Here is a 56,805-nt window from a genome sequence, read left to right as displayed (position 1 = left end):
GCGCGGTGTGCCCGGACGCGGCCAGGGCGCACGCGACGTTGGACTCGGCGCCGCCGATGGCCCGGTGGAAGGAGGGGACGTCGGCGAGGCGGCCGGGGCGGCCGGGCAGGAAGGTGATCATGGACTCGCCGAGCGCCGCCACGTCCACGTCCGTGACGGTCCGCGGGGGCGGGTCGACCGAGGCGTAAGCAGCGTCGTTGATGATGACTCCTCGCCAGGGCTGCGGATCCGTTGACCCGGTGTTCGGCGAGATGCTAGACACCACTAAGCACAAGACGCAATGGTTGTTGCAGAGAACGCAACGCCTGAGAGGGGCTTCATGGGCACCGAAGCGCTCACCCGGCTCGCCGAGGAACATGTCGACCACCGCTTCAAGGGCCTCCCGCCGGACGCCTACGGTCTGACCGTCGCCGAGCTGGCCGCCCAGCGCCGCAACCTCTTCCGGGACGGCGACCGGGACGGCGGCGGCTTCACCACCCCGGTGCTCACGCTGTCCGCCGAGCGCCTGGCGCACAACCTCGCGCTGATGGAGACGTACACCACCCGGCACGGCCTGGCGTTCGCCCCGCACGGCAAGACCTCCATGGCCCCGCAGCTCTTTCAGCGCCAGATCGAGCACGGCGCCTGGGGGATCACCCTCGCTGTGCCCCACCAGGTGCGCGTCGCGCGGGCGTTCGGCGTCCGGCGGATCTTCCTCGCCAACGAGCTGGTGGACGCCCCCGCCCTGCGCTGGACCGCCGCCGAGCTGGCCGCCGACCCGGACTTCCGGCTGGTCGCTTACGTCGACTCGGTGCGCGGGGTGGAGCTGATGGACGCGGCCCTGCGCGGCGCGGCCCGCCCGGTGGACGTGGTGGTCGAGCTGGGAGCGGGCGACGGAGCGCGCACCGGGGTGCGTACGGAGGCGGAGGCCGAGGAGGTCGCCGCCGCCGTGGCCGCCGTACCGACCCTGCGCCTGGTCGGCGTGGCGGGGTACGAGGGCGAGGTGCCGCGGGCCGATCCGGAGCGGGTGCGCGCGTATCTGCGCCGGCTGGTGGCGCTGGCCGCCGGGCTGGACGGGGCCGGACGGTTCGCGGAGGCCGACGAGATCGTGGTGAGCGCGGGCGGCAGCGCCTGGTTCGACGCGGTCGCCGACGTCTTCGCCGGGATCCCCGGGCTGTCCCGGCCGGTGCTGAAGCTGCTGCGCTCCGGCGCGTACGTCTCGCACGACGACGGGCACTACCGCAGGCTCACCCCGTTCGGCCGGGTCCCCGGGGAGGGCGCGCTGGAGCCCGCCTTCCGGCTGTGGGCGCAGGTCGTCTCCCGGCCCTCCCCCGAGCAGGCCTTCGCCAACGCGGGCAAGCGGGACGCGGCCTACGACCTGGACCTGCCCACCGCCCAGGTGGTACGCCGGGACGGCGAGGAGCGCCCGGCCGCCGGCATCACCGTCACCGGGCTGTCCGACCAGCACACCTGGCTGCGCACGGACCCGGAGGCGGACGTCGAGGTGGGCGACTGGATCGGCTTCGGCCTGTCCCACCCGTGCACGTCCTTCGACAAGTGGCAGCTGATCCCGGTGACCGAGGCGGACGGCACGGTCGTGGACTACATCCGTACGTTCTTCTAGGAGGCCCGCGTGGAGGACCTGGTCATCCGGGACGCCGACGTCGTCGACGGCAGCGGGGCGGACGCGTACCGCGCCGATGTGGTGATCGACGCCGGCCGCATCGTCTCGATCGTCAAGGAGGCCGCCGCCGCGGGCTGCCAGCGCCCGCGCGCCGTGCGGGAGATCGACGCGGAGGGCCTGGTCCTCTCCCCCGGCTTCATCGACATGCACGCCCACTCCGACCTGGCCCTGCTGCGCGACCCCGACCACAGCGCGAAGGCCGCGCAGGGGGTCACGCTGGAGGTCCTCGGCCAGGACGGGCTGTCGTACGCCCCGGTGGACGACCGCACGCTGGAGGAGGTGCGGCGGGCGATCACCGGGTGGAACGGGTACGGCGACGACATCGACTTCGACTGGCGGTCGGTGGGCGGGTACCTGGACCGGCTGGACCGGGGCATCGCCGTGAACGCGGCCTATCTGATCCCGCAGGGCACGGTCCGGGCGCTCGTGGTCGGCTGGGAGGACCGCGCGGCCACCCCCGGGGAACTGGACCGGATGCGGCGGCTGGTCGCGGAGGGGCTGGAGCAGGGCGCGGTGGGCCTGTCGTCGGGGCTGACGTACACCCCGGGCATGTACGCGCGGGATGCCGAACTGACCGAGCTGTGCCGGGTGGTGGGTTCCTACGGCGGCTACTACTGCCCGCACCACCGCTCCTACGGCGCCGGCGCGCTGGAGGCGTACGCCGAGATGGTCGCCCTCGCCCGGGAGGCGGACTGCCCGCTGCACCTCGCGCACGCGACGATGAACTTCGGGGTGAACGAGGGCCGGGCGCCGGAGCTGCTGGCACTGCTGGACCGGGCCCTGGACGCGGGCGCGGACGTCACGCTGGACACCTATCCCTACACGCCCGGCTGCACCACGCTGGCCGCGCTGCTGCCGAGCTGGGCGAGCGAGGGCGGCCCCGAGGAGATCCTGGCCCGGCTCGGCGACCCGGCGACGGCCGCGCGGATCCGGCACGGCCTGGAGGTCACCGGCTCGGACGGCTGCCACGGCGTGCCGGTGGAGTGGGAGACGATCGAGGTCTCCGGGGTGAGCGACCCGGCCCTCGGGGAGTTCGTGGGCCGTACCGTCCGCGAGTCGGCGGACCTGCGCGGCGAGGCCCCCTGGGACACGGCCCGCCGGCTGCTGCTGCGGGACCGGCTCGGCACGACGATCCTCCAGCACGTCGGCCACGAGGAGAACGTCCGCGCGATCATGCGGCACCGGACGCACACCGGCGGCTCCGACGGCATCCTGCGGGGCAGCAAGCCGCATCCGCGGGCGTACGGCACGTTCCCGCGCTACCTCGGGGAGTACGTACGGGAGTTGGGCGTGCTGACGCTGGAGGAGTGCGTCGCCCACCTCACCTCCCGGCCGGCGGCACGGCTGCGGCTGCCGGACCGCGGGCTGGTGCGCGAGGGGTACCGCGCCGACCTGGTGCTGTTCGACCCCCGGACGGTCGCGCCGGGCGCCACCTTCGCCGAGCCGCGCCGGCTGCCGACCGGGATTCCGTACGTGCTGGTCGACGGCCGGTTCGTCATCGAGGACGGCCGGCGGACGGATGCCCTGCCGGGCCGGTCCGTCCGCCGTGCACCGCGGTGAACCGTGTCTACGGCTTGGGCAGGGTGCAACCGGCCGCGCTCAGGTTGAGCTTGTTGCCGGTGGTGAAGCAGGCGGGGATGTTGTACGTCTCCTGGGCGTAGTTGATGCCCTGGCGGACGGTGACGTTGCCGCTCGCGTCGACCTCGCACGGGTTGTTCACCGTGCACCGCTGGCCGTCCTCGTTGCCGGTGTTGTTGACGGCGACGACCTTGCCGGTGGTGGCGTCGATCACCGGGGAACCGGAGGTGCCGCCGATGGTGTCGCAGGCGGAGGTGTAGCGGACCGAGTCCTTGAAGGTCCAGTCGCCCTCTTTCAGCCGGTACACGAACCCGTCGATGTTGCAGCTGTATATGCGCTTCCAGTAGCCCGAGACCACCTTGATGGCGGTGCCGGCCACCGGGTGGGTGTCCTGCACGGTGAGCGGGCTGATGCCGTACGAGCTCCTGATCGCCGCGTACGTGGTGGTGGTGCGGTAGATCGTGACGTCCGTGTCGGTCATGGTCGAGTACACGACCTGGTTGGCGCGGAGGGTGGCGATCTTGGTGCCGGCGGAGTTCAGCAGGCCGAAGGTGCGGCTGGAGGACTGGCCGGTGATGACCTGGCCGGCGCCGGGCATCCCGGTCTCCAGGCAGTGCCCGTTGGTCAGCACGAGGGCCGGGTCGGTGTCGGCGGAGCCGGGGAAGCGGATGACGGAGCCGGAACAGTTGCTGAGCGAGACGGTCCCGGCGAAGTCGACGGCGAGGGCGGCCTTGGCGGGGTGCGGGGCGGTGGTGTGCGGGGCGGTGGTGTGCGGGGCGGCCAGCGCCGGGGTCGCGCCCAGACCGACGGTCGCCGCGGCGGCGAGCACGGCAAGGAGAGGCTTGTTCACGTGGGGGTCCCCTCTTACGACAGGAGCGACCGGAGGTCTTCCGGTCGCCCACACGGTTGTCATGCGCATTGTCGACAGTCCGGCGTGACGGCGACAAGAAGCGGCGACAGGTCATAGGGGTTTCCCTCGGCCGGGGGCCGGGGGGTTTGGCTCCGGGTGGGGCGCGGCGGTCCGGTCACTTCCGCCGGGGCTTGGTGACGACGGCGCCGAAGAGGGCGAGGCCCTTCACGACGACCCGCGGAGCGCTCGCCCCGGCCGTCCCGCCCAGCCCGCGCGCCTCACGTCCGCCGAACGCGCCGAACAGGCCGAAGCCCCTGACCTCGACGTCGATGCCGTCCGGCACGACGATCCCGATGCCGCCCCACAGGGCCACGGCCCGGATCACCGTCTCCGGGGCGGCGAAGCGGGCCTCCGTCAGATCGAGCCGGCCGCCGCCCCACATCGACCAGGCGGTGAACCGGGGCGGCACCACCCAGCCGCCGTCCCGCCGGAACCCGCCGAAGAGACCCAGCGCGAACCGGGACGTGGGCGCGTGGTCCACCACCCGCGCGTCCCCGGTCCCGGGCACGGGCAGCCCGCTGCCGGCCGCCAGCAGCTCGCCCCGCGTCCGGGCGGCGTAGATCCGGTCGAGCCGGCCGTCCAGTTCGTCCAGCGGCAGCCGGCCGTCCGCCACGGCCTCCCGCACCCGCTCGACGACCTGTTCCCGGTCCGCGTCGGAGACGAGCATGTCGTGACCGTGACCCGCCGGCCCGCCGAGATCGGTTCCGGACGTCTGTTCAGTCATGGGTTCACTGTCCCACGGCGGCCAACTGCCTTGCCAAGGGCTGCCGTTACCGGGCGCGCCGAGCCGGTCGAGGGTGCCGCCGGAGCGGTGGGCCTTCGCCGGCACCGGTGCCCCCGGCCGCAGGACCGGCGAGATTCTCTCCGTCCACGCCCACGGGTCACGAAGGCCCGGCCCCGGCACCGCCCACGCACACCACCCGGCCGCCGTGTCGACGCGGCCACTCCGACGTGTCGCGGCCTCGACCCCGGCCGCGACGACCGCCGTGACCGAATACCGGCGGGACCCGTCCGGCGCGCGCCGACGGAAGGACCGAGGAACCCGCCCCCTCCGGTCAGCGCGGCACCTCAGCGGGTCGTGGCCGTGCCCCAGCCGTCGTGACCGAACCGGGCGGCACCCTCTCCCCTCCCTCACGGAACGAACCCCGGCCCCGGATCAACGCGACCACCTCGACGGGTCGTGACCGTGGCCCCAGCCGTGGTGACCGTCGTGACCGGACGTCGGTGCGGTCGTGGGCGCGGGCGTGGGGACGGCGGGCCGGGGAGCGGGCCGGGTGGTGGCGGGCCGCGGGGCGGTGGACGGGCGGCTCGGGGTGGTGCTCGGGCGCGGGGCGGCGGCCGGACGGGCGGTCGTACTCGACGGCGTGACCACGGCGGCGCCGGCGGGGGTGGCCGGGGCCGGTGGCGGCGGGGCCGTGGTGGGCGCAGCCGTGCCGGCCGTGTCCTCACCCGGCGTGCCCTCACCCGCCGTGCCGTAGCGCGCCCCACCGGCACCGGCCGTGCCGTCGCTCTCCGTGCCGGCGCTGTCCGGCGCGGGGCCGTCGGCGATGCGGCCGCCGTCGGTGGGGCGGGATCCGTCCGGGGAACCCGGGCCGGTCAGCGCGGCGATCACCGCGACGGTGCCGGCCACCGCCGTGAGGGCACCGGCGGCGAACACGGCCCCGCGGCGTCCGCCCGCGCGCCGCCCCGTACGCCGGCGCCCGCCCCGACCCGCATCCGGCGCGGGCCGCAGGGGTTCCGGTGCGGGGCGTGCGGGCTCCTCGGCCACCGGCGGCAGCTCGCGCGTCGCGTCGTAGGTGTTCTGCCAGCCGTGCGCGGCGGCGGGATCGGCGTACTCCTCGTACGCGGGGGCCGGAGCCGGCAGCGGGTGGTACACGTTCGGCCGGATCCCGGGCGGGCCGCCCGCCCCCTGCCGGACGTGCGCCTCCGCTCCGTACCCCTGTTCCGTGGACATGTGAGCGGATTGTAGGGACGCAAGGGTCCCGGAAGACATCCGGCGGCGTTTTCCGGGCAACCTCGCGTCCCGGGTGGTGGAAAACACCGCCCATGAGGCAGGAGCGGGCCGTAAGCTCACGGACATGCAGGTGATCCAGTCGACCAAGCTCGCCAACGTCTGTTATGAGATCCGGGGCCCGGTTCTCGAAGAGGCCATGCGGCTGGAGGCGGCGGGCCACCGCATCCTCAAGCTCAACACCGGCAACCCGGCCGCCTTCGGCTTCGACTGCCCCCCGGAGATCCTGGAGGACATCCTCCGCAACGTCTCCACCGCGCACGGCTACGGCGACGCCAAGGGACTGCTCGCCGCCCGCCGCGCCGTCGTGATGCACAACCAGACCATCGGCATCGAGACGGACGTCGAGCACGTCTTCATCGGCAACGGCGTCTCCGAGCTGATCGTGATGGCGATGCAGGCCCTGCTGGACGACGGCGACGAGGTCCTCGTCCCGGCCCCGGACTACCCGCTGTGGACGGCGGCCGTCTCCCTGTCCGGTGGCACGGCGGTGCACTACCGCTGCGACGAGCAGTCCGACTGGATGCCCGACCTCGCCGACATCGAGCGCAAGGTCACCGACCGCACCAAGGCGATCGTCGTCATCAACCCGAACAACCCCACGGGCGCGGTGTACGACGAGGCGGTGCTCACGGGCCTCACGGACATCGCCCGCCGGCACAACCTGCTGGTCTGCTCGGACGAGATCTACGACAAGATCCTCTACGACGGCACCACGCACACCCCGACCGCCAAGGTCGCCCCCGATCTGCTCACCCTCACCTTCAACGGCATGTCGAAGGCGTACCGGGTGGCCGGCTACCGCGTCGGGTGGATGGCGGTCTCCGGCCCGCGCGCCCACGCCGACTCCTACATCGAGGGCCTGACGATCCTGGCGAACATGCGGCTGTGCGCCAACATGCCGGGCCAGCACGGGGTGGTCGCCGCGCTCAGCGGACGCCAGACGATCAATGACCTGGTGCTGCCGGGCGGGCGGCTGAAGGAGCAGATGGACGTCGCCTACGACCTGCTGACCCGGATCCCCGGCGTGAGCTGTGTGCGGCCCAAGGGCGCGCTGTACCTCTTCCCCCGGCTGGACCCCCAGGTCTTCAAGGTCAAGGACGACCGGCAGCTGGTGCTGGACCTGCTGCGGCAGGAGAAGATCATGGTCGTCCACGGCACGGGCTTCAACTGGCCGGAGCCGGATCACTTCCGGGTGGTGACCCTCCCGACGGTCGGCGATCTCCGGGACGCGGTCACCCGCATCGGCGCCTTCCTGGACGGATACGCCCAGCCGTAGCCGGCGGACCGCACTCCGTGACTCGACTCAACTTTAGACGAAATCCAAGCTAAGATGGCTTCCTGTCAGAGCACAGGAGGCCATCCCCCATGTACGAACCGATCCGCACCAAGTCGGTCCACACGATGGCCGGCACCCCCTCGGACTTCCCCCACCGGTCGCGCGAGGAGGAGCTGGACATCCAGCTCGCCGGACACCTCGCCGCGCTCCTCGCGGTCACCGACGAACTGCGCGCCCTGACCCCGTCCGCCGACCTGGACACCGCCGCGGAACGCCTCGCGGCCCAGGTGGCCCGGCTGCGCGGCGGGCGCGCTCCGCTGCGCGCGGCGCCGGCCGCGGCGGGCGACCCGGCCGCGCTGCACCGGCGGGCGCACACGCTCGCGGGCCGCGCCCTCGTGGTCGCCGCCTCCCGCGCGGACACCGCGGCGGCGATCCTCGCGGCCGAGCGGATGGACGCCCACGCCGCCGCCGAGGCGGACCCGGCCGGCCCGAAGGAACTCAGCTCCGCCCACTGACCCCGCCCAGGGTCCCCCGGTCGGCCCCGGTCCGCGCGCACCCGCAGCGACGCGCGGACCGGGCGCCATCCACCTCCCGCGCCCGCCGATTCCCTTGCCCGGGCGGGAGTTGCCCGCCACGGTCAGCAGTAGGCCGACTCCAGTTGCGGCAGCCGGGTGAGGCTCTGCGGAGGGCCGGCGGGCAGGTCCCGCCGGCGCACCTGCCGGCAGATGTCCCTCAGGGCCGTGATCCGGGGATCGTCGCGGTCCGCCGCGGGCCACACGACGCTCAGGGTGCAGTCCGGCAGATCGCGCACCGGCAGATAGCGCAGGTCCGGGCGGGGGTAGAGACGCGCCGCGGCGGCGGGCACGAACGCGATCGCCCGCCCGAAGGAGGCCATCGACAACAGGGACTCGAACCGCGTCACCTGATGGCTGGTGTAGCGGACCGGGGTGCCGTCCGGACGCGGGTCGGCGGCCCAGAAGTCCCGGCACTCCCGGGGCAGCCGCGACGCCAGGCTCACCACCGGATGGTCGGCCAGGTCGGCCAGGGTCACCGAGGAACGGGCGGCCAGCGGGTCCGAACCGGCGACGCACACCACGCGCGGTTCGGTGGCGAGCGGTTCGCCGTCCAGGCCCTCGGGCACCGGAAGGTAGGCGAACACCGCGTCGATCTCGCCCTTCTCCAGCAACGGGATCTGCTCGACCAGGTCGAGCACGTGGATCTCCGGGTCGAGGCAGGGATACAGCCCGGAGAGCGCGTCGAGGACGCCGCGGGTGACCTCCAGCGCGGCGACGTTCTCGCACACGCCCAGCCGCAGCCGGGTGGAGCCGAGCGCGGAGCGGGACGCCGCGTTGCGCAACTGGTCCGTCGCGTCGACGACGTTCTTGACCAGGGGCAGCAACGCCTGGCCCTCGGGGGTCAGTTCGACCCGGCGGCTGGTCCGGGTGAAGAAGCGCACGCCGAGCCGCTGTTCGAGGGAGCGGATCTGCTGGCTGAGCGCGGGCTGGGTGAGATAGAGCTTGCCGGCCGCGCGTTTGAAGTGCAGTTCCTCGGCCAGGGTCAGCAGAAGCCGTAGTTGATGAACGGTCGGATCCTCCATGCCCAGCATCTCCCCCCGGATTCATAAGCTTTTGTCTAACGCTGTTCACAGATGCTTAATGGATGAACCGTTGACCGGGTTGCCGCATAAATGGCAGCATGAATACTTACTCTAGCGCGAGGCGGGGAGCGAGCCAACCCGTTCCGGCCTGTTCGACCTGGAATTCCGGCCTCCGTGCGCAGGTGCCGTCACGTCGCGGTCCGCCCGCCCGGCACGGACCTGACGGAACCGGAAACCGGCCGACCGCCTTGGCCCCGTGGCCCGGTCCCAGCCCCCGGACGGCCGGACCGGCCCCGCCCCGGACCCCCGCCGGGCCCGGCCGGCGCCCAGATCACCGGCTCACTTCGCGGACCGGAGAAACGCGTCCGCGCATTTACCCCACCCGCACCTTTCGGCACAACCGACAGCCGGCGCGGAAATCGCCGGTGCTCAATGGCAGCCCGGCACCGGGCGAGGGAGGGTCCGTATGGTGATGGAGCCGGTCGCGACCGCCGGAAAAACACGAATTCCGGATGTGGTCGGCGCGGATTTGCTGGTGCCGTTGGTCGACGGGCGGCTGGTGTCCCCCGCCCAGCTCGATCACGCGGCGAGCGCGCCCTGCCTCACCGCCGTCCAGGAAGGGGTGAACGCCCTGCTGCCGTGGTACAGCAGCGTGCACCGCGGCTCCGGCTTCACCTCCCAGGTCACCACGGGCGCCTACGAACGGGCCCGGGCCGCGGTGCGCGGCTTCGTGGGCGCCGGGCCCGACGCCTGCGTGCTGTTCACCCGTCACACCACCGACGCGCTCAACCTGCTGGCGCGGGCGCTGCCGCCCGGCACCACCGTGTTCCGCTTCTCGGCCGACCACCATGCCGCCCTGCTGCCCTGGCGCGGGGCCGGGATCCGGCGGCTCGGCCTGCCCGCCGGGCCGGACGACGCGCTGCGCAGGCTCGGCTCGGCACTGGCCGGCGCGCCCGGGGGGCCGCGGCTGGTGGTGCTCACCGGCGTCTCCAACGTCACCGGCGAGGTGTGGCCGGTGGCCGAACTCGCCGAGGTGGCCCGCCGCCACGGCGCCCGGGTGGTGCTCGACGCCGCGCAACTGGCGCCGCACCGGCCCCTGGACGCGACCGCCCTGGGGGTGGACTGGGTCGCGCTGTCCGGCCACAAGCTGTACGCCCCGTTCGGCGCGGGGGCCCTGGTGGGAGCCGCCGACTGGCTGGCCGCCGCCGAGCCCTATCTGGCCGGGGGCGGCGCCACCGCGCGCGTGGCGCAGGAGGCCGGCCGGGAGGCGGTGACCTGGGCGGACCTGCCCCACCGGCACGAGGCGGGCTCGCCGAACGTGGTGGGCGCCCACGCCCTGGCCGTCGCCTGCGACACCCTGGCGGCGGACTGGGACGCGATCACCGGCCACGAGCGGGCGCTGGCCGGCCGGCTGCGGCGGGGCCTGGCCGCGATCCCCGGGGTGCGCCTGCTCGGGATGTGGGACCCGGAGCACCCGAGGATCGGCGTCGTGTCGTTCACCGTGGCGGATCGCACCGGCGCGCCCGCCGACCAGGAGCTGATCGCGACGGCGCTGGCGGCCGAGCACGGCATCGGCGTCCGGTACGGCGCGTTCTGCGCGCACCAGGCCGTGCACCACCTGGTGGGCGGCGCCGACGGGTCCGGCCGGGCGCTGCGGGCCAGCGTCGGGCTGGGCACCACCGCCGAGCACGTCGAGCGGTTCCTCGCGGCGCTGGCCGGCCTGGTGCGCGGCGGCCCGCGATGGAGCTACCGGCGCTCCGCCGAGGGCTGGGTACCGGACCCCGACCCCCGCCCGCGGCCGGAGTTCCTGCGCCGGACCCTGCCATAAACCTTCCTCTATCGCCCGGCGCTCGTATCTAATCGGTCGGCTATTGCGGGTGTGCTCGACGGTATGCAGACTTGAGCAGCGCCCCGGCGGAAGAATCCGAGCCGCTGCGCGGATGATCGGCGAAAGCATTTCCGGGAAGAACGGCCGGCGGCCCTGGGCCGGGCCCGTCTCATTCATGCCGCAACGCCCGTCGCAGGCGTTACCGACAACGAGTACGGAACATCGAACGGACCGGCACGGGCGCGGCACCGCCGTGCCGGAACCTTGCATCACTCGACGGGGGAGTCGAATTGAGTGCACGCTTGAGAGAAGACGAGTGTACGGTTTTGTCGGAGAAGATCGTCCAGCTGTTGTACCGCTCCCAGCGGAACTGGCTGGCATCGGCCGGGAAGACCGACGCGGAGGAATGCGTCTCCGCGCCCTGCCCGGCCTGCCTGGAGGAACACCGGGCCAAACTGCACTACTTCATCCACCGGGCGCAGCCGATACACCTGGTCCTGCCCGCGTTCCCGGCCAAGTCGCCCAACCGCACCAAGGTGCTGGGCGACCTGCCGGACCTGGGCGAGTACGTGGGGCTGTCCGCCCTCCAGTCGCTGTGCGACTACATCGGCCACTTCCACCGCTCGGGCGCGCGGATCACGATCTGCTCGGACGGTCATGTCTTCGGTGACGTGGTCGGCGTGGCCGACGACGTGGTGACCGGCTACCGGGCGAGCCTGGCGCGCATGATCGCCGGGGCCAGATGGCCGTCGCTGGAGCTGTACGGACTGGACGACGCGTTCGGCGGGACGGACTATCCGAGGCTGCGCGGTGTGCTCGAACTCGAATACGCCCCTCCGGTGGCCGATTTGAAGAAGAGCGTGCGGACCGATATCGGCACCCGGACCCTCTTCAACGGAATTCACCGGTTCATGTTCGAGGACGCCGTAGGGGTCAAGGGCGACACGGTCTCGCGGACGGCCCTGCGGAACGAGTCGAAGGAACTGGCGTACCGGACGATCAGCCGGAGCAATGCCTGGAGCCGGGTGGTGGCCGAGCGTTTCCCGCGGGCCATACGGCTGTCCATCCATCCGCAGTCGCCGCATTCCGGGAAGATCGGGGTCCGGTTGCTGCGGACCGAGGACGCGTGGCTGACACCGTGGCACGGAGTCGTCCTCGACGACGGCACAAAGCTTTCGCTGGTCAAGAAATGGGACGCGGAGAAAATCCACGCCTCCGTCGTCTGGCGCAACGGCCGCCCGAGTCATTTTGTCGACCCCCGGCCGGCCCTCACCTCCTAGGAAGGCGATCCCTTGACGAATTCGGTGCCACAGTCCGCCGCCGCGGACTACCCCTGCGGATCGACGGAGACCACCAAGCTGACGCACACCCCGTTGCGCCCGTTCGGCCGCATCGTGGAGGCGGCCGGCGGCGGCGCGCGGATCGAGGACCTCCCGGTCGAACGGCTGGTGCGCTGGACCGAGGAGTCCCGGGTCCTGGTGCTGCGCGGCTTCCAGCTGCTGACCGAGCGGGAGTTCGCCGACTACGCCCGGCGCTGGGGCGAGGTGCTGCGGTGGGACGGCCGGGAGGTGGTCGACCTGGTCGTGCAGGACAACCCGAAGAACTACCTGTTCGACAGCGGTGACGTGCCGTTCCACTGGGACGGCGCCTTCGCGGACGCGGATCCTCGGTACTTCTTCTTCCAGTGCCTGGACGTGACCCCGGGGGCCGGCGGGGAGACGGTGTTCTGCGACACCTCCCGGGTCTACCGGGACGCGGACGACGCCCTGCGCGAGCGCTGGAGCCGGATCAGCCTGACCTACGCGACCGACAAGGTCGTGCACTACGGCGGCCGGGTCACCGAGCGCCTGGTCACCCAGCACCCCGCCACCGGGCTGCCCGTGCTGCGCTTCGCCGAGCCGCTGGCACCGGAGACGTACAAGAACCCGGTGCACGTCACGGTGCACGGCGTCGACGAGCCGGAGGCCGGGGACTTCCTCGCCGCGCTGGCCGAGCGCGTGCACCGGCCGGAGTACTGCTACGCCCACGACTGGCAGGCCGGCGACATCCTCCTCGCGGACAACTTCTCGCTCATCCACGGCCGTACCGCGTTCACCGGGCCGACCAGGCGCCGTCTCCAGCGGGTCGAGGTCGTCTGACGGCCATGGCAGGGACAGCGACGAGTCCGTCAAGCAGCGACCGGCCGAGGAGCGGGGTATGAGAGTGGCACTGGCGTGGGACGCCGTCGGGCCGGCCGAGGGCGGGCGGGCCCTGCTCGGCCTCGCCCGGTCCGCGGGCGTGGACACGTTCCTCGTGTTCGACCACCTGATCAACGTGTTCCCGCGACAGGCCTGGGACGACGGGTTCGGCTATCTGGCCGCGGCCCTGCCGACGCCCGACCTGTCCCTCGAGTTCGCCACCGTGCTCGGCAACTTCGCCGCGCACGCCGGACCGGTACGGCTCGCGGTGGGCGTCACCGACCCGCACCGCAGACACCCGGCGGTCCTGGCGCAGACCGCGCTGACGCTGGCGCAGTTCACCGAACGCCCCCCGGTCATCGGCATCGGCGCCGGCGCGCAGGAGAACCTGCTGCCCTACGGCATCCGCCCCGAACGCCCGGTGGGCCGGGTCGAGGAGGCGCTGCGGATCCTGCGGATGTTCTTCGACTCCAAGGGGCCGTACGACTTCGACGGCGAGTTCTTCGCCCTGGACCAGGCGGTCATGGACCTGCGCGCACCCGACGGCGCCGTACCGGAGCTGTGGGTCGGCGGCAGCGGCCCGCGGATGACCCGGCTGGCCGGCCGCTACGGCGACGGCTGGCTGCCCTCCGGCCTGATGCGGCCGGCCGTCTACGCCCGCAGGCTCGCGGCGGTCCGCGCGGCGGCCGTCGCGGCGGGGCGGGACCCGGACCGGATCACGGCCGCCGGGGGCGTGCCGATCGTGGTCGCCGAGACCGACGAGGCGGCCCGGGAGCTGTGCCGGGCCACGGCCGTCCGCTGGCTGGCCCTGCACGAGGGCGCGGCCCGGTGGCGCGCGTACGGCGTCGCCCATCCCTTCGGGGAGGACTACCGCGGGCTGTCCCACCTGCTGCCGCACCGGCTGACGCGGGCCGAGGCCGAGCGGGCCCTGGCCGTCGTGCCCGACGCGCTCGTGGCGGACCTGGCGATCGTGGGCAGCCGGGCCACGGTGCTGGACCGGATCGGTGAACTCGCCGAGGCCGGTATGCGGCTGCCGGTGCTGATCCCGGTGTCGGCCCTGGCGTCCCCCGAGGCCGCCGGGTACACCCTGGAGAGCGTGGCCTGGCTGGCCGGCGAGCTGCGCTCGGACGCCTTCGCCCGGGGGGTGACGGCATGACCGGCATCGGTGTCGTCGGCGCCGGGATCTCCGGGCTCCAGCTGGCCCTGCGCCTCCAGCAGCTCGGCATTCCCGTGACGGTGTACTCGGAGCGGACCGCGGAGGAGCTCGGCGCGGCCCGGCCGCGGAACTTCCCGGCCCGGTTCGGACCGACCCAGGCGCGCGAGGAGACGCTCGGCGTGCACGCCTGGCGCTCCGACGACGCGCGGGTGCACAGCTGGTCGGTCACCCTGCACGGCGAGGACGGCGCCCTGGAGTTCGCCGCGGCCCTGACCCCGCCGTCGAGCGTGGTGGACTTCCGCCTCTATCTGCCGCACCTGCTCACCGAGTTCGCCCGGCGCGGCGGGCCCGTGCGGACCGGTCCCGCGCCGATGGACCGGCTCGCCCGCGAGCACGACCTGGTGGTGGTCGCGGTCGGCGACCGGTCCGTGCGCGAGCTGTTCCCGGTGGACGCCGCCCGTTCGCCGTACACCGCGCCCCAGCGGCTCCTGTGCAGCGGTTTCTACCAGGGCATCCACGAGGACGTGCCGCACCAGCTGGACATCCACTTCGTGCCCGGCGCCGGGGAGATCCTGCGGATCCCGTTCCTGTCCCGCCTCGGCCCGGCCCACGTGCTGGCGTTCGAGGCGGTACCGGGCGGCCCGCTGGAACCGCCCGCCCGGCTGGACGCCGACGCCGATCCGGCGGGCTTCCACCGCGAGGTGCTGCGGCTGCTGGCCGCGTACGCCCCGAGCCTGCGCGAGCGCGTCGACACCGCGTGCTTCGGCCTGATCGCGCCGGGCGAGCTGGCCCAGGGCGGCATCACCCCGGTGGTCCGGCGGGGCTGGGCTCGCCTGCCCGGCGGCACCTGCGCCCTGGCCGTCGGGGACGCCTGGATCACCAACGACCCGCTCACCGCCCAGGGCGCCAACCTGGGCTCGCACACCGCGTTCGCGCTGGCCGACCTCATCGCCTCGGCCGAGGGACCGCTCGACGCCGAGTTCTGCCGTGCCGCCTCGGCCCGGCTGTGGGAGCACGCGCGGCATGTCGTCGAGTGGTCCAACGCCTTCCTCGCGCCGCCCCGGCCGCACGTCCTGGACCTGCTCGGCCGCGCGGCCGGGGACAAGCGGATCGCGGACGCCTTCGTCAGCTCCTTCCACGACCCGGTGGCGATGTGGGCCGTGCTGTCCCGTCCCGAAGGCGTCGACGCCTTCGTCAGGGACTGCACCGGGGAGGGCCCGCGGCCCGCCGGGTGACGCACCACCGGACGCCGTACGCCCCAGCGGTACCGGCGACGGAACCGATTCCAGATGCGAGACCGATTCAGATGCGAGAGGGAAAATGCCCATCAGTATCCTGTCCCTGATGCTGTGCGTGTTCGGCATCACCACGGGCGAGTTCGTGGTGGCCGGCATCCTGCCGGACGTCGCGGACGGCCTCGACGTGTCCATTCCGGCAGCCGGTCTCCTCGTCACGGCGTACGCCATCGGCATGATCTTCGGCGGCCCGGTGGTGACGGCCCTCACCGCCCGGTACCCGCGCAAGGCGCTGCTCCTGGTGCTGCTGGTGATCGCCGTCGTCGGCAACCTGGCCTCCGCGCTCGCCCCGGTCTACGGCGTGGCGCTCGTGGCCCGTGTCGTCACGGCCCTGGTGACCTCGACGTTCTTCGCCAACGCGATCGTCATCGCCACGTCCGCCGTGCCGCCGGAGAAGGCGGCCTCCACCGTGTCCAAGCTGATCCTGGGCATGAACCTGGCGATGATCCTCGGCGCCCCGCTGGGCACCTTCATCGGCAACAGCTTCGGCTGGCGTGCCACGTTCGTCGCCATCGCCCTCGTGTGCGCGCTCGGCCTGCTGATGGTGGCGCGCTTCGTGCCCGCCGTCGCCAACGCCACGTCCACCTCGGCCTTCGGCGAACTGCGGGTGCTGCGCAACGCCCCCGTCCAACTGGCCATCCTGGTCACGGTCGTCGGCAACGCGGGCCAGCTCATCGTGTTCACGTACTTCGCGCCGCTGCTGACCGACGTCTCCGGGTTCGGCGACTCCGCGGTGCCCGTCCTGCTGCTGGTCTACGGCGTCGGGGCGACCGCGGGCAACCTCGCGGGCGGCTGGCTGTCCGACCGGGCGCTGATGCCGTCGCTCGTCGGCCTGCTGGCCACCCTGGCCGTGGCCCTGCTCGGGATGTGGGCGGTCGGCTCCAGCCTCGTGGGCTCCGCGGTCATGGTGTTCGTCATCGGTGCCCTGGCCTTCTCGATCGTCCCCGGCATGCAGGCGCGGGTCCTCGGGACCGCCTCGCAGGCACCCACGCTGGCGCTGGCGGTGAACTCCTCCGCCTACCAGCTCGCGGCGGCCCTCGCGTCCTGGCTGGGCGGCCGGATCATCGACGCCGACCTGGGCCTGCGCGGAATCTACCCGGTGGCCGCCGGCATCACCTTCCTCGGCATCCTGACCGCCCTGCTGGCCTGGCAGCGGGACCGTCGTACGGCGGTGGCCGCGGACCCGGACGCGGAGGTGTCGGTGGCGTGACGGACACCGGCCCGCCGGCATGGCCCTCCCCTCGCGAAGGAGCAGACGATGGCGCGTGAATCCGCTGTGATCACCGGTGCGCGGGCCGAGGCCCGGCTCGGCGATCCGGCCACGGTGTTCGTGGAGACCGGCAACAGCGCCGCCGCCCACCGCAGCGGGCACATCCCCGGTGCCGTGTGGATCGGCTGGGAGGAGTTCCAGGACGACCTGCGGCTGGGCGTCGTGGACCGCGCCGCGTTCGGGAAACTGCTGGGCGCGAAGGGCATCGGCGACGACGACACCGTCGTCCTCTACTCGGAGAACGCCAACCTGCTCGCGGCGGCGGCCTTCTGGTACCTGCGGCTCTACGGGCACCGGTCGGTACGGCTCCTGGACGGCGGCCGGGAGAAGTGGGAGCGCGACGGCCGACCGCTCACCTCCGCGGAGACGGTCCGCCCGGCCACCGCCTACCAGGCCGGGGAGGCCGACCGCGCCGTCCGGGCCACCCGGGACGACGTACTGGCCGCGATCGGCACCAAGAACCTCCTCGACGTCCGCACCCGGGACGAGTACGCGGGCCGGATCTTCGCCCCGGGCTTCGCCGGCGAGGCGTTCGCCCCGGGCAACAGCCCGCACGACGTCGCCCAGCGCGCCGGCCATGTGCCCGGCGCGGTCAACCTGGAGTGGGACCGGGCGCTCGCCGCAGACGGCACCTTCAAGCCCACGGAGGAACTGGAGCGCCTGTACGGGCGGCTGGATCCCGCGCGCGGTTCCATCACCTACTGCTGGGTGGGCGCGCGTTCGGCCCACACCTGGTTCGTCCTGAGCGAACTGCTCGGCTGGCCGGACGTGAGGAACTACGACGGCTCCTGGGGCGAGTACGGCTCGCTGGTGGGCGTCCCCGTCGAACGCGGCGACACGGCGCCCTGACCCGGCGCGTCCGCCGCCCTCGCACCCGCGCCCGCACCCGCACCCGCACCCGCACGAACCGACCGAACCGCCGCCGCGCCCGCACCGGGCGCGGCCCGACCGGGAAGAGGCCCGATGAGCTCCGACGTCCTCACCGCCATCGCCGCCCTGGCGCCGCAGCTGGCCGGTGCCGCCGCCCGCGCCGACGCCGAACGACGGCTGTCCGACGACACCGTGACGGCACTGCGGGAGACGGGTGTGTTCCGCACCGCGCTGCCCAAGCGGTACGGCGGCGGCGAGGCGTCGCTGCGCACCCACCTCCGGCTGGCGTCCGCCGTGGCCGCGCTCGACGGCGGCGCGGGCTGGCTGACCTCGCTGTGGAACGGCAACAGCTGGTGCGTGGCCCTGTTCCCGGAACAGGCGCAGGACGACGTGTGGGGAGAGACCCCCGACGCCCTGGTCAGCGGCGCGCTCAAGCCCAGCGGCCCGGTCCGCAGGGTGCCCGGCGGCTACCGGCTCAGCGGCGGCTGGAGCTATGCCTCCGGCATCTGGCACGCCTCCTGGGTGATCGCCTCCACCGTCCTGGAGGACGGCCCGGCGGCGCTCCTGGTGCCCCGCGCGGACTACCGGATAGTCGACGAGTGGCACATGGCCGGGATGCGGTCCACCGGCAGCAACCGCTATGTCATCGAGGACGCGTTCGTGCCCGACCACCGGGTACTGCGGCTCGGACCGCTGGTGGGCGGCGCGAACGTCACCTATGCCACCGCTCCCGCCTACCGCACGGCCATCGTGCCGACCCTCGTCCTGATGGTCGCCGGCCCGCAACTCGGCCTGGGCAGGGCCGCGTTGGACCACGTCATAGCCGCCTCCGCGGACAAGGGCATCGCCTTCACCGGCTTCGCCCGCCAGCGCGACTCCGTGGCCTTCCAGTTGCAGATCGCCGAGGCGGCCACCGCCCTGGACACCGCCGAGCTGCACGCCTACCGGGCCGCCGACGCCCTCGACCGGCACGCCGCCGAGGGCGTCTACCCCGCCGAGCTGCCGCGGGCCCGCTACCGCGCCGACGCCGCGGTGGCCGCGCGCCAGGTGAACCGGGCCCTGGACACCCTGCTGACCGCCCATGGCTCCAGCGGCCTCGCCGACGCGAGCCCGCTCCAGCGGATCTGGCGCGACGCGAGCGTGGCCGCCCGGCACGGCATGCTCATACCCCAGGTCAACCTGGAGGTCTACGGCGCCGCCCTGGTGGGCGCGGACAACACCGTGAGCCCGTTCGTATGACCCGACTTCCCCTCGCGGACCGCTACGACGACGGAGAGACGACACCGTGACCAAGACCCTCGGCCTGATCGGCAGCGGCATGATCGGCGGCACGCTGGCCCGCCTCGCGGTGGCCGCCGGCCTGGACGTCGTGCTGAGCAACTCGCGCGGCCCCGGATCCCTCTCCGGCCTGGTGGCCGAGCTCGGCGACCGGGCCCGCGCGGCGACCCCCGCCGAGGCCGCCCGGGCCGGTGACCTGGTGGTGGCCACCGTCCCGCTGCACGCCTACGACCGCCTGCCCGCGGCCGACCTGGCGGGCCGGACCGTGATCGACACGATGAACTACTACCCGGAGCGCGACGGCCGCATCGCCGCGCTGGACACGGGCGAGCTGACCTCCAGCACCCTGGTGCAGCGGCACCTGGCGGGCTCCCGGGTGGTCAAGGCGTGCAACAACATCTTCTACCTGAGCCTGCTCACCGCCGCCCGGCCCGCCGGCGCCCCCGACCGCAGTGCCCTGCCCGTGGCCGGCGACGACCCGGGCGCCAAGGAGGAGGCGGTCGCGCTGCTGGACGCCCTCGGCTACGACACCGTGGACATCGGCACCCTCGCCGACAGCTGGCGCAGCCAGCCCGGCACCCCGGTGTACGTACGGCCGTACTTCCCGGGACCGCCGCCCTGGGGGGCGAGCCCCGGGGAACTGCTCCGCTGGTTCCGCGAGACCCGGCAGCGCGGGGTCTCCCGGCGGCAGGTCGGCGAGCTGGTCGGTCTCGCCGTGCGGTCCCCGGCCGGGGAGCCGCTGCCGAGGACACCCAGGTTCCCGTGACCCTCCGAGCGCAAGGGAGCACCGGTGGCGGACTCAGGGGGAAGGACCGCGCCGGCTTCGTTCCGGCAGACGATGGCGAGGTTCGCCTCCGGCGTCGTCGTCCTCACCGTCGGCGAGCCACACGTCCACGCGATGACCGCGAACGCCTTCGGCTCGGTCTCGCTCGATCCACCGCTCGTGCACTGCTGTGTCGCGCACACCGCGGTGATGCACTCCAGCCTCACCAGGTCACGCGGGTTCGGGGTGTCGATCCTGGGCGCGGGCCAGGAGACGCTCGCGCGCCGTTTCGCCGACAAGGCCCGGCCGCTGGGCTGGGCCCAGTTCGACGGCGTCGGCTGGCGCCCCGGCCCGCTGACCGGCGCGCCGCTGCTGACCGGCGCGCTCGCCTGGCTGGAGTGCGAGCCGGCCGGCAGCCATGTCGCGGGCGACCACTCCCTGTTCCTCGGCGAGGTGCTCTCCGCCACCACCGGGGACGGGGACGCGGCCCTGCTGTTCTACGCGGGCCGCTTCCAGCGGACCGGAAGGTGAGACAACGGGGGTGTGACAAGGGGGGTGTGACAACGGGGTGTGTGACAACGCCCCGCACGCCGTTGTGCGGGGCGGGTCGGTCACCGCGGCCGGTCGTGACGATCGCTGGTCAGGGCACATCCGGACCGGCCGCGGAGTCTTTCGGGTACGGGCCTCAGCCCAGGCGCTCCAGCAGCGCGTGGTACTGGTCCCACAGCTCCTTCGGGGTGTGGTCGCCGAAGGTGTTCAGGTGCTCGGGGACCAGGGCGGCCTCCTCGCGCCAGACGTCCTTGTCCACGGTGAGCAGGAAGTCCAGGTCGGCCTCGGGCAGTTCGAGCCCGTCGGTGTCCAGCGCCCCCTTGGCCGGCAGGATGCCGATCGGGGTCTCGACGCCCTCGGCCCTGCCCTCCAGCCGCTCCACGATCCACTTCAGGACGCGGGAGTTCTCGCCGAAGCCCGGCCATACGAACCTGCCCGCGTCGTCCTTGCGGAACCAGTTGACGTAGTAGATCCTCGGCAGCCTGGACTGGTCCCTGTCCTTGGCCACGTCGATCCAGTGGGCCATGTAGTCACCCATGTTGTAGCCGCAGAACGGGAGCATGGCGAACGGGTCGCGGCGCAGCTCGCCGACCTTGCCCTCGGCCGCGGCGGTCTTCTCGGAGGCCACGTTGGCGCCGAGGAAGACGCCGTGGTTCCAGTCGAAGGACTCCGTCACCAGCGGTACGGCGGTGGCGCGGCGGCCGCCGAACAGGATCGCCGAGATCGGCACGCCCTTGGGGTCCTCCCACTCGGGCGCGATGATCGGGCACTGCGAGGCCGGGACGGTGAAGCGGGCGTTGGGGTGGGCGGCCGGGGTCCCGGACTCCGGCGTCCAGTCGTTGCCCTTCCAGTCGGTCAGGTGGGCCGGGGGCTCCTCGGTCATGCCCTCCCACCACACGTCGCCGTCGTCGGTGAGGGCGACGTTGGTGAAGACCGCGTTGCCCCACAGGGTCTTCATGGCGTTGGCGTTGGTGTGCTCGCCGGTGCCGGGCGCGACGCCGAAGAAGCCCGCCTCGGGGTTGATCGCGTACAGGCGGCCGTCCTCGCCGAACCGCATCCAGGCGATGTCGTCGCCGACGGTCTCCACCGTCCAGCCGGAGATGGTGGGCTCCAGCATGGCGAGGTTGGTCTTGCCGCAGGCGGAGGGGAAGGCGGCGGCGACGTACTTGGCCTCGCCCTGCGGCGGGGTGAGCTTCAGGATCAGCATGTGCTCGGCCAGCCAGCCCTCGTCACGCGCCATGACCGAGGCGATGCGCAGCGCGTAGCACTTCTTGCCGAGCAGGGCGTTGCCGCCGTAACCGGAGCCGTAGGACCAGATCTCGCGGGTCTCGGGGAAGTGCGAGATGTACTTGGTCCGGTTGCACGGCCAGGGGACGTCCTCCTGGCCCGGCTCCAGCGGGGCGCCCAGGGTGTGGACGGCCTTGACGAAGAAGCCGTCGTCGCCCAGCTCGTCCAGGACGGCCTGGCCCATGCGCGTCATGGTGCGCATGGAGACGGCCACGTACGCGGAGTCGGTGATCTCCACGCCCAGCGCGGACAGCGGGGAGCCGAGCGGGCCCATGCAGAACGGCACGACGTACATCGTGCGGCCCCGCATCGAGCCGCGGAACAGGCCCTCATCGCCGGTGAAGATCTCCCGCATCTCGGCGGGCGCCTTCCAGTGGTTGGTCGGGCCCGCGTCCTCCTCCTTCTCGGAGCAGATGAAGGTGCGGTCCTCGACGCGCGCGACGTCGGTCGGGTCCGAGGCGGCGTAGTAGGAGTGCGGGCGCTTGACCGGGTCCAGCCTCTTGAACGTTCCCCTGTCGACCAGTTCCTCGCACAGCCGCTCGTACTCGGCCTCGGAGCCGTCGCACCAGACCACGCTGTCCGGCTGCGTCAGTTCGGCGATCTCGTTGACCCACGAGATCAGTTCCCGGTGATGGGTGGGGACGACGGTGGGAGCCGCGTTGTCGCGCGCCACGATTGCTCCTAATTGAGGGTTTTTGGGTGTTTTCGCCCCGTGGGGGCCGCGACCCGGATGCTTCGTAGCCCGCTCATCCGGTGCCGACCGCACTCATTTGATCATCCGAGTCTAATGCCCATCTGTCCAGAGGGCATCACAAGTGAGCGGCGTGAGGAATCCCACGATGTCCAGGCTGTTTTGCGTCCACGTTGGGTTCAGCTGAAGAATTTTTTGCCCGGCACCTTCCGGTGGCGCGGATGCATACGCATTGACGTTTGATTTACGGAGGCGTCGGTACCATGCCCCGCATGACTGCGTCCGTCCCCGACGCGCCCACGGACACGCCGGCCGCCGGCCGCGGTCCCGTCGCGCTTTCCCTACCGCATCCGGTCAAGCCACGGCTCCGGGGCTGGCTGCACCTCGGCATGTTCCCGGCCGTACTCATCGCGGGCCTCGTGCTCACCGCCCTCGCCGACTCGACCAGAGGCCGCATCGCCTGCGGCATCTACGTCCTGACGGCGTGTCTGCTCTTCGGCGTCAGCGCGCTGTACCACCGGGGCAACTGGAGCCCCCGCATGGACGGCGTGCTGCGCCGCCTCGATCACGCCAACATCTTCCTGATCATCGCGGGCACCTACACCCCGCTGACCCTGCTGCTCCTGCCCGACGGAAAGGGCCGCTGGCTGCTGTGGGGCATATGGGGCGCCGCCGCGGCCGGCATCGTCTTCCGCGTGTTCTGGGTCGGTGCCCCTCGCTGGCTGTACACGCCCTGCTACATCGCGATGGGCTGGGCGGCCGTGTTCTTCCTGCCCGACTTCCTGCGCGCCGGCGGCATCGCCGTCCTGGTCCTGGTGGTCGTCGGCGGCCTGCTGTACAGCGCCGGCGGCGTGATCTACGGCATCAAGCGCCCGAACCCGTCACCGCGCTGGTTCGGCTTCCACGAGGTCTTCCACTCCCTCACCCTCGCCGCGTTCGTCGTGCACTACGTCGGCATCTCGCTGGTCGCCTACCAGCACGCGTAACCCGCCCCCGGAGGAAAAACGCCGTGGTCCGCGCGGGGTCCCGTGCGATGCTGGGCGGGTGAACGGTACGGAGATCCACGTCGAAGTCGACCCCGCGCTGCACCTGTTCGTGCCGGCCGCCCGCCGGCACGGGGCCACGGCGCTGGCCACCGACGGCGTCTCGACGCTCGGCCATGTCGTCGAGTCCATCGGCATCCCGCTCACCGAGGTCGGCACCCTGGTCGTGGACGGCCGCCCGGTCCCGCCCGGGCACGTCCCGGGCGCGGCCGAGCGGGTCGTCGTCCGGCCGGTGGAGCGCCCCCAGCGGGTGCCCGGCGCGCCACTGCGCTTCCTCCTCGACGTCCACCTCGGCACCCTCGCCCGCCGGCTGCGCCTGCTCGGCGTGGACACGGCGTACGAGTCGACGGACATCGGCGACCCGGCGCTCGCCGCCCGGTCGGCGGCCGAGAAGCGGGTGATGCTCAGCCGCGACCGGGGCCTGCTGCGCCGCCGGGAGCTGTGGGCGGGCGCGTTCGTCTACAGCACCCGCCCCGACGACCAGCTGGACGACGTCCTCGACCGCTTCGCCCCCGAGCTGCGCCCCTGGACCCGCTGCACCGCGTGCAACGGCCTGCTCCGGGACGCCGCCAAGGAGGAGGTCGCCGACCAGCTCGAGGGCGGCACCCGGCGCACGTACGACACGTTCGCCCGGTGCGCGGACTGCGGTCGCGCGTACTGGAAGGGCGCGCACCACGATCAGCTGGAGGCCATCGTGGAGCACGCCCTGAACCGCCGCGGCGCGGCCCGGCGCTGACGCCCGTTCAGCCGGCGGGCCTCAGGCCAGCCTCGCGCGCAGTGCCTCCGGGTCCGTCACCGGCAGGTCGCAGACGAAGCCCCGGCACACGTACGCGGCCGGCGCGCCGTCGATGAGGGTGCGGCCGGCCAGCAGCGGGAACTCCCCGCCCTCCGGAGTGCCGCAGGCGACGACGGCGCCCGGGGCGGCGGCCAGCAGGGCCGTACGGTGCAGGGCGGCCGTCCGCTCGTCGTCCGGGCCGGGGCCCACGACGGCCACCTCGCGCGGCCCGTCGAGCAGTGCCTCGGCGACGGCCAGCCCCCATCCGATGAACCGCGGCACCCGCGGGCCGAGGGTCTTCACGACCCCGAGCGCCCGCTCGGCGGCCACCCGGTGGGCCTCGGAACCGGTGTGGGCGGCGTAGCCCAGCAGCGCGCCGGCCGCGGCGGTCCAGCCGGAGGGGGCCGCGTTGTCGGTGGGGTCCTGGGGCCGGCGGATCAGCCGCTCGGCGTCGGACGCGGTGTCGTACAGGGCGCCGGTCTCCGGGTCGGCGAACCGCGTCAGGACCTGGTCGAGCAGCAGTCCGGCGAAGTCCAGCCAGACGCCCTCGCCGGTGACCGAGGCCAGCGCGAGGAAGCCCTCGGCCACATCGCCGTAGTCCTCCAGCACCCCCGCGTTGGGGCCGACCCGGCCGTCCTTGCTGGTGCGGGCGAGCCGGGCGTGCTCGTCCAGGTGGACGCGGACGAGCAGGTCGGCGGCGCCGAGCGCGGCCTCGACGAGGTCGGGCCGGCCGAAGTAGGCGCCGGTCTCGGCGAGCGCGGCGACGGCGAGCCCGTTCCAGGCGGCGACGACCTTGTCGTCCCGGCCGGGGGCGGGCCGCCGGGCTCGGGCGTCGAACAGCCTGCGCCGCACGGACGCGATCCGCTCCGCGTCGTGCACGCCTTCCGCCTGCGGCAGTTGCAGCACCGACTGCCCGTGCTCGAAGGTGCCCTCCTCGGTCACGCCGAAGTACTGGGCCGCGAGTCCGGCGTCGTCGCCGAGGACGTCGCGCAGCTGCGCGGGCGTCCACACGTAGTACGCGCCCTCCACGTGCCGTCCGGTGCCGTCGTCGCTGTCGGCGTCGAGGGCGGAGGCGAACCCGCCCTCGGGCGTGCGCAGTTCGCGGACCAGGAAGTCGGCGGTCTCCAGCGCCACCCGCCGGGCGAGGTCCGAGCCGGTGGCCCGCCACAGATGCGCGTACACCCGGCACAGAAGGGCGTTGTCGTACAACATCTTCTCGAAATGGGGCACCGTCCAGTCCCGGTCGACGGAGTACCGGGCGAACCCGCCGCCGAGCTGGTCGTAGATCCCGCCCCGGGCCATCCGCTCGCAGGTGTCCACGGCCATCTGCAGCGCGCCCTCGGCGCCCGTGCGGGCGTGGTGGCGCAGCAGGAACTCCAGCACCATGGACGGCGGGAACTTGGGCGCGCCGCCGAATCCGCCGCGCTGCGGGTCGTACTCGCGGGTGAGGCCCAGCAGGGCCTGGGCGAGTTCCTGCTCGCCGGGCGCCTCGGCGGCCTGCCGGACGATCTCCCGCTGGGCGAGATCGCGGACGATCTTCCCGGCGACCTCGGCGACCTCGTCGTGCCGGGTCGTCCAGGCCTGCTGGACGCCCTCCAGCACCTGCCGGAAGGAGGGCATGCCGTGGCGCGGGGCGGGCGGGTAGTACGTGCCGAAGTAGAAGGGTTCGGCGTCCGGGGTGAGGAAGACGGTCATGGGCCATCCGCCGTGCCCGGTGGCCGCCTGCACGGCCTCCATGTACACCGCGTCCACGTCCGGCCGCTCCTCGCGGTCGACCTTGACGCTGACGAAGTGCTCGTTGAGATAGTCGGCGGTGGCCTGGTCCTCGAAGGACTCGTGGGCCATGACGTGGCACCAGTGACAGCTGCTGTACCCGACGCTCAGCAGGACGGGTCTGTTCGTCCTGCGGGCCTCGGCGAAGGCCTCGGCCGACCACGGCCACCAGTCGACGGGGTTGTCGGCGTGCTGGAGCAGATACGGGGACGTCTCATGGGCCAGTCGGTTCACCGTTCCACTCTCCCACGGGCTCCGGCGGCGCGTAGGGCTACGGCCCACCGGCGCGGTGCGGGGCCGCCTTGCCCGCGGCGGCCGGGCCGGGGCCGGGCACGGCTGCGGCCCGCCACGCCCGTGCGGTGACGGGGGTGGCGGTACCGGCGGGGTGGTGAGCCCCGGGCGGTCCTACCGGGCCGGGGAGCCCGCCTGCTCGCCGGCCGGTTCCGCCCCGGCGTCCGGGGTCTCCTTGAAGTCGACCTTCTGCATGTGCTTGCTCATCGACTTCATCAGGCCCCAGACGGCCAGGGCCATCACCGCGAACACGATGAAGCCGAGGACACCGGGGGTGACCTTGTTCTGGTCCACCTCCTTGGCGAGGGGGACCAGGTGCGTCATTGCGAGGCTCACGCTTGCGCTCATGTCAGGCATTGTCCCGGATGCCCGCGAAGAGGTCTTCCTCGGGGAGGGAGGTATCGACCAGGGACTTCGCGAGCTCGTACTCCTCGGTGGGCCAGACCTCCTTCTGGAGCTCCAGCGGCACCTTGAACCAGCCGCCGTCCGGGTCGATCTGCGTGGCGTGGGCGATCAGCGCCTTGTCGCGGATCTCGAAGAAGTCCGCGCAGGGAACGTGCGTGGTCAGCGTCCGCTCGGTGCGCGAGATCTCGTCCCAGCGCTTGAGCCAGTCCCCGTAGGGCGACTCCAGGCCGCGGTCGAGCATGGCCCGGTGCAGGGCCTCGGTGCGGGGGCGGTTGAAGCCCTGGTTGTAGTAGAGCTTCAGCGGCTGGAAGGCGGGCCCGTACTCGTCCTCGGGGTACTTGCGGGTGTCCGCCGCGCCCTCGAACGCCACCATGGAGATCTTGTGGGTCATGATGTGGTCGGGGTGCGGGTAGCCGCCGTTCTCGTCGTAGGTGGTGATCACCTGCGGGCGGAAGGAACGGATCTTCCGCACCAGCTCACCGGCCGCCTTGTCGACGTCCTCCAGGGCGAAGCAGCCCTCGGGCAGCGGCGGCAGCGGGTCGCCCTCGGGCAGCCCGGAGTCCACGAAGCCCAGCCACTCCTGCTTGACGCCGAGGATCTCGCGGGCCTCGTCCATCTCCTTCTTGCGCACCTCGTGGATGTGCTCCTCGATGTACGCGTCGCCCTGCAGCTTGGGATTGAGGATGGACCCGCGCTCTCCGCCGGTGCAGGTCACCACCAGCACGTCCACCCCCTCGGACACGTACTTCGCCATGGTGGCCGCGCCCTTGCTCGACTCGTCGTCGGGGTGCGCGTGAACGGCCATCAGTCGCAACTGGTCAGTCAAGACTCAATCCTCGGTAACTCGGCGCCCCCGTGGCTCCGGGCGCAGTCGGCGGCTTCTATAGTGACTCACTCGGGGGGCGAATAATTCCGCGGAGAGGACGATCATGAGTACCGCGAGCACGCGGCTGCCCGAGGGTCGCTACGGCCGTTCCTCGGACGAGCGCGCCGACCGCAAGCTCAGGATCGCCGCCTCGGTGCTGGGCGCGGCCCTGCTCGCCCTGGTCGGCTACTTCGCCTACCACTATGTGGCGCAGAACGAGATCAGCGCCCAGGTCATCACCTTCCAGGCCTCCGACGACGCGGTCAAGGTCCATCTGGAGGTGCACAAGGACGCCGGCGCCTCCGGCTACTGCACCGTGCGCTCCCAGTCGGGCGACGGCGCCGAGGTGGGCCGGGCCGACTACCGGTTCTCCGGGCCGGACACGCGCATCGACAAGGTCGTCACGCTCCGTACGACCGCCCGGGGGACGACGGCCGAACTGCTCGGCTGCCACGCCGACTGACGGCCAGGCCGCGGACACTCCCCGGCTTCACCCGGAATACGTAAGCCCTGACCTGCGTTGATGAGATTTACACGGCTTATGTCCTCCCCCTTTCGCCCATGAATTGTTAGGCTCGTGGTTTCGCCCATCCATGAGGGAACATTCTTCTGGGTAGGGCGATGCTTTGTATCCCCAGTACCGACGAGGAGCACCCTGTGACCCAGACCAGCGAGAACGTCACCTGGCTGACCCAGGAGGCGTACAACAAGCTCAAGGACGAGCTTGAGCACCTTACTGGTCCTGCGCGCACGGAGATCGCCGCCAAGATCGCGGCTGCGCGTGAGGAGGGCGACCTGCGCGAGAACGGCGGGTACCACGCGGCCAAGGAGGAGCAGGGCAAGCAGGAACTGCGCGTGCGCCAGCTGACCCAGCTCCTCGAGAACGCCAAGGTCGGCGAGGCGCCGGCCGCGGACGGCGCCGTCGCCCCGGGCATGGTCGTCACGATCGCCTTCGACGGTGACGAGGACGACACGCTGACGTTCCTGCTCGCCTCCCGCGAGTACGCGAGCGCCGAGATCGAGACCTACTCCCCGCAGTCCCCGCTGGGCGCGGGCGTCATCGGCCACAAGGTCGGCGAGGACGCGGAGTACGAGCTGCCGAACGGCAAGAAGGCCTCCGTGCGGATCCTGAAGGCCGAGCCCTACACGAGCTGATCCGGGTTCCTGGTTCGCTTCCGGCCCCCGGCCGCCCCCCTCGGGGCGGCCGGGGGCCTTTGTCATGTGCGGAACCGGGGGCGCGAGGACCCTGTCCTCCCTCGCGCCGCTGGTCAGGCGGTCGCGGAGCGGTACTTGCGCACCGCGAGGGTACGGAAGACGACGATGATCAGGACCGAGTAGAGCAGCGAGGCCCACACCGGGTGCTGCATCGGCCAGGCGCCCGAGGCGGACTGTCCGGGGTTGGCGAAGAGCACACGGGCCGCCTGGACGGTGGCGCTGAACGGGTTCCACTCGGCTATGTGGCGCAGCCAGGGCGTCATGTTGGCGGTGTCCACGAACGCGTTGGAGATGAAGGTGACCGGGAAGAGCCAGACGAGCCCGCCGGAGGTGGCCGCCTCGGGGGTGCGCACGGTCAGCCCGATCAGCGCGCCGATCCAGGTGAACGCGTACCCGAGCAGGAGCAGCAGCCCGAAGGCGGCGAGGACACGGCCGGCGTTCGTGTCGCCGTAGGAGCCGGTCCGCCAGCCGACCAGGAGCGCGACGACCGCGAGGACCAGCAGGGTGAGTGCCGTCTGCACCAGGTCGGCGAGGGTGCGGCCGGTCAGCACCGCGCCGCGCGCCATGGGCAGGGAGCGGAAGCGGTCGATGAGCCCCTTGTGCATGTCGTCGGCGATGCCGGCACCGGAGCCCGCGGTGGCGAAGGTGACGGTCTGCGCGAAGATGCCGGCCATCAGGGAGTTCTTGTAGTCGAGGGCACTGGTGCTGGCGCCGATCTTCATGGAGCCGCCGAACACATAGGTGAACAGCACCACGAACATGATCGGCTGAATCAGTCCGAAAATTAACATTTCCGGGATCCTGGACATGCGGATCAAGTTGCGTCGGGCAACGATCAGCGAGTCCCGTACGGACCGGCCGACGGCGTTGCCGGGTGCGGCGGCGGGCGCGGCCTCGGTGACGGCGCTCATTTCACGGCCTCCTTGCCGTTCCGTTCGTTCTCGTCGTTCGGTTCGTTCTCGTCGTTCGGTTCGGTCCGCTGGTCCCGGTCGGGGGCGTCGGCCGCGTGTCCCGTCAGGGACAGGAAGACGTCGTCGAGGGTGGGGCGGCGCAGTCCGATGTCGTCTATCTCGATGCCCCGGGTGTCCAGCTCGCGGATGATCTCGGCGAGCAGCTTGGCGCCGCCGGTGACGGGCACCGTGAGCCGCCGGGTGTGCTCCTCGACCGTCGTCTCGCCCTTGCCGAAGCCGCGCAGCACCTCCGCCGCGGTGGCCATGCGGCCCCGGTCCTGCACCACGACCTCGACGCGCTCGCCGCCGGTGCGGGCCTTGAGCTGGTCGGAGGTGCCCTGGGCGATGACCCGGCCGTGGTCGACCACCGCGATGTCATGGGCCAGGTGGTCGGCCTCCTCCAGATACTGCGTGGTGAGCAGCAGCGTCGTCCCCCCGGAGACGAGTTGCTTGATGACCTCCCACAGCTGCTGGCGGTTGCGCGGGTCGAGGCCCGTCGTCGGTTCGTCCATGAACATCACCGGCGGGGAGACCACGAGGGCGGCGGCGAGGTCCAGCCGTCGGCGCATGCCTCCGGAGTAGGTCTTGGCGGGGCGGTCGGCGGCATCCGCGAGGTGGAACTGCTCCAGCAGCTCCGCCGCGCGGGCCTTGGCCGCCTTCGCCCTCATCTGGTACAGCTGCCCGACCATCTGCAGGTTCTCCCGGCCGGTCAGATACTCGTCGACCGCGGCGAACTGGCCGGACAGGCCGATGGAGCGGCGCACGGCGTCGGGGTGGCGCAGGACGTCCACGCCCGCGACGACCGCCTTGCCGCGGTCGGGGCGCAGCAGGGTCGTCAGGCAGCGGACCGTCGTCGTCTTGCCGGCGCCGTTCGGCCCGAGCAGGCCGAGGACCGTGCCCTCCGGCACGTCCAGGTCGACGCCGTCCAGTGCCCTTACGTCACCGAAGGTTTTCACCAGGCCTTCGGCATAGATGGCCCCTGGCATGTCTGTCTCCACGTCGTCGGGGATTTTCGTGACGGACTCTTCGCAAAAGCTAGGTGTGTCCGCCCGGCAGCGCCCCCCTTTTGCACCGGCGCGCACAGCTCCGGCACCGATGCGGGCAGGCAGCCCGGCGACCACACGAGAAATGTAACGCGATGTATCGCGTCTCTCAAGGGACCTCACCCGAAAGGGTGGTTGGCGGTCACAGGGTCAGGCGATGACGGTGTAACCGGCGTCCCGCAGGGCCCGGCCGACCTCCGTGCAGTGCGCCGGCCCCTTGGTCTCCAGGTGCAGCTCCACCTCCGCCTCGGCGAGACCGAGGCGCGGGTCGGTGCGGACGTGGCTCACGTCGAGCACATTGGCGTCGGCCGCCGACAGCACCCCGAGGAGCGTGGCGAGCGCGCCCGGGCGGTCCGTCAGCCGCAGCCGTACCGCCAGGTAGCGGCCCTGAGCGGCCATGCCGTGCCGCAGCACGCGTTGCATCAGCACCGGATCGACGTTGCCGCCGGAGAGCACCGCGACGACCGGTCCCCGGAAAGTGTCCGGCGCGGCCAGCAGCGCGGCGACCGGGCTGGCCCCGGCCGGCTCCACGACCAGCTTGGCCCGCTCCAGGCAGAGCAGCAGCGCCGCCGACAACTGGTCCTCGCTGACCGTGCGCACCTCGTCGACCAGCTCGCCGACGATCCCGAACGGCACCGCGCCGGGCCGCCCCACCCGGATGCCGTCGGCCATCGTCACCGGGTTCCGCAGCGACACCGGGTGCCCGGCCGCCAGCGAGGGCGGGTAGCAGGCGGCGCCCTCCGCCTGCACGCCGACGATCCGCACGTCCGGCCGCAGCGCCTTCACCGCGACCGCGATCCCGGCCGCGAGTCCGCCGCCGCCCATGCCGACGACGATCGTGCCCGCCTCCGGGCACTGCTCCAGGATCTCCAGGCCGACCGTGCCCTGGCCGGCGATCACGTCCGGGTGGTCGAAGGGGTGGATGAACACCGCGCCGGTCCGGGCCGCGTACTCCTCGGCGGCGGCCAGCGTCTCGTCCACCACCTGGCCGTGCAGGCGCACCTCGGCGCCGTACTCCCGGGTCGCGCTGACCTTCGGCAGCGGCGCGCCCTCGGGCATGAACACCGTGGCGTGCACGCCCAGCAGCGAGGAGGCCAGCGCCACGCCCTGCGCGTGGTTGCCGGCGCTCGCGGCCACCACGCCGGCGGCCCGCTCCTCCGGCAGCAGCCCGGCGATCCGTACGTAGGCGCCGCGCAGCTTGAACGAACCGGTCCGCTGGAGGTTCTCGCACTTCAGGTGGACCGGCGCGCCGACCAGCCGGGACAGGTGCCGGCTGCCCTCCAGCGCGGTCACCCGGGCCACGCCCGACAGCATCTTCCGGGCGCCGCGGACGTCGTCGAGGGTGACGGAACGCAAGGTGCCGGCCGTGCGGTAGCTCATATCACCAGCATCGCAGTTCACGTTTGCGCACGACGGGTGTGACCAAGCTGCGAGACCGGTTCGCACAGCGCCGGTACGGCCCGGCCCCGGGCCGCGTACCCTGTCCCCCAACCCAGCAGCCCTCATGAAGTGAGCCTCCGGCCATGCCCACAACACCAGGAATGTCGATGGACATGACGACCGTCGGTGACACCGGTCTTCTCGACACCCTTCAGCACGAGGTGGCGGTGTTCGCCCGCCGTGCCGAGCAGACACGGCTCGGCGGCGTAGGCCAGGTGCGCAACTCCATGGACCGTGCCGCGTATCTGCTGCTCAACCGCCTCGACAAGGAAGGCCCGATGGGGGTCAAGGCGCTCGCGGCGAGCATGGGCATCGATTCCTCCACGGTCACCCGGCAGGTGGCACCCCTGGTCGACACCGGCCTGGTCAAGCGCACCTCGCACCCGGAGGACGGGCGGGCGGTGGTGCTCCAGCTGTCGCCGCGCGGCGCCGCCCGGCTGGAGGAGGTGCGCTCGTCGAGGCGTCAGCTCATGGCCGAGCTGACACACGACTGGGCCCCGGAGGAGCGCGAGCAGTTCTGCACGCTCCTGACCCGCTTCAACCACGCGCTCTCCGCGCGGATGACGGTGCAGGGCGTTCCGGCCGCGGAGCAGCGTCCGGCCTCCTGAGCCGCCGGCGGGGTCCCGCATCTTGACCCCGGGCCGCCCCTGGCTTGATATGGGACCGGGTCCGCACGAGGACCCCGTCGGGGGGAGGCGCGGTGCAGGATCGGCAGCCGGCCCGCGGTGCGCGCCGGGCCCGGGAGTTCGAACAGTTCGTCGCGGGCGCGGCGGGGCGCCTGCTGCACGCGGCCACGCTGCTCACCGCCGAGGCACCGGACGCCAATCCGCGCGCGCGGCACCTGCTGACGCTGGCACTGGCCCACACCTACGCGCGCTGGGACCGGCTGCGCGGCGACGACCCGTACGACTGTGCCCGCCGGCATCTCGCCACCCGCTTCACGCACACCACCTGGCACGGCGCTTTCGGTCGCGCCCGGCCCGGTCCGCGCGGTCCGCTCGCCGCCCTCTCCCCGCGGGAACGGCTGGTCCTCGTCCTGCGGCTCTACGAGGGCGTGGCCGAGGAACGGACGGCGGCGCTGCTCGGCCTGCCCGCGGAACGCGTCCACACCCTGTGCGACCGCGCGGCGGCCACCGTGCTGCACCCCGCCCGGCCGGCCCCCAAGGCGGCCCCCTCATGAGCCGCCCCCACGCCGAGGGAGCCGGCCACCACCGCCAAGGCCTGCCCGGCCGGGGTGTGCGGGGCGCGCGCGCCCATGAACGTTTCCTCAGCCCGAAGGGGCGACGCACCCCGGCCTGGGGCACGGAACACACGGCCGGTGCGTGGGGCACGGAACACACGGCCGGAAGGGCGAACCACCACTCCGCGCGCGCGTGCGTGACGGCGAGGATCCCCGCGAGCGGCGCCGCGCGACTCCCCGGGCCCACGGACGGCGCCGCCGCGCCGCTGCCTGGACCCGTGGGCACGACCGTGCCGCCGCTCAGGCTCACCGGCGGTGCCGCGCCGCACCCTGAACCCCCAGTCGATGCCGCGCCGCACCCCGGACCCCCAGTCGATGCCGCGCCCCCGCCCCGCCCTTGCCGGAGGGCGGGGTGAGGCGCGGGGAGCGGGAGGCCGCTGTGCGGGCGGTGATGGAGCGGGCCGGGACGCCGGTGCCGCCGGAGCTGTACGGGGACGCGGTGCGCCGCGGGGAGCGGCTGCTGCGGCGCCGGCGGCTCGCGCGCCGGGCGCTGTGGCTGCTGGCGTGCGCGGCGGTCCTCGCCTTCGCCGTGTGGGCGGCCGACGCGCGCCCCTGGGCGGAGCCGCCCTCGCAGACGACTCCACCGGTCACCGGCTGGTGACCTCGGCTGCTAGCCGAGGGCCTGCTTGATGTCCTCCAGCAGGTCGTCGACGTTCTCGATGCCGACGGACAGGCGCACCAGGTCGGCGGGGACCTCCAGCTGGGAGCCGGCCACCGAGGCGTGCGTCATGCGACCGGGGTGCTCGATCAGGGACTCGACGCCGCCGAGGGACTCGCCGAGGGTGAACACCTTGGTACGGGCGCACACCTCGAGCGCGGCCTCCTCGCCGCCCGCGACACGGAACGACACCATGCCGCCGAACGACCTCATCTGCTTGGCGGCGACCTCGTGGCCGGGGTGGTCGGGCAGGCCCGGGTAGTACACCTGCGTCACTCGCGGGTGCCGGGTCAGCATGTCGGCCACCTTCGTGGCGTTCTCGCCGTGCCGGTCCATGCGCACCGCGAGGGTCTTGGTGCCGCGCAGCACCAGCCAGGAGTCGAACGGGCCGGCCACCGCGCCCATGGCGTTCTGGTGGTAGGCCAGCTCCTCGCCCAGCGCCTCGTCGGCGACGACCAGCGCACCGCCGACCACGTCCGAGTGGCCGCCCATGTACTTCGTGAGCGAGTACACGACGACGTCCGCGCCGAGCGCCAGCGGCTGCTGGAGGTAGGGCGTGGCGAAGGTGTTGTCGACGACGAGCTTCACGCCCGCGTCCTGGGCGACCTGGGCGACGGCGGCGATGTCGGTGATGCCGAGCAGCGGGTTGGAGGGGGTCTCCACCCAGACCGCCTTGGTCTTCGGGGTGATCGCGGCCCGTACGGCGGCCGGGTCGGAGGTGTCGGCGACGGACCACTCGACGCCCCACCGGGTGGCCACCTTGGCGAAGAGCCGGAAGGTGCCGCCGTAGGCGTCGTCCGGGATCACCACGTGGTCACCGGGGCCGAGGAGCGTACGCAGCAGCGTGTCCTCGGCCGCCAGGCCGGACGCGAAGGCGAGGCCGCGGCGACCGCCGTCCAGCGCGGCGAGGTTCTCCTCCAGGGCGGTCCGGGTCGGGTTGGCGCTGCGGCTGTACTCGTAGCCGCCGCGCAGCCCGCCGACGCCGTCCTGCTTGTAGGTCGACACCTGGTAGATCGGCGGGACGACCGCGCCGGTGAGGGGATCCGCGGTGTTGCCCGCGTGGATCGCGAGGGTCTCGAAGTGGTCGCTGATGTGCCTGTCGCTCATGTGCATCGAGCGTAATGCGCCCGGCCGGTTCCTGACGCCGGGCGAGAGGTGTTCACCGTGTTCTGCAATGTTGCTGTCACGGTCTGACCGGGCTTGCTGCCCTGCGCGGTACGGAAATTGTCATGCTCTGATCGGGAGTTTTCCACAGGTTCGCGGCGGGGTTCGCCATGTGACGGCGGGGTCTGGTTCGCTTGGCACATGGCGATTCTCTGGCTGCTGATGGCCCTGCTCGTGCTGAGCCTCGTCCTGCTCCCGGTGCTGCGGCGCGGGCGCGGCGGGATCCAGCGGGTTCCGGCGGGACACCCGGACGCCGCCGACCCGGCGGCCTACGGCTTCCTGCGCGAGGAGGAGCTGGACGTACGCCTGCCCGGGCCCGACGAGGACCTGCTCAGAACCCTGGAGCTGGTGCAGCGCACCCAGGACTACCGGGCCGCCGCCCAGCTGCTGGCCGGCACCGGGGCCGAGGGCGAGCTGCGCTGGCAGCGGGTGCAGGCCTTCGCCGGCGCCGCCGCGCTGGAGCTGCGGGAGCGGCCCGGCGGGGTGCACGAGGTGCCGGGCGGCCAGTGGCTGCGGGTGTGGCGGACCGAGAAGCCCAAGGACGCGGGCGGCGCCGCCGTCCACGCCGAGTTCCTGGTCCAGCAGGCCTGGCGGACGGCGACGCCGGGCACGGACGAGTTCCGGATCATCATGGAGGAGGCCCGCACGACCTGCGCGGAGGCCGCCCTGCTGGCCCCCGGCGACCCGGTGCCGTACGTCACAGAGCTGTCCATCGCGCGCGGGCTGGGCTGTCCGCCCGCCGAGTTCGAGCAGCTGTGGGCCAAGGTCCTCGACCGTGCCCCGTATCACATGGGCGCGCACCTGGCCGCGCTGCACTACTGGTGCGAGAAGTGGCACGGCTCGCGTGAGCAGGCGTACGCCTTCGCCGAGAGTGCGGCGGCGCGCGCCCCGCAGGGATCGCTGCTCGCCGCGCTGCCGCTGTTCGCGGTGTTCGAGCACCTCCCGGAGGTGACCCTGGTCGCGAGTTTCTACCAGTCCGAGGTCGTCGCCAAAGCGATGCACGGCGCGCTGCACGCGGTGCACGCCGCCGACCCGGACGACCCCGTCCTCCCCCACGTCCGGCACCTGCTGGTCTTCTTCCTGGTCCGCGCCGAGCGCTGGGCGGAGGCCATGGACCAGCTCGTACACGTCGACGGGCACGTGGGCGCGCTGCCGTGGAGCCTGTCCGACGACCCGGCCGCCGCGTTCGCCGTCCACCGCGCACTGGCGGTGGCGGGCTACGAGGCCAACGGCGGCAGCCCGGCGGGACTGCCCGGCTGACGGGGCCGGCGTCCTTACGCGTTCCTGACATTGCCCTTCTGACCTGCGGTAGGGCATACTCCGCTTCCCCCCACACCGCATCACCCGCACCGACCGGCCGTCGGCCCGGTGCACTCGCCATGTCCTTTTCCGCCGCTTCGTCATGTCCCTTTTCCGGGGTCCTGTGGGGGGATCTGCCCGATGGGCGCAACACTGCGCGCACTGCGCGCTCTCGTGCTGCTGCTCGGCTTCTATCTGCTGAGCCTCGTCCTGCTCGCCGTGCTGGCCGGCGTCGACGTCCTCGTGTTCAGCCAGGGACACGGCCTGCTCACGGCGAAGGTCGGCTTCGTCACCGTGGTGCTGGCCGTCCCCGTCGTGCGCGGCATGCTGATGCTGCGCACCCCGAAGGGCGAGGACCCACCCGGCCTCCCGGTCACCGACACCGACGAACCCCGGCTGTGGGCGCTGGTCCGCGAGCTGGCCGCGGCGGCCGGCACCCGCGCCCCCGAACGGATCCTGCTCACCGGCGAGGTCAACGCGTCCGTCAGCGAGGAACCGAGGCTGCTGGGCCTGCTGCCCGGCCCGCGCCGCCTCACGCTCGGCATGCCGCTGCTGACCGGCCTGACCGAGGCCCAGCTGCGCTCCGTACTCGGCCATGAGTTCGGACACTTCACCGGCGGCGACACCCGGCTGTCCGCGCTCGTCGTGCGCGGGCGGGTGCAGATCGGCCGGGTCATCATGCAGTTCCACGCCAAGGCGGACGGCAAGGTGGCCGCCGACCGGGCCCGGCAGGAGCGGGCCTCCGCCAAGCGGGCCGCCAAGGGCAAGACCGCCAGGGAGATCGACACCACCGGCGTCGGCGCCACGTACCGGACGATGGCACGGATCTACACCGCCTACGGCAAGCTCTGCCTGCGCGCCTCCCTGTCCACCGCACGCGAACAGGAGTACGCCGCCGACCTGACCGCCGCCCGGCTCGCCGGCCGGGACGCGACCGCGGCGGCGCTGCGCCGGATCCCGGCCCTGACCGCCTCCCACGCCCTCTACCTGGACTCCTACGCCACACTGGGCCTGCCCGCCGGGCTGCTGCCGCCGCGCGGCGAGTTCTTCGGCGGCTTCGGCCGGCTGCTGGCCGCCCGGGAGCCGGACCCGGCGGGCCCGCGCGCGAGGCTGCGCGAGATGCCCGCGGGGCCGTACGACTCCCACCCGCCGATCGCCGACCGGGTCCGCCGGATCGAGGCGCTGCCCGCCGACGGCCGCGCCGGCGAGTCCGAGGCGTCGGCGCCGGCGCTGCTGACCGACCCGGAGCGCACGCTGGGCGCGCTGGAGGACGCGGTCCTCCAGGACGAGCTGCTCGCCTGCCCGCGCGCCACCGGATGGGAGGAGCTGCTGAACGCCTCGATGGCCGCGGGCCTGTCCACCGCCCGGACCCCGCTGCACCGGGCGCTGACCGCGTACACCGGTCGGCCGGCGACGCTGTCCGCGCTGCTGGACGCCATCGACGACGGCCGGCTGTGGCGGCTGGCGGAGCGGCTGCCGCTGTCGGACGAGGCGGCGGCCGCGAAGGGGCGGGCGTTCCGTGAGTTCGTGCGGCCCGCGCTGCGCCGCTCGCTGCGCACGATGGTGCTGGCCGAGTTCAGCGCCCGTTCGCTGCTGCGCTGGGAGTTCTCCTGGACCGGCCCGGCGACGGTACGGCTGCCCGGCTGGGACACGCGGCCGCGGGACGACAGCCCCGAGGCCGAGCTGGACGCGGCCCTCGACGCGGCGGTCGCCGACCGTCCCGACACCGGGCGGCTGCGCGCGCTGCTGCCGCCGGTGATCCAGCACGTCTGACCAGCCCCACCCACGGGTGTCGGACCCCCACGCCCCTATGGACCCCACGGGCCTCCCACTGGACCCACAGGCCCCACTGGCCCCACGCCCTCACCGAAACGAACGGACCGACCCGCATGACCGTCCTCCTCTGGTTCCTCGGCATCCTGGCCGTCCCCACGGCGATCTTCCTGCTGTGGCTGCTCTGGGTGTTCCTGAAGGAACTCTTCTCGCCGAGCCCCGACGACGACGACGGCGACACCGATGCCGAGGCGACACGGGCGGCCGAGGCCGCCGGGAGGCTCGGCCTGCTGCCCGCCGAGCGGCAGAACACCGAGCTGGCCGCACCGCTGCCGCAGCGGTGGACGGCCGCGCTGGCCGCCGTGCGCGGCGGTGACTGGCGGCCCGCCGCCGACCTGCTCGCGGAGATCGGCCGGGACTGGGAGCGCCGCTCGGCGCTCGCCTTCCTGCTGGCCGACCGCGCGGCCGAGGAGGACGCGTGGCTGCTGGCCTGGGAGGCCGCCCGGCCCGACGACCCGGACGCGGCCGTGGTCCGCGCGCGCAGCACGGTGAGCCTGGCCTGGAAGATCCGGGGCGGGAAGAAGGCGAAGTACACGACCCAGGAGCAGTTCGAGGGCTTCCGCCGCACGCTGGCCTCCGCCCGCGAGGAGGTGGCGCGGGCGGCGGCGCTGAACCCCGACGACCCGACCCCGTTCGTCGCGGAGATCTGGGTGGCGCTGGGCCTCGGCTACCCGAACGCCCGCATGGACGAGCTGTGGGCGGAGGTCACCCGCCGCGCGCCGCACCACTACGAGGCGCACTTCTCGGCGCTCCAGTACTGGTGCGCGAAGTGGCGCGGCTCGGAGCGGCTGGCCCGCGAGTTCGCCGAGCGGGCGGCGGCCGGCGCGCCGCTGGGCAGCCTGCTGACCGCGCTGCCGCTGATCGCGCACTTCGAGCACGACGAGTCGGACGACACCGAGGCCGACAACACGCCGGAGATGCGGGCCCGGGTCGAGGCGGCGCTCGCCGACGCGGCGGCGGCCGACCCGGCCCACCCGAGGCTGCCGGAAGTGCGCCACCTGCTGGCGTACTACCTGCACCTCCAGGGCCGCAACGAGGCGGCGCTGGAGCAGTTCAGGCTGGTCGACGGGCATGTGAACGCGCTGCCGTGGCGCTACCGGGGCGACATGGCCGACTACTACTGCCAGGTCCGCAACACGGCGGTCGGGCTGGCGGAGGAGACGGTGGCGGCCGGCGTCTGACCGGAATGCCCGGGGGCCCGCGGGACGTTGTACGGGGTGCCGGCGCCGCCGAGGCGGCCGGCGCCCATCCCCGACCGACAGGGAGACCCGATGCTCTTCGGCCGCACGCCCCAGCTGCCCACCCCCGAGCAGGCGCTCAAGGGCCGCCCCACGCTCGCCTACGCGGTCCCGGAACGCCACACCGTCCTCGGCACCACGCTGCTCGGCCCCTACCCCGAGGGCCTGGAGACCGCCGACTTCGGCCTGGGCTGCTTCTGGGGCGCCGAGCGCAAGTTCTGGCAGCTCCCGGAGGGCGTGTTCACGACCCTGGTCGGTTACCAGGGCGGTTACACCGAGAACCCGACGTACGAGGAGGTCTGCTCGGGCCTGACCGGTCACACGGAGGCGGTCCGGGTGGTCTACGACCCGCGGCGGATCTCGTACGACGCCCTGCTGAAGACCTTCTGGGAGTCGCACGACCCGACGCAGGGCTTCCGCCAGGGCAACGACGTGGGGACCCAGTACCGTTCGGCGATCTACACCCACTCCCCCGAGCAGGCCGCCGCGGCGGAGGCCTCCCGCGACGCCTACCAGAAGGTCCTGACCTCCTCCGGCTACGGCACGATCACCACGGAGATCCTCCCCGCCGAGGGCCGCCCCTTCTACCCGGCCGAGGCCTACCACCAGCAGTACCTGGACAAGAACCCGGCGGGCTACTGCGGCCTGGGCGGCACGGGCGTGTCCTGCCCGGTCGGCCTGGCCCGGGCGAACGGCTGAGCCGCACTCCCGCGACGGGCCCTTCCGGGCCACTGGCGTACGGGCCACTGGCGTAAATGAGGCGACGGCGTCGGTCCGTGCGCCATAGATTCGCCCCTCGTGCCAACTGGGAGCGAAGGGGAGGGCATGGGCAGTCGTACGTTCCTGATCGGGGGCGGCTGGAACCGCGCCGACGTGTACGCACCGTTTCTGCGGGAGGTGCGCGGCGAGCGGCGGATCGGGTGTCTGATCCTCGACGAGGGGGACGGGCCGGCGCAGTTCGAGCGGTACGCGGGGGCGCTGCGCAAGGCCGGGCCGGCCTGTGTGCCGGTGCCGCTGCTCGTGCCGCTCGGTGGCCGGTTCGAGCCGGAGGCCGCGCTGGACGGGATCGACGGGCTGCTGGTGTGCGGGGGGCTCACGCCCGCGTACCAGGCGGCGCTCGCGGAGTGTCTGGAGCGGCTGCCGGGGCTGCTGGCCGAGCGCGGGCTGCCCTACGCGGGCTTCTCCGCCGGTGCCGCCGTCGCCGCGCGGCGGGCCGTGGTCGGCGGCTGGCTGGTCGACGGCGTCCCGGTGTGCCCGGAGGAGACCGGCGAGGATCTGGCGGAGGTCGAGGTCCGGGCCGGGCTCGGCCTGGTGCCGTTCGCGGTGGACGTGCACGCCGCCCAGTGGGGCACGCTGGCCCGGCTGGTCGCGGCGGTCGGGCGGCGGCAGGTGCCGTACGGGGTCGCCGTGGACGAGAACACGCTGCTCACGGTCCGTGACGACGAGGCCTGGGTGTCCGGTGCCGGAGGGGCCCACGTCGTACGGCCCGGCGCCGGGGGAGACGTGATCGTACGCTCCTACGGCGCCGGCGAGGGCTTCGCGCTGGAGTAGGCGCCGAGAAGCGCCCGCTCCGGGCCGTGGCCCAGGAAGGACCACGGCCCGGCAGGATCACGGCCCGGTGGGTCTACGGCACGCGGACCGCGGGTCAGATCGTCGCCGTGTCGATCACGAAGCGGTAGCGGACGTCACTGGCCAGCACCCGCTCGTACGCCTCGTTTATCTCGGACGCGGCGATCAGCTCTGTCTCGGCGCCGATGCCGTGCTCCGCGCAGAAGTCCAGCATCTCCTGGGTCTCGCGGATGCCGCCGATCATGGAGCCCGCGAGGGTCTTGCCGCCGCCGATCACCGAGAAGAGGTTGAGGGAGACCGGCTCCTCGGGGGCGCCCACGTTCACCAGCGCGCCCTCCGTCTTCAGCAGCGACAGGTAGGCGTTGAAGTCCAGCGGGGCCGACACGGTGGACACGATCAGGTCGAACGTGCCGCGCAGCTCCTCGAAGGTCTTCGGGTCGCTGGTGGCGTAGTAGTGGTCGGCGCCCAGCTTGAGGCCGTCCTCCTTCTTGCGCAGGGACTGCGACAGCACGGTCACCTCGGCGCCGAGCGCGTGCGCGATCTTCACGGCCATGTGGCCGAGGCCGCCCATGCCGAGGATCGCGACCTTCTTGCCGGGACCGGCGTTCCAGCGCTTCAGCGGGGAGTACGTGGTGATGCCGGCGCACAGCAGCGGCGCGGCCGCGTCGAGCGGCAGCCCGTCGGGGATGCGGACGACGTAGTTCTCGTCGACGACGATCTTCTGCGAGTAGCCGCCGTAGTTGGGCGTGCCGTCGCGGCCGATGGCGTTGTACGTGGGGCCGATGCTCCCGTTCAGGCAGTACTGCTCCTGTCCGGCGCGGCAGTTCTCGCACTCGCGGCAGGAGTCGACCAGGCAGCCGACGCCCACCCGGTCGCCCACCTTGAACTTCGTCACACCGGGGCCGACCTCCGACACGACGCCGGCGATCTCGTGGCCGGGGACCATCGGAAAGAGCGCCTCGCCCCAGCCCTCGCGGGCCTGGTGGATGTCGGAGTGGCAGATACCGGCGAACTTGATGTCGATCAGGACGTCGGACTCGCCGACCGCGCGGCGCTCGATGGTCGTGCGCTCCAGCGGGGCCTTCGCGGCGGGTGCGGCGTATGCGGCAACGGTGGTCATGCCGGGGTTCTCCTAGCGGTCGGTCTCGCGCCCGGCCTTCTTGGTGCCGGGCACGGCATCCAGCCTGCCCCGTGTCCGGCCGCGTACCCAGACCACGCTTTTGCGTACGACCGCTGTGCCTACCACCAGCGATATCAGGCTCGCAGGCGTACGACCAGGAATACTGGACGCATGGACAGCAGGGACGAACAGCCGGACACGACAGCTCTCTCCGGCCGGACCCTGGACCGGCGGGCGGAGCTGAGCGAGTTCCTGCGCAGCCGGCGGGCCCGGCTCAAGCCCGAGGACGTGGGGCTGTCCGGCTTCGGACGGCACCGCCGGGTGCCGGGGCTGCGCCGGGAGGAGCTGGCGCAGCTGGCCGGGGTGTCGGTGGCGTACTACACCCGGCTCGAGCAGGGCAATGGCCGCAACGTGTCGGCGGAGGTGCTGGACGCGATCGCGCGGGCCCTGCGGCTGTCGGACGCCGAGCACGCCCATCTGACGCATCTGGCCAAGCCGAAGGCGCTGAAGAAGAAGCAAGGGGCGCGTCAGCAGCAGGTGCGTCCGGCGCTGCGGCAGCTGCTGGGGACCATGGAGAGCGTGCCGGCGTACATCGTGGGCCGGCGTGCGGAGATCCTCGCCTGGAACCGTATGGCGGCGGCCCTCTTCGGTGACTGGGGCGAACTGCCGGCGGCCGAGCGGAACTGGGCCCGGCTGGTGTTCCTCCGCCCGGAGTACCGGGAGCTGTTCGTCGACTGGGAGCAGAAGGCGATCGACATCGTGTGCGCGCTGCGCATGGACGCGGGCTGCCATCCGGACGATCCGAAGCTGTCGGCGCTGGTGGGCGAGTTGTCGGTGAAGAGCGAGGAGTTCCGCCGGCTGTGGGCCACGCACGACGTCAAGGAGAAGAGTCATGGCGTCAAGCACCTGCACCATCCCCTGGTGGGCGACCTCGCGCTGAACTTCGAGAGCTTCCGCCTGACGGACGGCTCGGACCAGTCCCTGATCACCTACCACGCCGAGCCGGACTCCCCCACCGCCGAGTCCCTGCGCCTCCTGGCGAGCTGGGGCACGGACGCGACCCGGGCGGTGTCCCCGGCCTGATCGCCGACGCCGAGGTCCGCCCGCATCAGCCGGCGCATCGCCGTGAGGCGCGGCGCGGCGTCCTTCAGGGACAGCAGGGCGGCCGCGGCGCTCTCGCCCTCCCCGGCCAGGTCCCGGTCGATGCGTTCGACGACGGCGCCGGTGCGGGCGAGGACCTCGTTGACGGAGCGGGAGGCGTCCGGGATCCGCAGGGTGTGGAACTGCCGCGAGGCCCGGTTCATGGCCGTACAGGCACCGCGCCTCTCCTCGGACAGCCGTCTGTGTCCTTCCCGCCCGGCCTCTCGGCCCGTTGCCGCTCGGCGTGGCGCCGGGGCGGGAAGGGGCGAACGGCCCGCGGCGGGCGGGTGCCTGCTGCGGGCCGTTCGTGCGGACTGCCGGGCTAGTGAGGGGTCACTTGCCGAAGTACGCGTTGTAGATCGTGACCTCCGACGTGTTGCCCTTCTTGTCGGTGATCTTGGCGCGGAACGAGACGGCCTTGTTCTTCGCCGGGTTCTTCACGGTGATCTTGCCGTTCTTGACGGTGGTCTTCTTGAAGTTCTTGCCGTCGTAGGAGACGTAGACGGTGAGGGACTTCAGGTTGCCGCCGGCGGCGGCGCCCTCCACGGTGACCGGGAAGGTGGCCTTCTTGCCCGCCGCGACCCGGCTGTCGAGGCCGGTGGCGGCACCGAAGCGCGGGGCGGAGACGGGCAGCTGGACGAAGTCGTCCGACGGCTTCTTGGAGCGGAAGGTCCAGGTCGCGTCGATCCGGCTGGACGCCTCGGACACCTTCGCGGACCGCTTGACCGAGGTGGTCAGCTTGTACGCCGCGTCACCGGCCGGGACCTTGAAGGTCTTGTTGCCGTACAGCGGGTCGTCGTTGCTGCCGACCTTGGTGCCGTTGCGGTACAGGGTGGTGACCGCCGAGGTGTAGGCCGAGTACCCGGCGTTGCCCGCCGAGTCGGCGAACAGCGGCAGCGCGCCGATGATCTCGTTGCCTTCCCGGAAGAGGCCGTACTGCTTGTTCACATGCGGGCCGAAGACCGCGGTGTTGGCCTTCTTGGTGTAGCTCTTGCCGCCCTTGAAGGTGGACTCGCCGAGCGAGTACGCGGCGTCGACGACCGGGAAGCCCTCCTTGTCCACCCCGCCGTACTGGGCGAACTCCAGGCCCCAGCGCACGCCGCCCGTGGCGGACAGGTGCAGGGTGCGGGTGCCGGGCAGGTTCTGCTGGATGCTGATGGAGGAGGCGCCGGAGTTGCCGGGCAGCCAGCCGATGGCGTCGACGGAGCCCTTCTTGCCGCGGGCCGCCGCACCCAGGCCGACCTTCACCGTGGCGAGGTCACCGGCCTTGTAGTGCCGGGTGTAGCCGGTGGCGAGCTGCTTGACCTGGCCGCCCGAGGTGACGTCGTACTCCTCGGCCGCGCCCTTGGTCCAGTGGGCGTCCCACTGCTGGCGCAGCGTGCCGGCGGGCAGCTGCGCGCCCAGGTGGGCGGTGCGGAAGCCCTTGTACGTGTCCAGGAACCAGCCGTAGCCGTACTCGCCGTCACCGATCGTGACGTCGAACTCGGGCGCGGCGAACTGGGACTTGAGGCCCGAGGCCGGGACGGTGATGTCCACCGGCTTGGCCTTGCGCGCGTCGACGGTGATCGTCTGCTTCTTGCCGATGGTCAGCTTCGGCTGCGCGATCCAGTCGATGCCCTTGGCGGCGTTCTTCGGGTCGACGTAGACGGCGGTGTTGAGGATGTACGTGCCCTTGGGCGCGCGCACCTTCACCGTGCCGGACTTGTCGTACGGGTTCATCCAGGCGCCGTTGGCCAGGCCGGCCACGCCGGTGAGGTCGGCGTCGTAGTTCGGCGCCGGCTTGCCGTCGCGGCCGATGAACTTCAGCGTGACGTCGTAGGACTCCACCTCGCGCTGCACCGCGGCGGCCGTGCGGACGGTCTGGCCGTCGCCCGTCGCCGTGACGTAGGCGGAGTAGGCGCCGTCGACGGTGCCGCCCAGCCTGGTGTCGGCGGTGAGGTCGACCGTGGCCGTGCCGTGCGCGGGGACGGTGACCTGGTCCGCGCCGAGCTTGAAGAAGCCGGCCGGGGCCGCCGCGCCCTTGGGGTCGAGGGCGGAGCTGGTCAGGGCGAGGGTGACGTCCTTGTCGCCGAGGTTGCGGTACGTCAGCTTCTTGGTGACCGGGGTGTCGTCGGTGTGCGGCCACTGCTGGACGCCGAAGCTCAGCGAGACCGGGTCGGCGACGACCGACTGGCCGATGGCCTTGTCGACCTGGATGCGGCCGGAGCCCTGCTCGAAGGGGGTGTACTTGCCGCCCTTCGCGGAGCCGGTCAGGGCGCCCTTGAGCTCGGTGTAGCCCCAGTCGGGGTGTTCCTGCTTCAGGATGGCCGCGGCGCCCGCGACGTGCGGGGTGGCCATCGAGGTGCCGGAGATGGTCAGGTAGCCCGCGGGCTTCTCGCCGACCTCCTTGTCGATGACGCTGCCCGGGGCCGCGGCGGCGGTGATGTCGACGCCCGGCGCGGTGACGTCCGGCTTGATGGCGCCGTCGCCGTTGCGCGGGCCGGTGGAGGAGAAGTCCGCCAGCTTGTCCTTGTCGTCGACGGCGCCGACGGTGAGCGCGGCGTCCGCGCTGCCCGGCGAACCGACCGACTGGGGACCCTCGTTGCCCGCGGCGATCGCGAACAGGACGCCCTTCTCGGCGGAGAGCTTGTTGACCTCGGCCTCGAGCGGGTCGATCTCGGGAGTGTCGTAGCCGCCGAGGCTGAGGTTGATGACGTCGGCGCCCTGGCCGGCCGCCCACTCCATGCCGGCGAGGATGCCGGAGTCGTCGCCGAACCCGGAGTCGTCCAGGACCTTGCCGTTGAGGAGCTTGGCGTCCGGGGCCACACCCTTGTACTTGCCACCCGACTTGGCGCCGGTGCCCGCCACGATGGAGGCGACGTGCGTGCCGTGGCCGAAGTGGTCGGTGGCGTCGGCGGCGGTGGTGGTGAAGTTCTTGGACTCGACCACCTGGCCCTTCAGGTCCGCGTGGGTGGTGTCCACGCCGGTGTCCAGGACGGCGACCTTGACGCCCTTGCCGGTGTAGCCGGCCTTCCACGCGGTGGGGGCGCCGATCTGCGGCACGGACTTGTCGAGGCTGGCCTTGCGCACCCCGTCGAGCCAGACGTGCGCGATGCCGGAGGCGGTCCGGCCGCCGTTGGTGACGGCGTCCCACAGCGCGGCGGTGTCCTCGACCGGGGTCTGCACGGCGTCCGCGTTGAGCGTCTTCAGGCTGCGGCGCAGGGTGCCCGCGTCGCGCACCTCGGCCTTGGCTGCGCCCGCGGTGCCGCGGTAGCCGACGATGACCTTCAGGCCGTTCTTCTGGGCCTTGCGGGTGGCGGCCTTGTTCAGCTCGGTGACGTCGAACAGGCGCTGGTCCAGCGTGCCGGAGGCGACCAGGCGGGCCGCGTCGGCGGGTATCACCAGCGTGTGTCCGGCCGCCTTGCGGACCTGGAAGGGTATGTGCTCGCGGCCCTTGCCCCGCTCCAGGCCGACGACGCGGCCCTTGGCGTCGAGGGTGACGCGGTCACCGGTGATCAGGGTGACGTGGTGCTTGGCGGTGAGCGCGGAGGCGCCCGCGGTGGCGCGGGCGGGCTTCGCCGACGCGGGGCTGGTCATACCCGCTGCGAGGGCGACTGCGGCGGCCGTTGCCACGGTGGCCGCGGCCGCTCTTTTCACTTGTACGCGCAAGTTCTCCCCCTGGAGACGAGGTACCGGGCGAATTCCCCGTTCACCCGGCCGGGGGCGGACCCGCACAATCACGCGTCAACCCCCCGGGTCACGAAGTATGCCGGGGGGTGATCTCGCGGCTCAATAGATGAGAGAACGGTGAGAAAGCACGACGGGAAACTGTTACGCGCCCTCCGGAACACCGTTACACGATCGCGAAGTCCCTTGGAACCAAAGGGTGTTATGGCTACCGACGACGATGCCGCCCCCTAAGGAGCGGCATCGTGTGCTGGGCTGTCGAGAGCTTGGGCCGAGGAGGCGTCAGACCGCCGAACCGGCCTTCCACTGCGCCCAGTCCATGTTCCAGCCGTTGAGTCCGTTGTCCGGCGAGACCGTCTTGTCGCCGGTGTGCTGGACGACCACGACGTCACCGATCAGCGTGTGGTTGTAGAACCAGGCCGCCGGCGTGCTCGGGTCCTTCGCGCCCTTCGCGTCCTGCAGGCCGACACAGCCGTGGCTGGTGTTCGCGCTGCCGAACACCGACGGCGCGCCCCAGTAGTTGCCGTGGATGAAGGTGCCCGAGGTGGTCAGGCGCATGGCGTGCGGCACGTCCTTGATGTCGTACTCGCCCTTGCCGTCGTCGTCCGTGAAGCCGACCGTCGCGCCGTTCATGCGGGTCTGCTGGAACTTCTCGGAGACCACCATCCGGCCCTCGTACGTCTTGTTGTCGGGGGAGCCGGCGGAGATCGGGATGGTCTTGACGACCTTGCCGTCCTGCGTGACCTTCATCTGCTTGGTCTGCGCGTCGACGTAGGAGACCTGGTTGCGGCCGATGTGGAAGGTGACCGTCTTCTGCTGGACGCCGTAGACGCCGTTCGCGCCCTGGACGCCGTCGAGCGCCAGCTTCAGGGTGACGGTGGAGCCTTCCTTCCAGTAGTCCTGGGGACGGCAGTCCATGCGGTTGGCGTTGAACCAGTGGCAGGCGATCTCCTGGCCGCTGGTGGAGCTGACCGTGATGCCCTTCTGCACGGCCGCCTTGTTGGTGATCGCCTTGTCGAAGTTGATCGACACGGGCATGCCGACGCCGACCGTGGAGCCGTTGTCCGGGGTGAAGGTGCCGATGAAGCTGTTGGCCGGGGAGACCGTGGTGAAGGAGGCGTTCTCGTGGGCTATGCGGCCGTCCGAGTCCTTGGCCTCCGCGGCGACCTTGTAGGTGGTGGACCGCTCCAGCGGGGTGCTGGGCTTCCAGCTCCTCTTGTCGGCGGACAGCTGCCCGGTGACGGACTTGCCGTCCTGGGTGGTCATGGTGACACCGGTGAGGGTGCCCTTGCTCACCGTGACGGCGGCGGAGTTGTTGATCGACGCGTTGGCGGAGCCGTCCTTGGGCGTGATCGTGATCTGCGCCTCGGAGGACTTCTTGGCCGCCGCCTCGTCGACCGTGGCCTGCGAGGTGTCGCCGCTGCCGCCGCCCGAGGCGTCGGCGTCGCCGCCGGAACAGGCCGTGAGCACCAGCACACCGCCGAGCAGAGCGGAAGCGGCCGTCAGGCGCCCGCGCCGCTTACTGTCCGTCATCACAAGCTTCTCCATCGTTGCCGAGTCGCGAAAACCCCGAGAGTCCCCCGTCTGGAACCATCAACGCTACGGCCGGTTCGTCCCGTTCCCGCCCCGTGGATCTGTGGGGCATCCCACGTCCGCGGCGCGCGGCGCGTCGCGGGTGGTGCCGGACGCCGGGCCGTGCGTCCCCTGGGACGACGAAAACCCCGGACGGCGGGTGCCGTCCGGGATCATGAGTGCCCCGGGACGCTCAGCCGATGCCGTCCTCTTCCTCGTCGTCCTCCTCATCATCCTCGTCCAGGTCCCACTCGGGCGAATCGGGGTCGTAGTCGACGCGCTCGCTGGACCAGGACGCCTGCTGGAGTTCCACCCCGGGCACCTCGCCGACCAGGTCGAACGGGTCCACGAGATAGGCCAGGGCCTCCGCGGTGTCCTCCGTCACAGCGGACTCGGCGTGCGCGCGCTCCGCCTGCGGCAGCGCGTCGTCCCCGGCGAGACGGCGCAGCGCGGCCTTGGTCACCGCGCCCTCGTCCTGCACCTCCAGCACCAGCTCCACCCGAAGCCGCACAAAACGTGATGTCTCTTCTGCGCTCATGGCGCGAGCGTACGGCCGAAACCTCCCGTGACTTTCCTGTGACCCGCGCCTTTCACTAACATCGCCCCACACGGCCAATTCGCCAGCGTCACAAGGGGATCGATATTCCGTGTCATCCGCTCGCCGCCCGTTGCTGACCGCCGCCGCCGCGGCCGCCCTCCTGTGCGCACTGTGGTTCGTCCCGTCCGCGAACGCCTCGCAGACCACCCAGGAGAGCGGGACGGCGACCGTCTCGACGCCCGCGCGGGTCACACAGGTCGCGCACGTCACGGCGGTGTCGGCGCCCGCCACCGGCACGGACCGGGCGGCCGAGGAGGCCGAACTGGCCGACACGGGCGGCTTCGACACCACCCCGTACGTCATCGGCGGGAGCCTGTTCCTCGGCGTGGGCGCCGGCTTCGTCGTGTACTCGGTGCGCCGCGAGCGCCTGGGCTTCTGATCCGTCCCGCGTGACGGTCCGCCAGGAACAGGGCGGGGCCCGGACCGGGTGCGGGGCCCCGCCCTCGTTCACTGGAGCGGGCCGGTGACCTTCTCCACGGCCGTCACCAGCTCGCCGCCGCGCACGAAGGCGTCGGCGGCGGCCAGGTCGGGTGCCAGGAACCGGTCCGGGCCCGGGCCCTGGACCCCCGCGGCGCGCACGGCCTCGATCACGGCCCGGGTGGCGGGCGCCGGGGTGAGGTCCTCGCGCAGTTCGACGGCGCGGGTGGCCGCGTACAGCTCGATGGCGATGACCCGGGTGAGGTTGTCCACGGCGGTGCGCAGCTTGCGCGCGGCCGACCAGCCCATGGAGACGTGGTCCTCCTGCATGGCGGAGGACGGGATGGAGTCCGCGGAGGCCGGTACGGCGAGCCGCTTCAGCTCGCTGACCAGCGCGGCCTGCGTGTACTGGGCGATCATCAGCCCGGAGTCCACACCGGCGTCGTCGGCGAGGAACGGCGGCAAGCCGTGGCTGCGGTTGCGGTCCAGCAGCCGGTCGGTGCGCCGCTCGGCGATGGAGCCGAGGTCGGCGGCGGCGATGGCGAGGAAGTCCAGGACGTAGGCCACGGGCGCGCCGTGGAAGTTGCCGTTGGACTCCACCCTCCCGTCGGGCAGGACCACCGGGTTGTCCACGGCGGAGGCCAGCTCCCGCTCGGCGACCAGGCGGGCGTGCGCGACCGTGTCGCGTCCGGCGCCGGCGACCTGCGGGGCGCAGCGCACCGAGTAGGCGTCCTGGACGCGCGGGGCGTCGTCCTGGTGGTGCCCGGTGAGCCCCGAGCCCTTCAGCACGGCGAGCATGTTGGCGGCGCTGGCGCCCTGCCCCGGGTGGGGGCGGATGGCGTGCAGCTCGGGCGCGAGGACCCTGTCGCTGCCGAGCAGGGCCTCCAGGGTGAGCGCGGCGGTGACGTCGGCGGACTTGTAGAGGGTGTCCAGGTCGGCGAGGGCCATGATCAGCATGCCGAGCATGCCGTCGGTGCCGTTGAGCAGGGCGAGGCCCTCCTTCTCGCGCAGTTCGACGGGCCGGATGCCGTGCTCGGCGAGCAGCTCGCCGGCGGGCCGGACGCGCCCGTCGGGGCCCTCCGCCTCCCCTTCGCCCATGAGGGTGAGCGCGCAGTGCGACAGCGGGGCCAGGTCGCCGGAGCAGCCCAGGGAACCGTACTCGTGCACGACCGGGGTGATCCCGGCGTTCAGCACGTCGGCCATGGTCTGCGCGACCTCGGGCCGCACCCCGGTGTGTCCGGAGCAGACGGTCTTCAGCCGCAGGAACATCAGGGCCCGTACGACCTCGCGCTCCACCCGGGGGCCCATGCCGGCCGCGTGCGAGCGGACGATGTTGCGCTGCAGCTGGGCGCGCAGCTCCGGGCTGATGTGCCGGGTCGCCAGGGCACCGAAGCCGGTGGAGACGCCGTAGACCGGGTCGGGCTTGGCCGCCAGCGCGTCCACGATCTCCCGGGCCGCGGCGAGGGCCGCCACCGCCTCCGCCGACAGCTCGATGCGGGCACCGCCGCGCGCCACGGCGAGAACGTCGGACGCCGTGACCCCGGACGTCCCCACCACCACAGTGTGCATATCCATATTCAGGAGCGTACGCATTGAATGCGGCGGTGTCACTAGTGGGCACCGCAGTCACCCCTTACCTCAGGGTGTGGGTTTCGCCTCACGGCCGGCGCCCGCGGAACCGGCGCCGCTCGGCGCGCGAGGGCGGTGGTTCGTCGGCCAGCCGGACGACCGGATCGCCGGGCCCCTCCCGGCCGGCCACCACCGGCCGGTCCAGGCGCAGCGCCTTCGCCCGGTACTGGGCGGCGTCCGCGAGCCGGAACAGCCGCCGGGCGTCGCGCACCTCGCCGATCGCCTCCGCGGTCGAGGCGACCCCGCACGCGACCCCCTCGCCCGGCTCCAGTTCCCCGGCCCGGCGGCACAGCTCGTCCGCCGCCTTCACCACGTCGTCGGCGGGCGACCCCACCGCAACCAAACAAAACTCGTCCCCGCCGAGCCGCGCCACCAGCGCGCCCGGCACCATCGCGCCGCACAGCGACAGCACCGAGCCGAAACGCTCCAGCAGCCGGTCGCCGACGGCGTGCCCCAGCGTGTCGTTGACCCGCTTGAGCCCGTTGAGGTCGCACACGACCAGGCTGACCACCGCGCCGTCCGCGCGGTGCCGCTCGACGGCCTCCTCCAGGCACACGTCCACGGCCCGCCGGTTGGCCAGGCCGGTGAGGGCGTCGGTGTACGCGAGCCGGCGGGCCTCCTCCAGCCGCTCGGTCTGCGCGATCCCCGCGGCGACGACGGCGGCGAGCACGGTGGCGAAGTCGGAGTCGGCCCGCGCGAACACCGGGGCACCGGCCGGGCGGGCCACGTACAGCTCGCCCCAGGCCCGGCCGTGCAGCACGACGGGGGCGACGACACAGCACCCGCGCCCCCGGCGGCGCAGGGCCGTGACCCGCTGGTGGAAGTACCCGGGGGTGCCGGCGGCCGCGCCCTCGGCGGTCTCCACCCAGGCATTGGGCCCCCCACCGCCGGCCCACCGCTCGTGCAGGAACTCGGTGATCTCCGGGAACTGGTGCACCGGGTAGGTCTCGGCCTCCGGGAACTCCTCCTCGTCCGGGGCGCGGTCCCCCACGTTCACGAGGACCCGGAGCCGGCCCAGCTCGCGCTCCCAGACCGACAGCGCGGCGAAACCGCCGTCCAGCGCGTGACAGGCGCCGAGGGCGGCGGCCTGCCAGCACTCCCGGGGGGTGTGCGCCGCCGCCATGCCCTGCGCCAGCGCCACGACCGCGGCCAGCCGCTTGTCCTCACCCATTACTCCAGGTTAGGTAGTAATACCGATATAAGGGATATCGGGGCGGCGAACAGGTGGACGACACGACCCCGGGCCACGGACGCCCAGGACCCCTACTCCCCCGGCCACTCCGGCTTGCGCTTCTCGTTGAAGGCGGCCACGCCCTCCGCGCGGTCCCCCGAGAAGGCCACCGAGCGCCAGGCCGCGTCCTCGACCTCCAGCCCGGCCCGCAGATCCATCCCGTGCCCCAGCCGCAGCGCCCGCTTGGCGGCCCGCAGCCCCACCGGCGAGTTCCCGGCGATCCGCTCCCCGAGCGCCAGCGCCTCCTCCCGGTCCCGGCCCTGCTCCACCAAGCGGTCCACCAGTCCCAGCCCGGCGGCCTCCCCGGCCTCCACCCGCCGGGCCGAGAAGATCAGCTCGGCAGCCCGCGCGGCCCCGACCCGCCGGGGCAGCAGCTGCGTGCCCCCGCCGCCCGGGATCACGCCCACGGACACCTCCGGCAGCCCCAGCACGGCCGTACGGTCGGCCACGATCAGGTCGCAGGAGAGCGCCAGTTCGAAACCGCCGCCCAGCGCGAAGCCGTGCACCGCGGCGATCGTCGGCATCGGCAGCTCCAGCACCCCGGTGTACGCCGCCCGTGCCACCGGCCGCTGCCGGACCAGGTCGGCGTCGGTGAAGGAGTTCCGCTCCTTCAGGTCCGCCCCGACGCAGAAGGCCCGGTCGTGCGACGAGGTCAGCACGACCACCCGGGCGGCGGGGTCGCCGGCCAGCGCGGCGCACGCGCTCGCGAGGGAGCGGGCCATCTCCGTGGAGACGGCGTTCATCGCCTTGGGCCGGTCCAGCACCAGCTCCGCGACGTGCCCGTGCCGCCGTACCAGCACGAACTCCCCGTACCGCTCCTCGCTCATGACACCCTCCGGTTAACGCGGGTTAACTCACTGTGGGTCCGATCATCGCAGTCGTACCCGATCCGGGAAAAGACCGGAGGGCTAAGCCCGTTCGAGTGACAGCGCACAGCGCGCGGGCGACGGGGAGCGCAGCCATGACGCCGACACCTGGACGGTCCGGCGCGGACGGGGAGCGCACACCGGCGAGTACGCCGGGCGTACGCCGCGACCGCCACCGCAAGCCCTGTCCCCGCGGCCCCCCGCTCACCACCCCCGGACTGACCCTGTCGGCGACCCTGCTCGCCCTGACCCGCATGACCTCCACCCCGCATCCGCCCCGCGCGGAACCCCGCCCGGCACCCACCACCGAGGCCGCGGCCCCCGCACCGGCCACCCCGCCCGTCACCCCCACCGCACTATCGCCGGCGCCTCACCCCACGCCCCCGACGAGCCACCCGCCCCGGTCGGCATGTGCCTGCCCTGATCGCCCTCCGCGTGGACGTACCCGGCGATCCGGCGGCTAGGAGGACCGGCCCTCGCGACGGTTGAGCAGCCACGGCTCGACCACACCGAGCCCGCGCACCGGCCGCTGCCACATCGGCTGCAGGGCGAAGCGGTACGACGGCGACTCCTCGCCCTCCTTCTCGGCCGCCGCGGCCTCCGCCTCGGAGACGGGCGCCTCGCCGGTGCGGATCAGCTCCTCGGCGAAGGCGCTGTCCACCAGCACGGCGTCACGGGGGGCTATCGAGGTCAGCCGGGAGGCCAGGTTGACGGTCGTACCGAACACATCACCCATCCGGGTGGTCACCGTGCCGAAGGCCATGCCGACCCGCAGCTCGGGCATCGTCTCGTCGTTCGCCAGCGTCTCCACCAGGCGCAGCGCGATGTCCGCGGCCAGACCGGCGTCGTCCGCCGCGTACAGCACCTCGTCACCGAGGGTCTTGATCAGCCGGCCGCCGCGGGCGGCCACCAGGTCGGCGGCGGTGGTCTCGAAGGCCTCGACCAGCTCGCCCAGCTCCTCCTCCTCCATCCGGCGGGTGAGCCGGGTGAAACCGACGAGGTCGGCGAAGCCGACGGCGAGCCGCCGGTCGACCATCTCCTCGTCGTCGGCGGCCTGCACGACCCGGCCGGTCGCGGCGGCGAGCTGCCGGCGCCAGACGTAGACCAGGAACTCCTCGAGCTCCGGCAACAGCAGCTCGACCAGCGGGTACGTCACCTCGGTGCGGGTCATGCCCGGCTCCGGGGGCTCGGTCAGCCCCTCCAGGAATGAATCGATCTGCCACTCGGCCAGCCGGGCGGTGGTCTGCCCCGTGGACCGGGCCACCTGCACCGCCATCGCCTCGCTGAGCAGCCCCGCCTCCACCAGACCGGCGAGCCGCCGCAGGGCCAGGACATCGGCCTCGGTGAGGGCCTTGGCCTGCCCTATGTCCGCGAACCCCATGGCCCGCCAGAACCGGGACGCCAGCTCCATGGAGACACCGGCGCTGCGGGCCGCCTGGAACGGGGTGTAACGGCGCTCGGCACCCAGGATGAGCTGTTCGAGCCGCAGGGCCAGCGGGTCCTCGCCGTTGTCGGGGGCGTGGGGATCCACCCGGCCGTCCCCGCCAGCGCCGGAGCCCGTGTCGTCGACGGTCACGCCTGCTGCCCTTCCGATCTGCCGCGGTCAGGTATCGACCGGCCTCCAACTCTACGGCAGGTGTGCGCCAGCTCACTCCGTCGGGTTGGGCCGACGGGACAACGGGGACCACCGGAACGGGCCAGGTCGGGGGTGTCCCACCGTCCCCGACCACGTGCTCGCGGCGGCCGAGACGGTGAGGCCCGGTCGCCCACTGCGGGCTCACCGTGGCCGGTCCCGCGCTTCCCCGCGTCCCTTGGGGTCCGCCGGGGCGGGCGCCCGCCGAGACGGTGGGGTGGTCGCGCACGGCGGGAAGGGGACGTGTCGGGGGGTGTCCGCCCGCAGCGGTTGGCGCGTCAACACGAGCACCTCTGCGGCCGACCGATTCCGCGCCGTTCCGAGGACGGACACCCCCCGGCGCGGCCCCGACCCCCCACGCACCGCAGGCGCGACGCGCGCCCCCGCCCACCCGCACGGGCGCCGCAGGCACCCCACCCCCTCGCCCGCACCCGAAGCACGACACGCACGCACAGGCGCCGCACGGCAGGTACACACCCCTCGCCCGCACCCGAAGCACGACACGCACCCCGTACAGGCGCCGCAGGCACCCCACCCCACGCCAGCACCCAAGGCACGACACGCACCCCGAACCGAAGCGCCCCCGCAGGCGCCGCAGGCATCCGGCCCACAACCCGCACCCGGACACCTCACCGCACGCACCTCACCGCACGCACCTCACCTCACCCGGGCCCCGGCCCACCCCCGCTCAGCGACACCTCACCTCACCCGGACCCCGGTCGAGCCTCGCCAGAGACACCACACCCGTCGCCCCGGCCAACCCCGGCCGGGGCCCCGCACCCCACGCCCCCGCCAAGCCCCCGGCCGGGGCACCGCCCCCGGCCAGGGTCACGCGGGTCGCAGATGAACGATGTCCCCCGCCCCCACCGGCTCCTGGACCCCCTCCCCCGTGGCGATGACCAGCCGCCCGTCCCCGTCCAGCGCCACGGCCTCGCCCACCACCGAACGGTCGCCGGGCAACTCGGCCCGGACCGTCCGGCCGAGCGTGGCGCAGCCCGCCGTGTACGTCTCCTGCAACCCGCACGCCGAGGGATCGCCCCCGGCCGCCCGCCACCGCCCGTACCAGTCCTCCAGCGCCCGCAGCACCGCCCGGAGCAGCGGATCGCGGTCCGTCCCCGCCGCCCCGGCCAGCGCCAGCGACCCGGCCTGCGGGACCGGCAGCTCGTCCGCCCGCAGGCTGACGTTGATGCCGACGCCGATGACGACCCCGCCGTCCCCGGCCCGCTCCGCGAGGATGCCCCCGGCCTTGCGCTCCTCGCCGCCGACGGTCACCAGCAGGTCGTTCGGCCACTTGAGCGCCGTGTCCACGCCCGCGGCCCGCGCCAGCCCGGTCGCCACCGCGACCCCGGTCAGCAGCGGCAGCCACCCCCACCGTTCCACCGGCACCTCACGGGGCCTGAGCAGCACGGAGAAGAACAGCCCGGACCGCGGCGGCGCGCTCCAGCGCCGGTCCAGCCGCCCCCGCGCCTCCGTCTGCTCCTCCGCGACCAGCACCAGCCCCTCCCCGACATCCCCGGCGGCGGCCCGCGCCACGAGGTCGGAGTTGGTGGAACCGGTCCGCGGCACCACCTCGATGTCGCGGTACAGGCCCCCTTCCCGGACCAGCCCGCGTCGCAGCGCGCCGGCGTTCAGGGGCGGACGGTCGAGGTCGGACCAACGGCTGTCGTCTGATGAGTTCTGCGGCGTCATGCAAGTCACCCTAGGTGTGGTAAACGACGCACTGCCGACCGGTAGCCCCACCACTACTCTACGAACGAGTAACCGTCCCCCCTTTTGAGCAGGCAGGGAGCCGCATCCCGATGTCCGAGCCGGAAGAGCGTCACGAGATCCAAGGGATCGACATTCACACGACCGCGGGGAAGCTCGCGGATCTCCAGCGGCGCATCCACGAGGCGACGCACGCCGGTTCGGAACGCGCCGTCGAGAAGCA

General features: G+C 72.8%; 51 protein-coding genes (1 of these 51 only partly in view). 28 read left to right on the top strand and 23 right to left on the bottom strand.

The window, feature by feature from the left end; all coding sequences use genetic code 11:
• Positions 1–202: the 5' portion of a sugar kinase gene (locus AB0E62_RS23970; protein ID WP_362197535.1), read on the bottom strand. It extends 866 nt beyond the left edge of the window; the window shows 202 of its 1,068 coding nt (coding positions 1–202); its start codon is at positions 200–202; the stop codon falls past the left edge of the window.
• Positions 203–319: 117 nt separating this feature from the next.
• On the opposite strand from AB0E62_RS23970, the gene AB0E62_RS23965 reads away from it, so the two are divergent.
• Both AB0E62_RS23965 and AB0E62_RS23960 read left to right on the top strand, forming a co-directional pair.
• Positions 320–1,603 (top strand): amino acid deaminase, encoded by a 1,284-nt coding sequence (locus AB0E62_RS23965; protein WP_362197292.1) that lies wholly within the window; start codon positions 320–322, stop codon positions 1,601–1,603.
• A gap of 9 nt (positions 1,604–1,612) precedes the next feature.
• On the top strand, positions 1,613–3,223 hold the full coding sequence (locus AB0E62_RS23960; RefSeq protein ID WP_362197289.1) for a D-aminoacylase: 1,611 nt from the start codon (positions 1,613–1,615) through the stop codon (positions 3,221–3,223).
• A gap of 7 nt (positions 3,224–3,230) precedes the next feature.
• On the opposite strand, the gene AB0E62_RS23955 is transcribed toward AB0E62_RS23960, so the two are convergent.
• From AB0E62_RS23955 to AB0E62_RS23945, 3 genes are all read right to left on the bottom strand, one after another.
• Complete coding sequence (locus AB0E62_RS23955; protein WP_362197286.1) at positions 3,231–4,091, bottom strand: serine protease; 861 nt, start codon at positions 4,089–4,091, stop codon at positions 3,231–3,233.
• Positions 4,092–4,266: 175 nt separating this feature from the next.
• Positions 4,267–4,875 (bottom strand): DUF1707 domain-containing protein, encoded by a 609-nt coding sequence (locus tag AB0E62_RS23950; RefSeq protein ID WP_362197283.1) that lies wholly within the window; start codon positions 4,873–4,875, stop codon positions 4,267–4,269.
• 432 nt (positions 4,876–5,307) lie between these two features.
• On the bottom strand, positions 5,308–6,105 hold the full coding sequence (locus AB0E62_RS23945; protein ID WP_362197281.1) for a hypothetical protein: 798 nt from the start codon (positions 6,103–6,105) through the stop codon (positions 5,308–5,310).
• A gap of 124 nt (positions 6,106–6,229) precedes the next feature.
• Here AB0E62_RS23945 and AB0E62_RS23940 point away from each other — a divergent pair, with 124 nt between their 5' ends.
• The gene (locus AB0E62_RS23940) at positions 6,230–7,441 is read left to right on the top strand and encodes a pyridoxal phosphate-dependent aminotransferase (RefSeq protein WP_362197278.1); all 1,212 of its coding nucleotides are present in this window, start codon (positions 6,230–6,232) and stop codon (positions 7,439–7,441) included.
• Between the two features lie 89 nt (positions 7,442–7,530).
• Positions 7,531–7,956, top strand: coding sequence for a hypothetical protein (locus AB0E62_RS23935; RefSeq protein ID WP_362197275.1), 426 nt, complete (start codon positions 7,531–7,533; stop codon positions 7,954–7,956).
• A gap of 122 nt (positions 7,957–8,078) precedes the next feature.
• Here AB0E62_RS23935 and AB0E62_RS23930 read toward each other — a convergent pair whose 3' ends face one another.
• On the bottom strand, positions 8,079–9,038 hold the full coding sequence (locus tag AB0E62_RS23930; protein WP_362197273.1) for a LysR family transcriptional regulator: 960 nt from the start codon (positions 9,036–9,038) through the stop codon (positions 8,079–8,081).
• Between the two features lie 466 nt (positions 9,039–9,504).
• On the opposite strand from AB0E62_RS23930, the gene AB0E62_RS23925 reads away from it, so the two are divergent.
• The 10 genes from AB0E62_RS23925 (at position 9,505) to AB0E62_RS23880 (ending at position 20,206) form a co-directional block, all read left to right on the top strand.
• Complete coding sequence (locus AB0E62_RS23925) at positions 9,505–10,866, top strand: aminotransferase class V-fold PLP-dependent enzyme (RefSeq protein WP_362197270.1); 1,362 nt, start codon at positions 9,505–9,507, stop codon at positions 10,864–10,866.
• Between the two features lie 326 nt (positions 10,867–11,192).
• Positions 11,193–12,146, top strand: a complete 954-nt coding sequence (locus AB0E62_RS23920; protein ID WP_362197267.1) for an L-tyrosine/L-tryptophan isonitrile synthase family protein — start codon at positions 11,193–11,195, stop codon at positions 12,144–12,146.
• 12 nt (positions 12,147–12,158) lie between these two features.
• A complete protein-coding gene (locus AB0E62_RS23915; protein WP_362197264.1) occupies positions 12,159–13,004 on the top strand; it encodes a TauD/TfdA family dioxygenase in 846 nt (281 codons plus the stop codon).
• Between the two features lie 58 nt (positions 13,005–13,062).
• Entirely contained in the window at positions 13,063–14,199 is a 1,137-nt protein-coding gene (locus tag AB0E62_RS23910) for an LLM class flavin-dependent oxidoreductase (RefSeq protein WP_362197262.1), read from the top strand.
• Positions 14,196–15,434 (top strand): styrene monooxygenase/indole monooxygenase family protein, encoded by a 1,239-nt coding sequence (locus AB0E62_RS23905; RefSeq protein WP_362197259.1) that lies wholly within the window; start codon positions 14,196–14,198, stop codon positions 15,432–15,434. The genes AB0E62_RS23910 and AB0E62_RS23905 overlap by 4 nt, the downstream gene beginning before the upstream one ends.
• A gap of 85 nt (positions 15,435–15,519) precedes the next feature.
• Complete coding sequence (locus AB0E62_RS23900) at positions 15,520–16,704, top strand: MFS transporter (protein WP_362197256.1); 1,185 nt, start codon at positions 15,520–15,522, stop codon at positions 16,702–16,704.
• 48 nt (positions 16,705–16,752) lie between these two features.
• Positions 16,753–17,613: a sulfurtransferase gene (locus AB0E62_RS23895; RefSeq protein ID WP_362197253.1), complete on the top strand. Its 861-nt coding sequence runs from the start codon at positions 16,753–16,755 to the stop codon at positions 17,611–17,613.
• A gap of 114 nt (positions 17,614–17,727) precedes the next feature.
• On the top strand, positions 17,728–18,873 hold the full coding sequence (locus AB0E62_RS23890; protein ID WP_362197250.1) for an acyl-CoA dehydrogenase family protein: 1,146 nt from the start codon (positions 17,728–17,730) through the stop codon (positions 18,871–18,873).
• A 46-nt stretch (positions 18,874–18,919) separates the two neighbouring features.
• Positions 18,920–19,678 carry an NAD(P)-binding domain-containing protein gene (locus AB0E62_RS23885; RefSeq protein ID WP_362197248.1) on the top strand — a complete coding sequence of 253 codons (759 nt, stop codon included), beginning with the start codon at positions 18,920–18,922 and terminating at the stop codon, positions 19,676–19,678.
• A gap of 72 nt (positions 19,679–19,750) precedes the next feature.
• Positions 19,751–20,206, top strand: a complete 456-nt coding sequence (locus AB0E62_RS23880; RefSeq protein ID WP_362197245.1) for a flavin reductase family protein — start codon at positions 19,751–19,753, stop codon at positions 20,204–20,206.
• 154 nt (positions 20,207–20,360) lie between these two features.
• On the opposite strand, the gene AB0E62_RS23875 is transcribed toward AB0E62_RS23880, so the two are convergent.
• Positions 20,361–22,184 carry a phosphoenolpyruvate carboxykinase (GTP) gene (locus AB0E62_RS23875; protein ID WP_362197242.1) on the bottom strand — a complete coding sequence of 608 codons (1,824 nt, stop codon included), beginning with the start codon at positions 22,182–22,184 and terminating at the stop codon, positions 20,361–20,363.
• A 290-nt stretch (positions 22,185–22,474) separates the two neighbouring features.
• Here AB0E62_RS23875 and AB0E62_RS23870 point away from each other — a divergent pair, with 290 nt between their 5' ends.
• A complete protein-coding gene (locus AB0E62_RS23870; RefSeq protein WP_189751076.1) occupies positions 22,475–23,188 on the top strand; it encodes a hemolysin III family protein in 714 nt (237 codons plus the stop codon).
• A gap of 58 nt (positions 23,189–23,246) precedes the next feature.
• Complete coding sequence (locus AB0E62_RS23865; RefSeq protein ID WP_362197239.1) at positions 23,247–23,981, top strand: Mut7-C RNAse domain-containing protein; 735 nt, start codon at positions 23,247–23,249, stop codon at positions 23,979–23,981.
• 21 nt (positions 23,982–24,002) lie between these two features.
• On the opposite strand, the gene AB0E62_RS23860 is transcribed toward AB0E62_RS23865, so the two are convergent.
• From AB0E62_RS23860 to mca, 3 genes are all read right to left on the bottom strand, one after another.
• Positions 24,003–26,027 carry a thioredoxin domain-containing protein gene (locus tag AB0E62_RS23860; protein WP_362197236.1) on the bottom strand — a complete coding sequence of 675 codons (2,025 nt, stop codon included), beginning with the start codon at positions 26,025–26,027 and terminating at the stop codon, positions 24,003–24,005.
• Between the two features lie 171 nt (positions 26,028–26,198).
• Positions 26,199–26,441: a hypothetical protein gene (locus tag AB0E62_RS23855; protein WP_362197233.1), complete on the bottom strand. Its 243-nt coding sequence runs from the start codon at positions 26,439–26,441 to the stop codon at positions 26,199–26,201.
• On the bottom strand, positions 26,434–27,294 hold the full coding sequence (gene mca / locus AB0E62_RS23850) for a mycothiol conjugate amidase Mca (protein WP_362197532.1): 861 nt from the start codon (positions 27,292–27,294) through the stop codon (positions 26,434–26,436). The genes AB0E62_RS23855 and mca overlap by 8 nt, the downstream gene beginning before the upstream one ends.
• Before the next feature lie 124 nt (positions 27,295–27,418).
• On the opposite strand from mca, the gene AB0E62_RS23845 reads away from it, so the two are divergent.
• Positions 27,419–27,817: a DUF4307 domain-containing protein gene (locus AB0E62_RS23845; RefSeq protein WP_362197230.1), complete on the top strand. Its 399-nt coding sequence runs from the start codon at positions 27,419–27,421 to the stop codon at positions 27,815–27,817.
• 194 nt (positions 27,818–28,011) lie between these two features.
• Positions 28,012–28,509, top strand: a complete 498-nt coding sequence (gene greA / locus AB0E62_RS23840; RefSeq protein WP_362197227.1) for a transcription elongation factor GreA — start codon at positions 28,012–28,014, stop codon at positions 28,507–28,509.
• A 113-nt stretch (positions 28,510–28,622) separates the two neighbouring features.
• Here greA and AB0E62_RS23835 read toward each other — a convergent pair whose 3' ends face one another.
• From AB0E62_RS23835 to ilvA, 3 genes are all read right to left on the bottom strand, one after another.
• Positions 28,623–29,480, bottom strand: coding sequence for an ABC transporter permease (locus AB0E62_RS23835; RefSeq protein WP_362197224.1), 858 nt, complete (start codon positions 29,478–29,480; stop codon positions 28,623–28,625).
• Positions 29,477–30,505, bottom strand: a complete 1,029-nt coding sequence (locus tag AB0E62_RS23830) for an ATP-binding cassette domain-containing protein (protein WP_362197221.1) — start codon at positions 30,503–30,505, stop codon at positions 29,477–29,479. The genes AB0E62_RS23835 and AB0E62_RS23830 overlap by 4 nt, the downstream gene beginning before the upstream one ends.
• A gap of 207 nt (positions 30,506–30,712) precedes the next feature.
• Complete coding sequence (gene ilvA, locus AB0E62_RS23825; protein ID WP_362197218.1) at positions 30,713–31,942, bottom strand: threonine ammonia-lyase; 1,230 nt, start codon at positions 31,940–31,942, stop codon at positions 30,713–30,715.
• A 161-nt stretch (positions 31,943–32,103) separates the two neighbouring features.
• On the opposite strand from ilvA, the gene AB0E62_RS23820 reads away from it, so the two are divergent.
• From AB0E62_RS23820 to AB0E62_RS23810, 3 genes are all read left to right on the top strand, one after another.
• A complete protein-coding gene (locus AB0E62_RS23820; protein ID WP_362197529.1) occupies positions 32,104–32,610 on the top strand; it encodes a MarR family transcriptional regulator in 507 nt (168 codons plus the stop codon).
• Between the two features lie 92 nt (positions 32,611–32,702).
• Positions 32,703–33,182: a sigma factor-like helix-turn-helix DNA-binding protein gene (locus tag AB0E62_RS23815; protein ID WP_362197215.1), complete on the top strand. Its 480-nt coding sequence runs from the start codon at positions 32,703–32,705 to the stop codon at positions 33,180–33,182.
• Positions 33,183–33,594: 412 nt separating this feature from the next.
• Entirely contained in the window at positions 33,595–33,843 is a 249-nt protein-coding gene (locus AB0E62_RS23810; RefSeq protein ID WP_362197212.1) for a hypothetical protein, read from the top strand.
• Between the two features lie 9 nt (positions 33,844–33,852).
• Here the strand turns inward: AB0E62_RS23810 and AB0E62_RS23805 are convergent, their stop codons facing one another.
• Positions 33,853–35,007: a cystathionine gamma-synthase gene (locus AB0E62_RS23805; RefSeq protein WP_362197209.1), complete on the bottom strand. Its 1,155-nt coding sequence runs from the start codon at positions 35,005–35,007 to the stop codon at positions 33,853–33,855.
• A 198-nt stretch (positions 35,008–35,205) separates the two neighbouring features.
• Between AB0E62_RS23805 and AB0E62_RS23800 the strand changes: the two genes are divergently transcribed.
• The 5 genes from AB0E62_RS23800 (at position 35,206) to AB0E62_RS23780 (ending at position 40,985) form a co-directional block, all read left to right on the top strand.
• Positions 35,206–36,324 carry a hypothetical protein gene (locus AB0E62_RS23800; protein WP_362197206.1) on the top strand — a complete coding sequence of 373 codons (1,119 nt, stop codon included), beginning with the start codon at positions 35,206–35,208 and terminating at the stop codon, positions 36,322–36,324.
• Between the two features lie 180 nt (positions 36,325–36,504).
• Entirely contained in the window at positions 36,505–38,136 is a 1,632-nt protein-coding gene (locus AB0E62_RS23795) for a M48 family metalloprotease (RefSeq protein ID WP_362197203.1), read from the top strand.
• A gap of 116 nt (positions 38,137–38,252) precedes the next feature.
• Positions 38,253–39,377 (top strand): hypothetical protein, encoded by a 1,125-nt coding sequence (locus tag AB0E62_RS23790; RefSeq protein ID WP_362197200.1) that lies wholly within the window; start codon positions 38,253–38,255, stop codon positions 39,375–39,377.
• Positions 39,378–39,467: 90 nt separating this feature from the next.
• Positions 39,468–40,133 (top strand): peptide-methionine (S)-S-oxide reductase MsrA, encoded by a 666-nt coding sequence (gene msrA, locus AB0E62_RS23785; protein WP_362197197.1) that lies wholly within the window; start codon positions 39,468–39,470, stop codon positions 40,131–40,133.
• Positions 40,134–40,259: 126 nt separating this feature from the next.
• Positions 40,260–40,985, top strand: a complete 726-nt coding sequence (locus AB0E62_RS23780) for a Type 1 glutamine amidotransferase-like domain-containing protein (protein ID WP_362197194.1) — start codon at positions 40,260–40,262, stop codon at positions 40,983–40,985.
• Between the two features lie 94 nt (positions 40,986–41,079).
• On the opposite strand, the gene AB0E62_RS23775 is transcribed toward AB0E62_RS23780, so the two are convergent.
• The gene (locus tag AB0E62_RS23775; RefSeq protein WP_362197191.1) at positions 41,080–42,123 is read right to left on the bottom strand and encodes an NAD(P)-dependent alcohol dehydrogenase; all 1,044 of its coding nucleotides are present in this window, start codon (positions 42,121–42,123) and stop codon (positions 41,080–41,082) included.
• Between the two features lie 171 nt (positions 42,124–42,294).
• Between AB0E62_RS23775 and AB0E62_RS23770 the strand changes: the two genes are divergently transcribed.
• The gene (locus AB0E62_RS23770) at positions 42,295–43,206 is read left to right on the top strand and encodes a helix-turn-helix transcriptional regulator (protein WP_362197188.1); all 912 of its coding nucleotides are present in this window, start codon (positions 42,295–42,297) and stop codon (positions 43,204–43,206) included.
• Here AB0E62_RS23770 and AB0E62_RS23765 read toward each other — a convergent pair.
• The 4 genes from AB0E62_RS23765 to AB0E62_RS23750 form a co-directional block, all read right to left on the bottom strand.
• Positions 43,113–43,427: a hypothetical protein gene (locus tag AB0E62_RS23765; protein WP_362197185.1), complete on the bottom strand. Its 315-nt coding sequence runs from the start codon at positions 43,425–43,427 to the stop codon at positions 43,113–43,115. The genes AB0E62_RS23770 and AB0E62_RS23765 overlap by 94 nt on opposite strands.
• A 169-nt stretch (positions 43,428–43,596) precedes the next feature.
• Positions 43,597–46,839 carry a S8 family serine peptidase gene (locus AB0E62_RS23760; protein ID WP_362197182.1) on the bottom strand — a complete coding sequence of 1,081 codons (3,243 nt, stop codon included), beginning with the start codon at positions 46,837–46,839 and terminating at the stop codon, positions 43,597–43,599.
• 372 nt (positions 46,840–47,211) lie between these two features.
• On the bottom strand, positions 47,212–48,462 hold the full coding sequence (locus AB0E62_RS23755; RefSeq protein ID WP_362197179.1) for an Ig-like domain-containing protein: 1,251 nt from the start codon (positions 48,460–48,462) through the stop codon (positions 47,212–47,214).
• Positions 48,463–48,694: 232 nt separating this feature from the next.
• Complete coding sequence (locus tag AB0E62_RS23750; protein ID WP_362197176.1) at positions 48,695–49,039, bottom strand: hypothetical protein; 345 nt, start codon at positions 49,037–49,039, stop codon at positions 48,695–48,697.
• Positions 49,040–49,148: 109 nt separating this feature from the next.
• Here AB0E62_RS23750 and AB0E62_RS23745 point away from each other — a divergent pair, with 109 nt between their 5' ends.
• Positions 49,149–49,478 (top strand): hypothetical protein, encoded by a 330-nt coding sequence (locus AB0E62_RS23745; RefSeq protein ID WP_362197173.1) that lies wholly within the window; start codon positions 49,149–49,151, stop codon positions 49,476–49,478.
• A gap of 68 nt (positions 49,479–49,546) precedes the next feature.
• On the opposite strand, the gene hutH is transcribed toward AB0E62_RS23745, so the two are convergent.
• The 5 genes from hutH to AB0E62_RS23720 all read right to left on the bottom strand — a co-directional run bounded on the left by hutH (position 49,547) and on the right by AB0E62_RS23720 (position 56,564).
• Positions 49,547–51,085 (bottom strand): histidine ammonia-lyase, encoded by a 1,539-nt coding sequence (hutH, locus tag AB0E62_RS23740; RefSeq protein WP_362197526.1) that lies wholly within the window; start codon positions 51,083–51,085, stop codon positions 49,547–49,549.
• Between the two features lie 88 nt (positions 51,086–51,173).
• Positions 51,174–52,316 carry a GGDEF domain-containing protein gene (locus AB0E62_RS23735; protein WP_362197170.1) on the bottom strand — a complete coding sequence of 381 codons (1,143 nt, stop codon included), beginning with the start codon at positions 52,314–52,316 and terminating at the stop codon, positions 51,174–51,176.
• 92 nt (positions 52,317–52,408) lie between these two features.
• Positions 52,409–53,203, bottom strand: a complete 795-nt coding sequence (locus tag AB0E62_RS23730) for an enoyl-CoA hydratase-related protein (protein ID WP_362197167.1) — start codon at positions 53,201–53,203, stop codon at positions 52,409–52,411.
• A 499-nt stretch (positions 53,204–53,702) separates the two neighbouring features.
• Positions 53,703–54,818, bottom strand: coding sequence for an adenylate/guanylate cyclase domain-containing protein (locus tag AB0E62_RS23725; protein WP_362197164.1), 1,116 nt, complete (start codon positions 54,816–54,818; stop codon positions 53,703–53,705).
• A gap of 885 nt (positions 54,819–55,703) precedes the next feature.
• Entirely contained in the window at positions 55,704–56,564 is an 861-nt protein-coding gene (locus AB0E62_RS23720; protein WP_362197161.1) for a biotin--[acetyl-CoA-carboxylase] ligase, read from the bottom strand.
• Positions 56,565–56,805 lie beyond the last annotated feature (241 nt).

The sequence above is a fragment of the Streptomyces sp. NPDC038707 genome (genome assembly GCF_040636485.1).
Taxonomy (GTDB): Bacteria; Actinomycetota; Actinomycetes; order Streptomycetales; family Streptomycetaceae; genus Streptomyces.
This window is presented reverse-complemented; position numbering and strand designations above follow the sequence as displayed.

Bases quoted from the DNA above. Each gene is read 5' to 3' on its own strand.
- AB0E62_RS23940 (WP_362197278.1), top strand. From the start codon at position 6,230: ATGCAGGTGATCCAGTCGACCAAGCTCGCCAACGTCTGTTATGAGATC.
- AB0E62_RS23965 (WP_362197292.1), top strand. From the start codon at position 320: ATGGGCACCGAAGCGCTCACCCGGCTCGCCGAGGAACATGTCGACCAC.
- AB0E62_RS23935 (WP_362197275.1), top strand. From the start codon at position 7,531: ATGTACGAACCGATCCGCACCAAGTCGGTCCACACGATGGCCGGCACC.
- AB0E62_RS23870 (WP_189751076.1), top strand. From the start codon at position 22,475: ATGACTGCGTCCGTCCCCGACGCGCCCACGGACACGCCGGCCGCCGGC.
- AB0E62_RS23820 (WP_362197529.1), top strand. From the start codon at position 32,104: ATGTCGATGGACATGACGACCGTCGGTGACACCGGTCTTCTCGACACC.
- AB0E62_RS23845 (WP_362197230.1), top strand. From the start codon at position 27,419: ATGAGTACCGCGAGCACGCGGCTGCCCGAGGGTCGCTACGGCCGTTCC.
- AB0E62_RS23720 (WP_362197161.1), bottom strand. From the start codon at position 56,564: ATGACGCCGCAGAACTCATCAGACGACAGCCGTTGGTCCGACCTCGAC.
- AB0E62_RS23765 (WP_362197185.1), bottom strand. From the start codon at position 43,427: ATGAACCGGGCCTCGCGGCAGTTCCACACCCTGCGGATCCCGGACGCC.
- AB0E62_RS23925 (WP_362197270.1), top strand. From the start codon at position 9,505: ATGGTGATGGAGCCGGTCGCGACCGCCGGAAAAACACGAATTCCGGAT.
- AB0E62_RS23800 (WP_362197206.1), top strand. From the start codon at position 35,206: ATGGCGATTCTCTGGCTGCTGATGGCCCTGCTCGTGCTGAGCCTCGTC.
- AB0E62_RS23890 (WP_362197250.1), top strand. From the start codon at position 17,728: ATGAGCTCCGACGTCCTCACCGCCATCGCCGCCCTGGCGCCGCAGCTG.
- AB0E62_RS23905 (WP_362197259.1), top strand. From the start codon at position 14,196: ATGACCGGCATCGGTGTCGTCGGCGCCGGGATCTCCGGGCTCCAGCTG.
- msrA (WP_362197197.1), top strand. From the start codon at position 39,468: ATGCTCTTCGGCCGCACGCCCCAGCTGCCCACCCCCGAGCAGGCGCTC.
- AB0E62_RS23830 (WP_362197221.1), bottom strand. From the start codon at position 30,505: ATGCCAGGGGCCATCTATGCCGAAGGCCTGGTGAAAACCTTCGGTGAC.
- AB0E62_RS23855 (WP_362197233.1), bottom strand. From the start codon at position 26,441: ATGCCTGACATGAGCGCAAGCGTGAGCCTCGCAATGACGCACCTGGTC.
- ilvA (WP_362197218.1), bottom strand. From the start codon at position 31,942: ATGAGCTACCGCACGGCCGGCACCTTGCGTTCCGTCACCCTCGACGAC.
- AB0E62_RS23780 (WP_362197194.1), top strand. From the start codon at position 40,260: ATGGGCAGTCGTACGTTCCTGATCGGGGGCGGCTGGAACCGCGCCGAC.
- mca (WP_362197532.1), bottom strand. From the start codon at position 27,294: ATGGCCGTTCACGCGCACCCCGACGACGAGTCGAGCAAGGGCGCGGCC.
- AB0E62_RS23910 (WP_362197262.1), top strand. From the start codon at position 13,063: ATGAGAGTGGCACTGGCGTGGGACGCCGTCGGGCCGGCCGAGGGCGGG.
- AB0E62_RS23750 (WP_362197176.1), bottom strand. From the start codon at position 49,039: ATGAGCGCAGAAGAGACATCACGTTTTGTGCGGCTTCGGGTGGAGCTG.
- AB0E62_RS23730 (WP_362197167.1), bottom strand. From the start codon at position 53,203: ATGAGCGAGGAGCGGTACGGGGAGTTCGTGCTGGTACGGCGGCACGGG.
- AB0E62_RS23945 (WP_362197281.1), bottom strand. From the start codon at position 6,105: ATGTCCACGGAACAGGGGTACGGAGCGGAGGCGCACGTCCGGCAGGGG.
- AB0E62_RS23880 (WP_362197245.1), top strand. From the start codon at position 19,751: ATGGCGAGGTTCGCCTCCGGCGTCGTCGTCCTCACCGTCGGCGAGCCA.
- AB0E62_RS23760 (WP_362197182.1), bottom strand. From the start codon at position 46,839: ATGACCAGCCCCGCGTCGGCGAAGCCCGCCCGCGCCACCGCGGGCGCC.
- AB0E62_RS23795 (WP_362197203.1), top strand. From the start codon at position 36,505: ATGGGCGCAACACTGCGCGCACTGCGCGCTCTCGTGCTGCTGCTCGGC.
- AB0E62_RS23900 (WP_362197256.1), top strand. From the start codon at position 15,520: ATGCCCATCAGTATCCTGTCCCTGATGCTGTGCGTGTTCGGCATCACC.
- AB0E62_RS23895 (WP_362197253.1), top strand. From the start codon at position 16,753: ATGGCGCGTGAATCCGCTGTGATCACCGGTGCGCGGGCCGAGGCCCGG.
- AB0E62_RS23775 (WP_362197191.1), bottom strand. From the start codon at position 42,123: ATGACCACCGTTGCCGCATACGCCGCACCCGCCGCGAAGGCCCCGCTG.
- AB0E62_RS23835 (WP_362197224.1), bottom strand. From the start codon at position 29,480: ATGAGCGCCGTCACCGAGGCCGCGCCCGCCGCCGCACCCGGCAACGCC.
- AB0E62_RS23735 (WP_362197170.1), bottom strand. From the start codon at position 52,316: ATGGGTGAGGACAAGCGGCTGGCCGCGGTCGTGGCGCTGGCGCAGGGC.
- hutH (WP_362197526.1), bottom strand. From the start codon at position 51,085: ATGCACACTGTGGTGGTGGGGACGTCCGGGGTCACGGCGTCCGACGTT.
- AB0E62_RS23805 (WP_362197209.1), bottom strand. From the start codon at position 35,007: ATGAGCGACAGGCACATCAGCGACCACTTCGAGACCCTCGCGATCCAC.
- AB0E62_RS23755 (WP_362197179.1), bottom strand. From the start codon at position 48,462: ATGACGGACAGTAAGCGGCGCGGGCGCCTGACGGCCGCTTCCGCTCTG.
- AB0E62_RS23950 (WP_362197283.1), bottom strand. From the start codon at position 4,875: ATGACTGAACAGACGTCCGGAACCGATCTCGGCGGGCCGGCGGGTCAC.
- AB0E62_RS23790 (WP_362197200.1), top strand. From the start codon at position 38,253: ATGACCGTCCTCCTCTGGTTCCTCGGCATCCTGGCCGTCCCCACGGCG.
- AB0E62_RS23770 (WP_362197188.1), top strand. From the start codon at position 42,295: ATGGACAGCAGGGACGAACAGCCGGACACGACAGCTCTCTCCGGCCGG.
- AB0E62_RS23930 (WP_362197273.1), bottom strand. From the start codon at position 9,038: ATGGAGGATCCGACCGTTCATCAACTACGGCTTCTGCTGACCCTGGCC.